Origin of the sequence: Primorskyibacter flagellatus (genome assembly GCF_900176485.1) — a bacterium.
Lineage (GTDB): Bacteria > Pseudomonadota > Alphaproteobacteria > Rhodobacterales > Rhodobacteraceae > Primorskyibacter > Primorskyibacter flagellatus.
Genome location: NZ_FWYD01000001.1, coordinates 572,036 through 612,491, shown reverse-complemented (window position 1 = coordinate 612,491; position 40,456 = coordinate 572,036). Strand labels below are relative to the sequence as shown.

The 40,456-nt window shown below is 59.3% G+C and carries 33 protein-coding genes, 1 tRNA gene and 1 pseudogene (1 of these 35 only partly in view); 14 read left to right on the top strand and 21 right to left on the bottom strand.

Features of this window, described 5'->3' with window-relative positions; all coding sequences use genetic code 11:
- A partial coding sequence (locus B8991_RS02865) for an integrase core domain-containing protein (protein ID WP_143514468.1) occupies positions 1-502 on the top strand: 502 nt, incomplete at its 5' end.
- Positions 503-535: 33 nt separating this feature from the next.
- On the opposite strand, the gene B8991_RS02860 is transcribed toward B8991_RS02865, so the two are convergent.
- The 3 genes from B8991_RS02860 to B8991_RS02850 form a co-directional block, all read right to left on the bottom strand.
- Positions 536-3,265, bottom strand: coding sequence for an SIR2 family protein (locus B8991_RS02860; RefSeq protein WP_235866516.1), 2,730 nt, complete (start codon positions 3,263-3,265; stop codon positions 536-538).
- Between the two features lie 417 nt (positions 3,266-3,682).
- Positions 3,683-4,702 (bottom strand): IS110 family RNA-guided transposase, encoded by a 1,020-nt coding sequence (locus tag B8991_RS02855; RefSeq protein ID WP_084350266.1) that lies wholly within the window; start codon positions 4,700-4,702, stop codon positions 3,683-3,685.
- 113 nt (positions 4,703-4,815) lie between these two features.
- Entirely contained in the window at positions 4,816-5,505 is a 690-nt protein-coding gene (locus B8991_RS02850; protein ID WP_084350265.1) for a winged helix-turn-helix transcriptional regulator, read from the bottom strand.
- Between the two features lie 140 nt (positions 5,506-5,645).
- Between B8991_RS02850 and B8991_RS02845 the strand changes: the two genes are divergently transcribed.
- From B8991_RS02845 to B8991_RS02835, 3 genes are all read left to right on the top strand, one after another.
- Positions 5,646-6,803, top strand: a complete 1,158-nt coding sequence (locus B8991_RS02845) for an acyl-CoA dehydrogenase family protein (RefSeq protein WP_084350264.1) — start codon at positions 5,646-5,648, stop codon at positions 6,801-6,803.
- Between the two features lie 51 nt (positions 6,804-6,854).
- Positions 6,855-7,790, top strand: coding sequence for a carbon-nitrogen hydrolase family protein (locus tag B8991_RS02840; RefSeq protein ID WP_084350263.1), 936 nt, complete (start codon positions 6,855-6,857; stop codon positions 7,788-7,790).
- Positions 7,791-8,214: 424 nt separating this feature from the next.
- Positions 8,215-8,751: a hypothetical protein gene (locus tag B8991_RS02835; protein WP_084350262.1), complete on the top strand. Its 537-nt coding sequence runs from the start codon at positions 8,215-8,217 to the stop codon at positions 8,749-8,751.
- 48 nt (positions 8,752-8,799) lie between these two features.
- Here B8991_RS02835 and tnpC read toward each other — a convergent pair.
- A pseudogene (gene tnpC / locus B8991_RS02830) lies at positions 8,800-9,942 on the bottom strand (IS66 family transposase); the annotation flags it as partial.
- 521 nt (positions 9,943-10,463) lie between these two features.
- Between tnpC and B8991_RS02825 the strand changes: the two are divergent.
- The gene (locus B8991_RS02825; protein ID WP_084350261.1) at positions 10,464-11,318 is read left to right on the top strand and encodes a tyrosine-type recombinase/integrase; all 855 of its coding nucleotides are present in this window, start codon (positions 10,464-10,466) and stop codon (positions 11,316-11,318) included.
- 60 nt (positions 11,319-11,378) lie between these two features.
- Here the strand turns inward: B8991_RS02825 and B8991_RS02820 are convergent, their stop codons facing one another.
- Positions 11,379-12,362 (bottom strand): HTH domain-containing protein, encoded by a 984-nt coding sequence (locus tag B8991_RS02820; protein ID WP_179141415.1) that lies wholly within the window; start codon positions 12,360-12,362, stop codon positions 11,379-11,381.
- A gap of 247 nt (positions 12,363-12,609) precedes the next feature.
- On the opposite strand from B8991_RS02820, the gene B8991_RS02815 reads away from it, so the two are divergent.
- Positions 12,610-13,125: a 3'-5' exonuclease gene (locus B8991_RS02815; protein ID WP_235866515.1), complete on the top strand. Its 516-nt coding sequence runs from the start codon at positions 12,610-12,612 to the stop codon at positions 13,123-13,125.
- A gap of 260 nt (positions 13,126-13,385) precedes the next feature.
- Here the strand turns inward: B8991_RS02815 and B8991_RS02810 are convergent.
- Together B8991_RS02810 and B8991_RS02805 are read right to left on the bottom strand one after the other, a co-directional pair.
- Positions 13,386-13,460 (bottom strand) — tRNA-Asn (locus B8991_RS02810).
- An 80-nt stretch (positions 13,461-13,540) separates the two neighbouring features.
- A complete protein-coding gene (locus B8991_RS02805) occupies positions 13,541-14,473 on the bottom strand; it encodes an MBL fold metallo-hydrolase (RefSeq protein ID WP_412780339.1) in 933 nt (310 codons plus the stop codon).
- Positions 14,474-14,506: 33 nt separating this feature from the next.
- Between B8991_RS02805 and B8991_RS02800 the strand changes: the two genes are divergently transcribed.
- Positions 14,507-15,796, top strand: a complete 1,290-nt coding sequence (locus tag B8991_RS02800) for an ATP-binding protein (protein WP_084350257.1) — start codon at positions 14,507-14,509, stop codon at positions 15,794-15,796.
- Between the two features lie 82 nt (positions 15,797-15,878).
- Here B8991_RS02800 and B8991_RS02795 read toward each other — a convergent pair whose 3' ends face one another.
- From B8991_RS02795 to B8991_RS02780, 4 genes are all read right to left on the bottom strand, one after another.
- Positions 15,879-18,101: a hybrid sensor histidine kinase/response regulator gene (locus B8991_RS02795; RefSeq protein ID WP_084350256.1), complete on the bottom strand. Its 2,223-nt coding sequence runs from the start codon at positions 18,099-18,101 to the stop codon at positions 15,879-15,881.
- 5 nt (positions 18,102-18,106) lie between these two features.
- Entirely contained in the window at positions 18,107-19,240 is a 1,134-nt protein-coding gene (locus B8991_RS02790) for an FIST N-terminal domain-containing protein (RefSeq protein ID WP_235866514.1), read from the bottom strand.
- Between the two features lie 85 nt (positions 19,241-19,325).
- Complete coding sequence (locus B8991_RS02785; RefSeq protein WP_084350255.1) at positions 19,326-20,021, bottom strand: LuxR C-terminal-related transcriptional regulator; 696 nt, start codon at positions 20,019-20,021, stop codon at positions 19,326-19,328.
- A 217-nt stretch (positions 20,022-20,238) separates the two neighbouring features.
- Positions 20,239-22,005 carry a PQQ-dependent methanol/ethanol family dehydrogenase gene (locus tag B8991_RS02780; RefSeq protein ID WP_084350254.1) on the bottom strand — a complete coding sequence of 589 codons (1,767 nt, stop codon included), beginning with the start codon at positions 22,003-22,005 and terminating at the stop codon, positions 20,239-20,241.
- A gap of 281 nt (positions 22,006-22,286) precedes the next feature.
- On the opposite strand from B8991_RS02780, the gene B8991_RS02775 reads away from it, so the two are divergent.
- The gene (locus B8991_RS02775) at positions 22,287-22,964 is read left to right on the top strand and encodes a VPLPA-CTERM sorting domain-containing protein (protein WP_143514467.1); all 678 of its coding nucleotides are present in this window, start codon (positions 22,287-22,289) and stop codon (positions 22,962-22,964) included.
- Between the two features lie 164 nt (positions 22,965-23,128).
- Here B8991_RS02775 and B8991_RS02770 read toward each other — a convergent pair whose 3' ends face one another.
- From B8991_RS02770 to B8991_RS02750, 5 genes are all read right to left on the bottom strand, one after another.
- Positions 23,129-23,683: an SEL1-like repeat protein gene (locus tag B8991_RS02770; protein WP_084350252.1), complete on the bottom strand. Its 555-nt coding sequence runs from the start codon at positions 23,681-23,683 to the stop codon at positions 23,129-23,131.
- Between the two features lie 75 nt (positions 23,684-23,758).
- A complete protein-coding gene (locus B8991_RS02765) occupies positions 23,759-24,556 on the bottom strand; it encodes an ABC transporter permease (RefSeq protein ID WP_412780335.1) in 798 nt (265 codons plus the stop codon).
- 82 nt (positions 24,557-24,638) lie between these two features.
- On the bottom strand, positions 24,639-25,361 hold the full coding sequence (locus B8991_RS02760) for an ABC transporter ATP-binding protein (RefSeq protein WP_084350251.1): 723 nt from the start codon (positions 25,359-25,361) through the stop codon (positions 24,639-24,641).
- Between the two features lie 162 nt (positions 25,362-25,523).
- On the bottom strand, positions 25,524-26,486 hold the full coding sequence (locus B8991_RS02755; protein WP_084350250.1) for a YVTN family beta-propeller repeat protein: 963 nt from the start codon (positions 26,484-26,486) through the stop codon (positions 25,524-25,526).
- Positions 26,487-26,545: 59 nt separating this feature from the next.
- The gene (locus B8991_RS02750) at positions 26,546-27,706 is read right to left on the bottom strand and encodes an ABC transporter substrate-binding protein (RefSeq protein WP_084350249.1); all 1,161 of its coding nucleotides are present in this window, start codon (positions 27,704-27,706) and stop codon (positions 26,546-26,548) included.
- 190 nt (positions 27,707-27,896) lie between these two features.
- Between B8991_RS02750 and pedF the strand changes: the two genes are divergently transcribed.
- From pedF to B8991_RS02720, 6 genes are all read left to right on the top strand, one after another.
- Positions 27,897-28,595 carry a cytochrome c-550 PedF gene (gene pedF / locus B8991_RS02745; protein WP_084350248.1) on the top strand — a complete coding sequence of 233 codons (699 nt, stop codon included), beginning with the start codon at positions 27,897-27,899 and terminating at the stop codon, positions 28,593-28,595.
- A 104-nt stretch (positions 28,596-28,699) separates the two neighbouring features.
- Positions 28,700-29,626, top strand: a complete 927-nt coding sequence (locus B8991_RS02740) for a substrate-binding periplasmic protein (protein ID WP_412780332.1) — start codon at positions 28,700-28,702, stop codon at positions 29,624-29,626.
- A gap of 75 nt (positions 29,627-29,701) precedes the next feature.
- A complete protein-coding gene (locus B8991_RS02735; RefSeq protein WP_084350247.1) occupies positions 29,702-30,232 on the top strand; it encodes an SRPBCC family protein in 531 nt (176 codons plus the stop codon).
- A gap of 45 nt (positions 30,233-30,277) precedes the next feature.
- Positions 30,278-30,763 carry a (2Fe-2S)-binding protein gene (locus tag B8991_RS02730; protein WP_084350246.1) on the top strand — a complete coding sequence of 162 codons (486 nt, stop codon included), beginning with the start codon at positions 30,278-30,280 and terminating at the stop codon, positions 30,761-30,763.
- A gap of 87 nt (positions 30,764-30,850) precedes the next feature.
- Positions 30,851-33,214: a xanthine dehydrogenase family protein molybdopterin-binding subunit gene (locus B8991_RS02725; RefSeq protein ID WP_084350245.1), complete on the top strand. Its 2,364-nt coding sequence runs from the start codon at positions 30,851-30,853 to the stop codon at positions 33,212-33,214.
- Positions 33,215-33,337: 123 nt separating this feature from the next.
- Positions 33,338-34,126 carry an FAD binding domain-containing protein gene (locus B8991_RS02720; RefSeq protein ID WP_084350244.1) on the top strand — a complete coding sequence of 263 codons (789 nt, stop codon included), beginning with the start codon at positions 33,338-33,340 and terminating at the stop codon, positions 34,124-34,126.
- Positions 34,127-34,258: 132 nt separating this feature from the next.
- On the opposite strand, the gene B8991_RS02715 is transcribed toward B8991_RS02720, so the two are convergent.
- From B8991_RS02715 to B8991_RS02695, 5 genes are all read right to left on the bottom strand, one after another.
- Positions 34,259-35,128, bottom strand: a complete 870-nt coding sequence (locus B8991_RS02715) for an FAD:protein FMN transferase (protein ID WP_084350243.1) — start codon at positions 35,126-35,128, stop codon at positions 34,259-34,261.
- A complete protein-coding gene (locus B8991_RS02710) occupies positions 35,125-37,236 on the bottom strand; it encodes a 4Fe-4S binding protein (RefSeq protein WP_084350242.1) in 2,112 nt (703 codons plus the stop codon). The genes B8991_RS02715 and B8991_RS02710 overlap by 4 nt, the downstream gene beginning before the upstream one ends.
- Before the next feature lie 152 nt (positions 37,237-37,388).
- Entirely contained in the window at positions 37,389-38,855 is a 1,467-nt protein-coding gene (locus tag B8991_RS02705) for a mannitol dehydrogenase family protein (RefSeq protein WP_084350241.1), read from the bottom strand.
- A 1-nt stretch (position 38,856) separates the two neighbouring features.
- Entirely contained in the window at positions 38,857-39,630 is a 774-nt protein-coding gene (locus tag B8991_RS02700) for an L-iditol 2-dehydrogenase (protein ID WP_084350240.1), read from the bottom strand.
- Positions 39,627-40,456, bottom strand: partial view of an ABC transporter ATP-binding protein gene (locus B8991_RS02695; protein WP_084350239.1) — the 3' portion only. Its footprint extends 175 nt past the window's final position; 830 of the gene's 1,005 nt are visible here — the last part of the coding sequence; its start codon lies beyond the right edge, outside the window; the stop codon is at positions 39,627-39,629. Before B8991_RS02695 ends, B8991_RS02700 begins: the two co-directional genes overlap by 4 nt.

Below are 40,456 nucleotides of genomic sequence, written 5' to 3'. Positions count from 1 at the left end.
CCTCGACGACTACAGCCGCTACATCATCGCCTGGAAGCTCTGCACAAACATGCGGGCCGAGGATGTGACCAGCACGATCGAGCTGGCGCTTCAGGCATCGGGCTGCGACCAGGCCGTGGTCCGACACAAACCCCGTCTGCTCAGCGACAACGGATCCTGTTACATCTCTGGCGATCTGGCCACGTGGTTGGAGGATCAGAAAATGGACCACGTTCGCGGGGCGCCATTCCACCCGCAAACGCAAGGCAAGATCGAGCGCTGGCACCAGACCATGAAGAACCGGGTTCTGCTGGAAAACTACTACCTGCCCGGTCATCTCGAGCGACAGATCGGGGACTTCGTCGAATACTACAATAACCAGCGCTACCACGAGAGCCTGAACAACGTCACACCCGCTGACGTCTACTTTAATCGGGACAAAGCCATTCTGAGGGAAAGGGAGAAGATCAAGAACCTGACGATCCGACAGCGACGCTTGCAACATCAAAAACAAGCAGCATAATCAATCAAACAACCGAACCAGAGCCTCCAATGTTCAAGCCGCTCTGATGTCCCATTTTATATGACGACAGACAGCCAATGTATGACCGAGTTCCACAACGATTGGGTGCGGGAGGCGAGCAAGGCGATGCAGAAAGGCCCTTTTGAGCCGGGGAGCGATGTCTGTGGGCAACTCGTTGATCATTGCTGACCAGAATGCCTGTGGGAAGTCACCGTCTCTTCCGGCAATGGTTAAGGCGGAAAGGGCTTTCCGGGGATTTGCCCGTACCAGGCCCGTAAAGGGGCGGCGCTCGGTGAAGCTTCCAAAGTCGCGCTTCAGGTCTTCTTTTGCCCTTGCGACGACCTCGTTGACTGGGATGTCAATAACAGCGTCTGGTGCTTCGTCCGTACCTACCCAGCTCACATGCGAGCCCGACATCATCACCGTCGAAGTTGCCCAACCATCATTCCAATCTGGCATCCCCGCGATGATTTCCGCCAACCGCGTCGCCGGAGAAGCGGGTAGATCGCAGCCATTCAACTGAAGGTAACGGCCATATCTGGCAGCAATCCGATCACGGAATGCCGGGTATTCTTCCTCTGACCAGTGGTCCATCCTTTCAGGGCCAGCAAGGATACGCTCAGCCATGACTTTCTTGCTCTCGTCCGAGAACTCTTCCCACCGATCTACCAGAGCGAAGAGAAGTTCACGCGCCACGTCGGTATCCCAAAACGCGGTCTGATCGAACCTGGAGATGATTCCGGCGGCGTCGTTCGCATCGAACAGGTCAGGCTTCGACAGCGCATAAAGCTTTAGCTTACGAAAGAAGTACTTGTCGCTTTCGTCCCAGAGCATCGAATGCGCCACCGCACGTTGGAGGTCGAGTGCCACGATCCGGTCGAAGATTTCGATGAACAGAAGAAACGGCTCAGCAGAATCATGATAATGCTCGCCACCATCCGTTTCTCGGTTGGGAAAGCATGTGGGCGTGGTGAAGTAGGACACACCAAGATCGGACAGTATCCCAACCGCTGTGTTAAGTTGATTTTCCAGAAGACCAAGAACGGCAGACAGGGCTTCATCCGGCACCACGAGGTCTTCGTTGTGTCGCTCAAGATATTTGATCTCGAACCGAGCGATCTCGTCGATACGAAGTTCACCCCATTCCGATGTGGGCGGTTTGTTTTCATGAAGGCCCATAGGGCGTTTGATGTTCAAGCATGGTTGGGCCGCTTGATGAAAGTCACGCAGGACGCTGGGGACCCAACCCTCTTCGGCAATGCGCTTCTTCAGGTCGTACCAGCGCCCGTTCCACCGACGGCTCCGAGGATCACGGTGGTGTTCCAGTATTAGGTTCCAGATATGTCGGCAGTTCCCGTCAACTTCCTTCGATTGGTCGAGGTGCCAAGCGATGTGATCGATAAGGCGAGGATGCAGGCCAAGTTGACGAGCCGCCCACCAGGCGATCACTGGCGCTTGGAATGACTTCCCGATCCAGCGGACGAGATGCCACAACCGGGTTGGCATCGACTCATGGCCTTCTACCTGGCGGCCTCCGAGGCGGTGAAACTCGGGTGGATTGTCGTCGCCACTCCGCCATTCGAGCAGGCTATCGTTTCTGGTTCCCCGTCTGAAATCCTCTTCGCTAATCGGTCCAAGATCATCGTCGAGGCCATAAGCCAATACGGGATCGAATTCCTCGGCATCTTCCCCGTATCCACTGTTTTTCTTTGCATTGCGGACGAATGCATCGAGGACGCAAACCCACTCCGGGTGTGGTGATGGTTCGGCGTCGGCAAACGCCTTGGCTCCGGGAATAGAACGTAGGACATGGGCGACCTGCCCACGCTCGTGAGGTGACATCTCCTTCGGGTCACGCTCCGCAGAAGCGATGACCAGACTCCGCCAAGCACGCGCATCGTCAGCCCGGTTAGCCCAGGCTTCCATGGTCTGCCATAGGTGGCCATGATCTTGATAGGCGATAGCGGTGACGCCCCGATCTCGCCACTTGGCTTCAATCTCCTCCGGCTCCCCTCGGTCGAAAGCGTAGAGTCGAGTTCGGTCGAACTGACCATCATGGTTGAGCCCTTGAAGGAGGTATTTCACGGGCGGGTCTTCGGCCTGATACCCGACAAGAACGACGGTGTATCGTTCCAGCAGGCCACTTATAAACTTTGTGGCCCATGCCTCGGATAGATAGGCTCTGCCGAAATCTGCACTGCTTAGCACGTAGGGGTGTTGGTTTGCGTCAGGTGCAACGAGTCGCCCGTGAAGATAGGTGATACCATCAATTGGTGACCCGAATGTCAGGTCAGGGAATGCCGGGGGTTCATGGATCGGGATGCCGCCTGCTTTGTCGCCAAGCTCGAACAGGTGATCGAAGTTAGTCGTCACGATCTGAGGGACACCACTCTGGTTCGACGATATCCGCTTCACCAGGCCGTGTTCATGACCGATGGTTGCTGCTGTTGATGGCACCAGCAACCGCTCAGTTACCAATGCGTTGACCTCATCCCGACCATACTCCTGGTGCAGAAGATTGAAAATCTGGTCGAGGGGAACATTTGGTGCTGCCGGATCGGCTCGCCAGGGGCCGAACGCCTTCATGATCTCTGATCCTTCCGGGGGATCGAAGAAGTCGATCACGTGCTCCGTAAGCCCGAGAAACGTTGGCATCCCCGAATTGTACGACACTCCGGCACCACAGAGGAAGACGACCCGACCAACGTCGCAACGCTCCAGGAGGATATCGGGAATAGAAGGGCCGTCAGAAAAAAATTTCATTGTGGAAGTTTAGCAATCGTACCCAGCTCTGCCAGTCAAGGTATGGCGAAATACCTTGCAAAGTTAAACCTGCTTGGTTTCTGGCGTTTCGCAGAACAAAAAACTTCACCACTGGCCGATTTCACATCTGCCGCACCGCGGCGTACCAGGCAATGGCGAACGGCATCTGTGGGTGGCTCCTGCATTGCAAGAACTTTTTGGTGATATTAGCGGGTATTTTCGTCAGTACCGTCGTCTGTCCGGCCTGTTTGCGTGGCGGCATTGTCGCCACTGGCCTTGATGAATTCCGCGAGCGAGGTTCCAATCGGCTCATCGGCCTCTGAGGGCCGCTGCCATTCCCGGAGTGTCCTTGCTCTTGGTTGACTTAATTCCGCATCATCACTTCAACGTCTTGCATCTCGTGGGCAGTTGGTGCGATCAGAACGCAGGCTGCCGATATTCCTGTTTCTTCGTGAGCATCGCCCAGATGCTCCTTGCTGCTTTGTTGGCCATCGCGGTTGTTGCCAAGCGGAACGGTTTGTCTGCGATGATCTTCGCGGTCCACAGATCGACCTTCTCTGGCGAACGTTTCGCCATGACGGCACGCGATGTCATGCCTACGACCAACAGCTTGCGGATGTAGCGATCACCCTGCTTCGTGATCTTGCCCAGACGTTCCTTGCCACCGCTGGACTTGTTGAGCGGGGTCAGTCCGAGCCATGCCGCCAGATCACGTCCCGTCCGGAATTGTTTTGCGTCCCCGATCGTTGCGACAATCGCTGACGCTGTGATCGGCCCGATACCAGGCATGCGCATCAATCGTCGTGCGTCTGCATTCAGCAGGGCATGTTGCTCGATCATCTTCGAATAGCCGGCGATACGTTCGTTCAAACCGATGAACTGATAGCACTGCATGCCGAGCATGCCGTTCGCGATGTTCGGCATGTCGGGTTGATCGCCGTCAAGGTGGCGCTTTGCAAACGCCGTCACCGCTTCGATTCCGATGGGCAAGATATGCCCGAACTCTCGCAACAAGCTGCGGATCATGTTGGCCATTTGAGTGCGTTGCCGGACGGCCAGGTCACGCGTGCGATGGATCGACAAGATGGCCTGCTGTTCTTCGGATTTGATTTCGACAAAGCGCATGGTTGGACGACGGACAGCTTCACAGATTGCCTCGGCATCAACGGCGTCGTTCTTGCCGCGCTTCACATACGGTTTGACGTAGCCAGCGGGCATCAACTTCACATCATGGCCAAGCTTGCACAACTGGCGGCCCCAGTGATGAGACGATCCGCATGCCTCCATGCCAACGACACAGGGCGGAAGCGTCTCAAAGAAAGTGAGCAGCTTCGCGCGCTTGATGGCTCTATTGAAAATTACACGGCCGTTCTCCGAAATGCCGTGTACTTGAAAAACGTCCTTGGCCAGATCCAGACCTACGGTTCTAACTGTCATTGGGTGGCTCCTTTCCTGGCAGTCACTGACAACTGCACTTTGGCACATTCGATGCCGGTGGAGCAGGAGCCACCCACCTCATCCGCTCTGGGCCGTTCACGCCTTCAGCTTCGTCAGGCCACCTGCTTCTTGTCTTTCGCGAAGGGGCTGAGCCCCAGCCATTGCTGCATCAAGGCGGCGACGTCCCGATCGCCCGACAGCACCAGATCGTCCCGCGCAACTGCCAGGGCGACTGTGTCCAGCCCCAGCCAGATCGCGGTCATGGTGCGCAAGCTGCATTCCGCGTAAAGATCGACCTCGAACCCTGGATCGACGTAGCAGGCCTCGGCGCCAGTTTCCGGGTCGATGATCAGCCAGTTGTCACGTTTTTCTGCGGCCAGATCTTCGAATACGACCTGGATACATATCCGCCTGGCGGGCAGCGGCGTGGGGTCAAGGCAGCGGTGCATGTCCCAGATCAGAAGCTCCGGGTCGAGATTGTCGAGCGTCGGGCCGGTCTCGACCCACCGCTGCCCCCAACTTCCCAGGGACATGATGATCGGGCGGAGCTCCTCTCCCGCCTTTGTCAGGCGATAGGACTTGTTGCCTTTTGCGTCCGGAACCGCGTCGATCAGACCAGCCGCCTCCATCTCCACCAATCGTTTCGACAACAGCGAGGGCGACATGCGCGGAACGCCGCGGCGCAGATCGTTGAACCGCGTGCTGCCACACATTAGTTCCCGAACGACAAGAGGCGTCCAGCGGGCGCAAAGCACCTCGGACGCCATGGCGACGGGGCAGAACTGTCCGTAGCTTCCACGCATTTCAACCTCCCGTTTGGCAGGGTAAAACGCCCCCATCTTCAATCTACCACAAGGTAGGGTTCTACCCAGTATAGTTTGTGGACTGGATGCAAATCCCGCTGCCTGCGATCCTTCTCGAAGTTTAACAGGAGGATTGATCGATGACTGACGTGACAGCAGACCTGATCCCGACCCGGAAACCATCCCTTGAAGATACGGCACGGCAGTTTGCCGAACGCTGCGCGGAACGCGCGGCGGATCATGACCTGACCGGCGATTTCATCGCGGGCAACTACAAGACCATGAAGTCCACTGGCCTCTTGGCCGCTGGCGTGCCAACCGAGCTTGGCGGCGGCGGCGCATCCTTCCGCGACCTACGCGAGATGCTGCGGATCATCGGCGGGGCCTGCGGATCAAGTGGGCTCGCCTTGTCGATGCACACGCATCAGGTCGCCATCCCGGCATGTCGCTGGCATCATCAAGCCGCGGCCCGACCGCTGGTCGAGCCGCTTCTGCGCCGCGCCGCCGCAGAGAACATCGTCCTGCTCAGCTCGGGCGGATCGGACTGGATCGGCGGATCGGGCCAGGCGGAAAAGGTCAATGGCGGCTACAAGATTACCGCGCGCAAGGTGTTTTCCTCGGGTGCGCCCGTAGGCGACATGTTGATGACCAGCGCCGTCTGCGACGAAGACGGCGAGCGCATGGTGCTTCATTTCGGCGCCCCGATGACCGCGAAGGAGGTCACGGTCCTCGATACCTGGAACACCCTTGGGATGCGGGGCACCGGGTCGCATGACATCATGATCGACGGGCTTTTCGTGCCCGAGGACAAGATCCCCCTCAGACGGACGGCGGGTGAATGGCATCCCGGTTTCCAGTTGATCGCAACGATGGCCTTCCCGTTGATCTACGCGACATACCTCGGCATTGCCGAAAGCGCGCGCGAGATCGCCGTGGGCATCGCCGGGATGAAGCCCGTGTCCCACAGGCTGCAATCCATTGCAGGGCGGATGGACACGGCCCTTGCAGCTACCCGGATGGGGCATGAACACATGATCGCCGCAGCAGAACGCAACGCACCATCCGAGCAGAGCGTCAATGACGTCATGATCGGCCGCAGGCTGGTCGAGGAAAACGCCATCCTGACGGTCGAACGGGCGATGGAACTGGCGGGTGGCGCGGGCTTCTACCGCAAGACGGGGCTGGAACGGCGGTTTCGCGACATCCAGGCCGCGCGGTATCATCCGCTGCAAAAAGAGGCCCAGTCAGAATACGCGGGCGCGATGGCGCTTGACCAGCCGGTCGGTCGGATCTTCTGATACTGACGGACGGCCAGAGTTTGAACCCCATTGCATAGCAAGGACCACATCATGACCAAAGTCGCCGTAATCCAGCAGCCGCCAGTTTATCTTGATCTTGAAAAGACCATGTCCCGCGCGATCCAGCTGATCGCAGAGGCCGCACACAATGGGGCCCAGATGGTGGTTTTCCCGGAGGCTTGGTTTCCGGGCTATCCCACCTTCGCCTGGCGTTTGCCGCCGGGCGCGGGGATGGGAAAATCCGATGAGTTGTTCGGCCTACTTCAATCCAACGCGATCGACCTGAGCCGGGGCGGCATGCGGCCCTTGCAGGAGGCAGCAAGAGACCATGGCGTTGTGGTCGTTGCGGGGTATCAGGAACTGGACGGGGCGGTCAGCGGCAGCACGCTTTATAACAGTTGCATCATCATCGACGCGGACGGGACCATCGCGAACAACCACCGAAAGCTGATGCCGACCAATCCCGAGCGCATGGTCTGGGGGTTCGGCGACGGGTCCGGGCTGAACGTCGTCAACACTGCTGTGGGTCGTGTCGGCGCTCTGCTATGCTGGGAAAATTACATGCCCTTGGCGCGATACGCGCTTTATGCCCAGAACATCGATATCTATGTCGCGCCGACCTGGGATAGCGGCGACACTTGGCTGGCCACGATGCAGCACATCGCGCGCGAAGGCGGATGCTGGGTGATAGGCTGCGCCACCTCGCTTGAAGCATCAGACATCCCGACCGAAATCCCGCATTATGAAGAGCTGTTTCCGAACAGGGACGAGTGGGTGAACCCCGGCGACGCCGTCATCTACAAGCCATTCGGCGGCGTCCACGCAGGCCCGATGCATCAAGAAAAGGGCCTCTTGATCTCGGATATCGACGTTTCCGCCGCGCGATCTTCGCGGCGGAAGTTCGACGCCAGCGGCCACTATGCTCGCCCGGATGTGTTCGCGTTGAACGTCAATCGCATCAGACAGGCGCCGGTCACGTTCGACTGAGCCTTCGCAAGTTGCGTCGTTTTCAAAAGCCTCACCCTTATCTGGTGCCGCGAAAAGCAGATTTGTCCGCTTTCCGACCTTCACCCTTCGAAAATGCTGCGCAATGGATGAATGGCCGATCTTGGGAAGCTGCGCTGCGGGGTTGGCAGGGTGCGTGAATGGCCGCATAGGGCCGTCTCCCGACCTCCCCGCCTACCTTGTTGGTGTGTTGGGACGTCGGAGCCCACCTCGTTCATCGACATCCAATAAATACCACGTGCGGCAGGTTGTTATCTCATTTGAGGTGGCATCTGGCAGGAGAACCATATAGTTTAAGGCGACGCTGTCCGATATGGGGTTTCTTGATCATCATTCCCTTGGTGGCTTCTTCTATTGGCCGACTTACCTTCGAGGCGGCTCAGACCCCGTTAGCGTAGAAGATTAGATGGCTGGTTCAAATTTACTGCAGGAATTGTTCTTGAAGGTCGGCTACTGCTTGGGCTCTGCTGAATCAGCACTTGGCTTTATCAATAGCCCTGGCGGCCTATGGTATCATGCCATCGGATTGTTCAATGCATTCTACTCCCTTAACGAAGAGATGGTGAGGCGAACTCAAAATTCTGCCGATGCCAATCTAAACGCCGCAATCGTTGCTTGGCGCGCAAACAACAAGGAGAAGATCGATAGCTTCTTTGGGAAGGCGCGGCAGATCGCAACCCATCGTGGCGGCATATATACCGAAGAATTTCAGCATTGGGAAATAGACCACGCGAATGATACCGAGCACCCGTATATGCGATCCTATGTTACAGTTGATGATACAGATATCAAGCGGATGGAGGGCAGTGATTTTATCGAGCTATGCCTACGAGCAATGACATTCATGCGCGAGGGTATCGTGGAAATTGACGTCGACTATCGTGCTCGTGGCGGCGGGCAGCATGCCCTTCCGCCAGATCTCCGTGACGAAGATTTATTCTGACAATCAAATTAGTCACAGCGTCGAAATAGTTGCAGGGTAAGCGTTGCTTCAGCCTTTGAAGTTCCACGGTAGTAGCTGGTCAATGTGCTTTTGTTTATGGCCATTGACGATAGCCGTTAGGACGCCGGTCAGATAGCAGTGCGGCTCAAGGCTATTCAATTTGCATGTCTCAATGAGTGAAGCGAGCATTGCCCAGTTTTGCGCACCTGCGTCGTGGCCAGCAAAGAGTGCGTTTTTTCTTTGGAGTGCGATGGGGCGGATTGTGCGCTCAACGGGGTTGCTATCCATCTCGATGCGGCCATCTGTCAGGAACAGGATCAGCCCGTCCCAGTATTTGGCGATGTATTTGAGGGCTTCACCGGTTGGGGATTTTGCGGATACCAGTGACCTGGCCTGATCCAGCCAGGTTTTGAACGCCACGATCTTGGATGCGGATTTTTGTTTCCGGATGGCAAGCCGCTCTTGGGCAGAAGCGCCACGCGCCTGCGCTTCGATCCTGTAGAGGGCTGCGATCTGCTTGAGCCCTTCCTTGGCGATGGGGGCGACATTGTTGTGGGTCAGCTCGTACAGCTTGCGACGGGCATGCGCCCAGCAGTACGCCAACTGGATCGGTTGATTGTCCCGCAGATCAAGCACGCGATTGTATCCGGCATAGCCGTCGACTTGCAGGATGCCACTGAAGTCCTGCAAAATATCTGATGCGTATTTGCCCGAACGTCCAGGCGCATAAGTAAAGGCCACGCCGGGCGGTTCAGGCCCATTCCATGCGCGGTCATCGCGGGCGAGCGCCCAGAAGTAACCCTTCTTGGTCTTGCCGCTTCCGGGATTGAGGACCGGCGCGGGTGTCTCATCCATGAACAGTTTGCTGGAGGTTTTGAGATGCACCAGCAAGGCATCATGGACGGGCCTCAACTCATGGGCCGCTTTGCCGACCCAAAAGGCCAAGGTGGAACGGTCGATGTCGACGCCCTGACGCGCATAGATTTGGCTTTGGCGATACAACGGCAGGTGATCGGCATACTTTGAGACGATCACGCTGGCGATTGTCGCCTCGGTTGGCATGCCACCTTCGATCAAGCGCGGTTTGGCGGGTGCTTGCACGATGCCAGCTTCGCAGGATCGGCAGGCATACTTTGGACGGCGGGTTACAAGGACACGGAACTGGGCAGGTATCGCCATGATCATCTCCGCATCTGCTGCGAAGACCAGGTCGCTCATTTCGGTGAGGCGGCGGGCCAGTATCTTCGCGTCGCGGAGGACATGGCTACGAAGTGAAAAGCACAAAAAAACTTTTTTTGGCCCCGTCGTGTTTTCTTTCCCTGAGAGGTGAGGCGATGGCGCGCCCCGGTCCCGTAGGGACCGGGGTAGGCGTCTGCGCCAGTAGTAGCCGGCGCGGCGCGTTTCGAGGTGGTGTGGTAGTCTCCGATTCCGGGGCATGGAAATGCCCTCCTGTGCACGCGTTGTGCACCGCCGTGTGCACTGAACTGTGCACCTCGTCGTCGAGCTCCGAATCTGGATCTCGAAAACTCAATGTTTTCAGGGGGTAGCTGGTAAATTGGCTCCGGCGGTAGGAGCGGACGTAGTGTTTCACCGTCTTTCATCGTGTTAAATTTTACATTCCAAATCATATTGTTAAGATGAGATAGTCGGAAAGATGATTTCGTGACGTTCCATGACAGAACATAATTTTGGGTGGATTGTTGGGGGGGCAGATGCCACGGAGAGCAAGAGAACTTACGCCTACACAAATCAAGAGGCTTCGACACCCTGGCGGCGAGCGTCCAGTGAAAGTTTCCGTTGGAGGTATCAGCGGATTGATGCTTCAGATCCGTCCGAGTGGCGCAAAATCATGGGTGTTCCGCGGTAGGTTCGGTGAATGGCAAAGTGTAAGAAAACCTGATGGAAGCCAGACCCGGGCCAGGAAAAAACGCGAGTTAGGGCTCGGTCCATATCCAGACGTTCTGCCGGGTGAAGCCCGAGAGAAGGCACGGCACCTTAGAACAAAACTCGAGCAAGGCATCGACCCGCTGGCCGAAAAGAAGGAGGCACAGACCAAGCTCTTGATGGCAGCAAGAAAACGAAGAACTTTCAAGCAAGCTTTCGACGAGTATGCCGAAACCAAAGCGACTGAATTCAATGGTGAGAAGTATCGAAAGCAGTGGGTCTCTTTAGCTGAACGTCATGCCATTCCAAGCCTTGGCGACTTGTTGGTCCAAGACATCGACCTCGCCAATGTGCTGTTCGTCTTGAAACCCATATGGGAGACGAAAAATCCGACGGCCACCAAGCTCAGGCAGATTGTCGAGGGCACCCTCGATTTCTCGACAGTTCATGGATACCGAACTGGAGAAAACCCGGCTCGATGGCAGGGGAACTTGTCTGTAGTGCTTGGATCACCGACAAAGGTCAGCAAGGAACAAAACTATCCGGCTGTTCAGGTATCCTTGGTTCCAAGCCGCGCGAGAGTATTAAGGCACCATCGCACGACCTTCTGGTCGCGGCTCATGCTGGTCAGGCCGACCACCTGCTGTTCGATCCGAGGTGCGGTCTCTGGTGCGAGCCGATGACCGATGCGGTAGAGGCGGCTGAGTTCTTGTAGCGCGACCTTCTGACGACGAGGATCGTCGTTACTCGCCAGCTCGAATGCGAGAAAAGCCGCCTGCTGGTGTGTGATGCGTTTGGTCGCCAACTGTCTCTCGTTCCGCTTCCGCTGCCCATTCTGCCAAAATCATCGAGCTCCAAGGTTCGAAGTCGTCTAAATCGTTATGCGGAATAGAAGTTGAAAGCCAGTGCGGCTCGTTAAGCGACATCCGCCGCGTTGTAGGCTCAAACCATTTGGGACAGTTCCACTTCAGAACGATCACCACGTCAAGCGCTTTGTCTGCCTCCACAACCATGACACGCTCAATCTCCGGCCGCCGTTTCCCAGGGCCATGAAAAGACGTATAGGAAAGGTCGAGATCCTGCATCAAAACTTCCGCGGCACTGTCCTCGGCGCCGAGATGGTCGCGCGAGAACAATGTAACGTCTTCAACTGTTAGCGGACCAGGGAAACCAATTGATCGCCGCTTGGCAAAGTGGTCGCGATCGTCTCGATAGCGACCCACGCGGTACGCGAGCGTCATATCATCCTTGACAACCATCGCAAAGGTCCATGTTGAGCAATATCCGCGGCCTTTCAAATCCTTAGGGTGCATGTAGGCTATTGCGTCTTCAGCCTCGGCCGCCTGGAAGAAGGCGTTGGCGTCGCCGCGAGAACGTCGCCAGCGGGCGAGGAACGCCTCCTTCACCGCAAGGGTGTTGTCTCTTGTCAGGTCGCGTGTGCGGCGCCGGGCGGGAAAAGGCTTCTTCCACTCCTCTGGGATATCATCGGCATCGAGGAACTCGGTCAGGAAGAACTGCCCGGGTTCGGTTCGGTAGAAGGGTGAGGTCTCTCGATGGTGGAGGATCTCTTCGCTGAGACGGGCTTGCAAGGTTTTCTGCTGCGTCTTGCCATAGAGATGGTTGGGCACCACGCCTGCTTTGTAGGCCACGTCGAGAATAGCCTTCGCCCCCATCGGGCGGCGCGCCGATCTCAGCCCCGTCTGCGCAATCTGCAAGTAGGAATCCAAGCCCGCACCTCCGAGGACATAATGTAGGTTGCTGCAGAGAGCTGCAATGATAATCCGCCGTTCTCTGTAACCTCGCTGGTGCCACCTTAACTGAGCATCCGCAGCGTATAGCTGAAAGCTCTACATACTGATTATACCCGCTTGAACCAAGACGCCTTCTTCTACTGGGCAATCAGGTTCATATTTCTTCGTTCCGAAACCTTATGGCCAACTTCGTCATCAATGCAGTTTTCACAGGGTGAGACACATGATGAAAAAAACAACTGATATCGAGGCCTATGCTGCCTTGGATTTCGAAGCTTCGAGTCTTGCGCCGGATAGCTGGCCCATCGAAATCGGCCTTTCCTGGCTGAAAGATGACATTGTGCACACTTGGAGCTCGTTGATCCGGCCCGCTCTGGATTGGAACCTCTCCGCCTGGTCTACGCAGAGTGCCGCTGTGCACGGACTTGCACTTGAAGCTTTGCACTACGCCCCCACCGCGTCTACGGTTGTCGATGAATTTCTCGAGCGTTTGGAGGGAAAAGTGCCCTTGTCAGATGCGCCCGAGTTCGATGCACGCTGGCTCTCAAGGTTGTTGCAGGCCGGTGGGTGCGCCAGCGTGCCGGAGGTCGAGGACTATCACTGTGTTTCATTCGCACATTTTTCGGGACTGGCGCTTGATATGCTTTACGAATACCTTGGGCGGCATCCAGCACCGCATCGCGCGGGTCCGGATAGCGCCCGACTTGTCAGGGCCTGGCGCAAAGCTCAGCAATACTGAGACACAGGGCGCGGCTCGTGACACCCTTTAATTACCTCAACTATCGACGATAATTGCGCGGAGATGCCGCTAAATCTTCTCGCGAGCTCGCTCGCTTACAACTGCCGACTATAACGTTCGGGGAGGTATAACGCAGAAGCATCCATGCGCAATCGAGTTCATCCTGAGAAAAAACGCTGTTGCCTTGGGTGGGTTCTTGGATGGGTCAAGTCAAGCAAAATATATAAACTCAATAAAATTCAATATCTTATTGAATTTTATGGCTCCGGCGGTAGGGATCGAACCTACGACCAATTGATTAACAGTCAACTGCTCTACCGCTGAGCTACGCCGGAACACGGGGCGGATATAGCAACCTGGGCAGAGGGCGTCCAGAGGGATTGTCGCTGCAATCGCTGAAAATGTCAGAAAAGTTTCAAACGAGCAGAAATGTGCTGTCGCTGTGAAGCTCTTGCACATGATGAACGCGTGATTTTGATTTAAGATCAATAAGATGCGCCAAAACATTGCGTTCGGCAGCGGGGATGAGCTTGGTGGGAATATCGGTGTAGATGCGGGAGGTAAGGCCGTGTGCGGTGTCTGGACCCATCTTGAGAGCGTTCAGAATGGCCGTTTCGCGGTCTTTGCGATGCTTCAGCAGCCACTCCAGACGGGTATGAGGCTGTTCTATCGCGGCACCGTGACCGGGGTAAAACCGATTCCAGGGCATTTGTGCGAGGCGTTGACAGGACGCCATGAAATCCGTGAGGTCTCCGTCGGGTGGGGACACCAGGGACGATGCCCAGCCCATAACCAGATCGCCGGAAAACAGAAAATCCTCTGAAGCATAGCACAGATGATTGCCGAAATGGCCGGGCGTGTGAAGCGCCGTAATGCGCCACCCATTGCCTGAGACCTGCGCGCCGTCTGGCAGGCAAATATCCGGAACGAATTCTGTCTCCACGCCCTCTCCGCCGCTGGTGAACCCCCGCGCCACCAACTGTTGCATCACGGCGCTGCGCCCTGAGCGTGCGTCCCCGAAGGCGAGCACCGGGGCGCGCGTGGCCGCGGCCAGAGGGCGTGCCAAAGGGGAGTGATCAAGATGTGCATGGGTGACGAAGATGTGACTGATGCGCTGATCCGGGCCAACGGATCCCAGAATCGTCCGTAGATGGGCTGTGTCATTGGGGCCGGGATCAATCACCGCCAGATCATCCGTGCCAAGCAAATAGGTGTTGGTTCCGCGAAAGGTCATCGGTGAGGGGTTGTTCGCGACGATACGGCGCAGGCCGGGCTGCAACGTTTCGGCAAAACCGGGTATTGGGCGAAAACTGGGATCGGGGTCCGGCATGGTCGTCTCTTTCGGCATGGTATGCGGATCGGGTCCGGGGTAGGTTTAGCCATGTCGTTCCGCTGGCTCAAACACTATATGCCGCGCGGCCTGTATGGCCGTGCCTTATTGATCCTGGTGTTGCCGGTTGTCACGCTGCAACTTGTGGTGTCCATCGTGTTCATCCAGCGGCATTTTGAAGGCGTCAGTCTTCAGATGAGCACGGCCGTTGCGCGCGAGCTGAACCTGATTCTCGATGCAGGCGGTGAAAGACCCCTGTCTCAGGCGCTGTCATTCGATGTGAGGCAAGTGGCGTCAACAGAGGTGCCGCCGGCCAGTCAACGCAGGTGGTACGATTTTTCCGGCATCGTCGTTATCCGGACTTTGACGGAAAAAGTGCCGCGCATACGGGCGGTCGATTTGCCGACCGATCGGCTGGTCACTGTCTATGCGGACGGTCCGGAAGGACCCGTAGCGATCGACTTCAGCCGGTTGCGCGCCTCTGCGGAGAACCCGCATCAGCTATTGGTCAACATGGTAATCTTCGGCGTGTTGATGACGGTGATTGCCTATCTCTACCTGCGCAACCAGTTGCGCCCGATCACGCGTCTTGCAGAGGTCAGTCAGGCGTTCGGTCGGGGCAGGGCGATGCCTTATCAACCAGCGGGTGCCGTCGAGGTTCGGGCCGCTGGCCATGCGTTTCTGGACATGCGCGCGCGGATCGAACGACAGATCGAACAGCGCACCATGATGCTGTCCGGGGTCAGCCACGATCTGCGCACTCCGTTGACCCGGATGAAGCTGGGGTTGTCGATGCTCGACGAGAAGGATGCCGCGCCGCTGGAGCGGGATGTGCAGGACATGGAGCGGCTGGTTGATGCCTTTCTTGATTTCGCGCGCGACGATGTCGGCAAGACCAGCGCGGAACCCGTCGACCCGGTGGCGCTGGTCGGGCAACTGGTCGAGGACGCGCGTCGCGGCGGCAAGGATGTGACCCTTACAGAGGTCGAAGGTTCGGGTGAGGTCGCGCTGCGGCCGATGGCGATCAAACGGGCGGTTGAGAACCTGATCAACAACGCTGTGCGCTACGGTAGTCGGGCTGAGGTGTCTGTCGCGCTGACCGGGAAATCCCTGCGTTTTCGGGTCGAGGATGACGGGCCGGGTATTCCTGCGGACCGGCGCGAGCATGCGATCAAGCCGTTCGTGCGTCTGGATCCAGCGCGCAATCAGGATCGCGGTTCCGGTGTGGGGCTGGGACTTGCGATTGCGGCAGATGTCGCGCGCTCGCATGGCGGCATATTGAGACTGGGCGAAAGTGCCAAACTGGGCGGTCTGCGTGCAGATATTGTCATCGCGCGCTAAAGGCCGGGCCGGGGTGGTGCCGTTTCTGGTCTGTTGGCGCTTGGGGCGATCCCAGGCGAAGCGCATTTGCAAACAGGCGGCGTCAGCCTTCCGCCGCTTGTGCCCGGCTGGTGGCTGCGGCGTCCAGAACGGCACTCAGCCTGTGCCGGTCGAGCGGTTTTGGCAGAAACTCCAAGCCGCGCGCCATGCAGAACTGATCCAGTGGTTCAGTGCGGTTCGCTGAAATAATCGAGCCGGGCAGCGGCCCGAACCGGGCGGTGATCGCGTCGTAAAGTTCGACCCCGTTCATGCCGCGCCCAAGCTGGTAGTCCAGCAAGAGGGCATCGGGCGTGATTTCCAGATCGTCCAGCAGATCCAGCGCGCTGGCCGCATCCGTCGCTTCGATTACGCTGACACCCCAGCTTTCGATAAGAATGGTGATGGCGCGGCGCAATGCCGGGTCATTTTCGACCAACAGAACAATCAGACCAGATTGTGCCAATCGCAGCGGCCGCGGAGTGGGACGGGCAGTGCTGGTGACGTGATGGGGCAGCGACGCCACCGGCACATTCACCATAAAGCAACTGCCGCGCCCCGGTTCCGACCACAGGCCCAGCGGATGGCCCAGCTTGATGCAGGCGCGCTCGACGATCGCAAGCCCCAGCCCCAGCCCCTCATTGGTGCTGGCAGTGGTGTCGAGCCGCCGAAATTCTTCGAAGATGGAATTTTGATCATGTTTTGCAATGCCCGCGCCGGTATCCCAAACCTCGATCCGGGCACCACCTTCGCGGCGACGCACGCCCATCACGACCCGCCCTGTCGACGTGTAGCGGATGGCATTTCCCAGAAGATTTTGCAGGATCCGCCGTAGATAGGACGGGTCGCTTTCGACCACCAGACTACTGTCGACAATGCGCAGATCCAGACCTTTGCGCGCAGCGAGTATGCCCATCTCATCGCGCAGAGGCCGAAAAATCTCACTCAGCGCCATGGGCCGTACATCGAATGATATCCGCCCCGATTCAAGTTTGGAAATATCAAGCAAGGCGTCGATGATCTTTTCGGCACCCGACAGCGCGCTTTCAGCCTTTTCCAGAATTGCGCGGTCGCTGTCCCCGGCGGATTTGTCCGCAAGCGACGAGATGAACAGCTTGGCGGCGGACAGCGGTTGCAACAGGTCATGGCTGGCAGCGGCGACAAAGCGCGACTTTGACGCATTGGCCCGTTCAGCCGCGTTCAGCGCATCCTCAAGCTCCAGGGTGCGTTCCATCACCCGTTGTTCAAGATCCTCGTTCATCTCGGTCAGCCGGTGCGCCGCTTCTCGTTCGGCGGTGATATCGGTGCAGCTGATGACAAAGCCGCGGTCGGGCATTTCGCGACCAAAAATATGCAGCACCATGCCTTCGGAATGGGTCACTTCGAAAGAGATCGGAGGGCGATGGGCCTTTGACAGCGCCCAATCGCGAAACCCGTCGCGGTCAATGCCTTTGGAAAAGGCAAGCTCTCCGTCGATATGGGCCAGCAAGACCGGGAAGGACGCGCCCAGATGCAGGCGGCGGGCCGGCAGCGACAGGAGCGCGCCGATCTTGAAGTTCCATCCGACAAGCTGTGCCTCTTCATCGAAGATGCAGACCCCTTGGTTAAGATGGTCCAGCGTCGCGTGAATCATCTGCGCTTGCTTGTCCTTCAACCGGTCGCGCGCCTGACGTTCCAGCCGCAGGATGTCAGTCACATCTGTTTGCAGAATGACCGTCCCACCATTGGTGGTGCGATGTTCGCTGACCTGAAGCCAGCGATCGCCGGTCAGCTGTGCGTTGAACATCACATGCCGGTCCTGATGGCGACGTATGCGACGCGCGGCCCAGCGGGCCGAGGATTCGCCTTCGGGCAATGCCAGATGTGGCGAGCGGCTGATCCTGTCGACATATACGGCAAAGGGCAGGCCGGGATGCAGCATGTCCAGCATATCAACGAAGTCACGGCAAAACCGAGAGTTGCACATCACCATGATGTCGTCGGAATCAAACAGGGCGAACCCTTCATGGACCGTCTCGATGGCATTGGCGAGGTTGGACCGCGCGGCCTCTGTTTCAAGGTTGGCCTGCGCCAGCCGGGCGTTTGAATCGTGAAGAAGATCCAGCGTCTTTTCCAGCTGCGTGGTGCGCTCGCGGACCTGTTTTTCGAGTAGCGCCGCGCGCTCGAATTGCGCATAGGCGGCGCTTGAATGCGAGGCACCGTATTCGACCCGGCGCATCAACGATTCCGAGATCTTGAGCAGCTTCTCGTTCTGCCGCTCCAGGCTGTCTTCGGGGTTTGTCAGGGACATGGCGCTCAGCTCTCGGTGGCAGGTGGATAGATCGCGACGCCGGTGAAAGTCTGGTTCACGTGCAAACCGCCGATCTGTTCGCCGTAAGTGCCAAAACCAACAACGCGATTTTCAGACAGGATGCGGCTGATCTCGCGGCTTTTCTGGGTTTGGCCGGCCTCTATCCTTCGTAATATGCAGTCGCAGCCAAGGATTTGATCCGGCGCACCGTCCACGGCCAGTTCTGCAAGCCCGCGTTCCAGATGCTCTGCCATGTCCTGATGGTCCGCCAGTGTCAGGACCATACCTTCGTTGATGGCAGAGAAAAACACCAGATTGCCATCCTCATCAACGCGCTGGATTGCGCGGACATGATGCGACTCGCCCAACCGCACCACAACCGGATGCGCGGCAAAGGTGAACGGATCAAGCTGCTGAGGATCCTTGCCCAAAAGCCGGGCATATTCCTGCGCGGCCGGTTCGGCGTTGATCTCATGCACGATGCGGCGGGCGGGATCGGCACCGGTGACAACCATACGCCGGTCCGTGGGCATGAGATGGTCCAAAGAGAATACCCTCACCGGGCAGGTCGTCCGGACAAGCGTGATCACCGCGCTGTTGCGCGACACGACCCCGTCACAGGCAAGCCACGCTGTGGAAAAGCGCGTGCCGTCCCCCGCAGAGCCCCCAAAAAGCGGCACCGGTCCCAGCCCGGTCGACAGGACGGAGGTCAGGTGTTCTTCGGCTAGGGACAGCCCGTCAATCATCACAAACGCGAATTCCTGGCCCATGCGCGGCCAGGCGCGCGACAGGGCCATGCGGGTCTGGATCAGCCGGTCGATCTGCGCCTGTGGCTCCAGCGCGTGCAGATCGTTGATCACATAGCTGGCCGTCGCGAAATGCGCGGCAGGAAGGCCGACGGCAACGATCCGACCGTCCTCATAGCCAGCGCTGCCAAGTTCTCCGGCGGTGGTACAGGCGCAGACACATGTATCGGTGAATTTGTCCTGTGCGGCCGCGACAACCGCAGCAAAGTCGGCTTCGGGCGTCACAAACAGGCCGACAAATGCAAATTTTCCGGCCCCCATCTGTGCATGAAGGCTTTCAAGCGCATCAGGGTCGCGCCAATCGACCTGCGCCGAGCGCAAGGCTGCGTGCAAGGTTCTTTCCTCCCGCGCGGGCAGTGAAACTGCCCGTCAATCATTGGTTTCCGTGCCGGTTCGGCAAGCGGAAACGATAGGCCGTTCAATCCTCGCTTGGCAAGACCTTCGCAAAGCGGGCCTCTTGCGCGATCAACACCGCCTGGGTGCGGCTGTGGACCCCCAGCTTGCGCATGATCGCCGTCACATGTGCCTTCACGGTGGTCTCTGCGATGGTCAGATCATAGGCGATTTGTTTGTTCAGTTTGCCTTCGCATATCAGGCCAAGGATGCGCGCCTGTTGATTGGTTAACGTCGCCAGCCGGTCCAAGGCGTTGCCTTGTCCATTATCACCCCCTGCACCCTCCGGATCGATATAGTCGTCAGGCACGAATGGCAGGCCCTCGCGGACCGCATCAAAGGCACGGCGAAACACCGAGCGTTGCGAATGTTTGGGCACGAACCCGTTGGCCCCGGCCTTCAGCGCGTAGGAAATCATCCGGTTGTCAGCCATCGAGGACGCCACGATGATCGCCGAGGCGGGGGCCGCGCCGCGCAGGCGCACCAATCCGTCCAGCCCGTTCACATCTGGCAGGTTGAGGTCCAGCAGGATAAAACCCGGTGCTCCCTCTGCCGTGATCCTGTCCAGCGCCTCTTGCAACGTGCCTGCGGTGGCGATGTCGTCAAACTCGGCCAGCGAGCGCAAAGTAAGGCTCAGCGCGTCGCAGAACAGCGGGTGGTCGTCCACCACCATCGCGGTAAGCGGCAAAGTCTCAATGGGCCGGGCGGCGGGTTGTTGCATGGCGGACGCGTCCTTCTTTGCATTTATCCTATGGATAATGGCACAAAGGGTCTCTTGTCCAAAGGTCTTAGGCGATGGGCGGCGCGCCCGGTCTGTGCCTGATTCTTTGCGAATGTCTGGCTGTTGCGCTTCCCATCCCAGGCCAAGATGCGCGAAAAAACGCGCCCCGCAATGCGGGACGCGTTTCCACGGATCTCCGGTGAGAGGGGGGTGGAGATCAGTTCGCTTGGGCCAGTTGCTTGGGCAGACGGAATGTCCACAACATGCCACCCTGGTTGAGGTAGTTGACCTTCTTGGCCACTTCGCCACCCCATAGCGGAACAGCGCCGCCCCAGCCGGACATGACCGAAACAAACTGCTCGCCGTCCTGTTCCCAGGTGACAGGCTGACCGACAATTCCCGACCCGGTCTGGAAGGACCACAGCTCTTCGCCGGTCTCGTCATCCAGCGCCAGGAACTTGCCCTCGGGCGTGCCAAAGAACACCAGACCGCCTGCGGTGGTCATAACGCCGCTCCAAAGCGGTGCTTCGTTCTTGTATTCCCACTTCCATTCGCCGGTGTCGGGATCAATCGCCTTGAGACTGCCGATATGATCTTCGTACATCGGCTTGATGGTGAAACCCGACCCAAGATAGGCGGCACCCTTCTTGTAGGTGATCGGCTCGTTCCAGATGTCCATGCCCCATTCATTCGAGGGGACGTAGAAGTTCCCGGTGCGCTGTGAAAACGCCATCGGCATCCAGTTCTTGCCACCCAGGAAGCCGGGGGCAGAGAAGACCACTTCGCCTTTCTTGCCGTCTGCCGCTGCTGTGGGATCACCGGGGCGGTTATCTTCGTTGAAGATCGGTCGGCCAGTATCGTCAATACCGCTGGCCCAGGTGATGTCCTTTACGAAAGGCGCGGCAGAGACGAACCCGCCATCGGCACGGTCAAGCACATAGAAGAAGCCGTTACGATCCGCCGTGGCATAGCGCGCATTGCCTTCGCGGTCGGTATAGGAGACGACCTCGTTGACGCCGTCATAGTCCCAGCCTTCGCGCGGTGTCGACTGATAGTGCCATTTGATTTCACCGGTTGCCGGGTCAATTCCAAGACGCGAGGCAGCGTAGAGGTTGTCGCCCGCATTGCCCTCGGTCGGCGCGCCCGCATTGCGCAGGTGGCTGTTCCACGGGGCAGGGTTGCCAGTGCCGAAGACCAGCGTGTCTGTGTCGGCGTCATAGGAGCCGCCCAACCATGTCGCGCCACCGCCGGTTTTCCACATATCGCCCGGCCACGTCGCGTTCAACTCGCCGGTCATGGTGCTGTCTTCGCCGTTCAGCGTGCCCATGTGGCCCTCGATCACCGGGCGGGTCCAGACCATCTCGCCGGTTTCGGCGTCACGCGCCTGCACTTCGCCGACGATGCCGAACTCGCCGCCTGAGTTGCCGGTGATAACCATCCCGTTCACGATCAGCGGGGCCGCAGTATAACTGTAGCCGGCTTTGTAATCGGCGATTTTCTTGCGCCAGACCACATCGCCGGTCTTGGCGTCCAGCGCGACCATCCGCGCGTCAAGCGTTCCGAAATACACCTTGTCGCCGTAAAGCGCCGCACCCCGGTTGACCACGTCACAGCATGGCAGAATGCCCTCTGGCAGGCGCGCGTCATACTGCCAGATTTCCTGACCAGTCTTCACGTCGATGGCGTAAAGCCGCGAATATGACCCGGTGATATACATGATGCCGTCATGGATCAGCGGCTGCGCTTCCTGACCGCGCTGCTTTTCGCCACCAAGGCTGAAGGCCCATGCAGGAACAAGGTTTGTCACGTTTTCCTTGTTCAGCGTGTCCAGCGGCGAATAGCGCTGAAGGTGACGGCCCATGCCATTGGTCACGATCTGGCTGACATCTGCTTGGTCGTTGGCCAGATCTTCTTCTGTCACATCGGCCTGAGCGGCACCCGCAACCATGAGGCCCGCAGCGACTGTGGCGATAAATCTGTTCATGTGTGTCCTCCCTGGGAACAGTTTTATTCATGCGCGCGGCTGATCATCCGCCGCCGCTCTCTCTCCAAGTGCAGTTTATAGCCAAGCGGGAGGGGCGCGGTACTCGGCTAAGGTCGTACGACCAACAGGGCATTGACAGGGGCAACAATTTTGTTCATTAGAGCGTCGCTGCTTGACGCGTTAACCAAACTTCAGCACAGGTTAATGAAAAATTGTCAATTCAGTAGAGATGTGCTAAGTCTAGTAGGTATCTTGTTGTTTAAGGGTTATAGGAAGTTAAAATGACTTTTTCAAAATGGATTGCTGTCGCAATTTTCGCATCAACATTGGCAGCTCCGGCTACTGCGGCGACGGTTAGCGCTGTTCGCGGCGAAATCGTTCCCCCGCCAGTATCCGTCGAGAACGGGTATGTGTATAACTGGCGCGTTCAGGCGTTTGATGAGGCGCAGGACGTAAAGCTTACCAGCGACATTGGCGTGAATGGTGGTCGAACGATCGCTGCGGGCACAAAAGTCGATAGCCACATGATTTTTCTCAATGTGAAAAATGGTGTGTCGCAACGTCATTATGGGCTGACGGGGTCGCTTTATAACGATCCGGGGCCAGTCAGCTTTACCTTTGACGGTACAATTCTGGGCGTGATGGCAGATCTTAACGGTCTGCGAGAGGCGGCCTCGAACAGCCAGCTTGCATCATCCAGCACCCTCTATCCTGGGTCGTTTGAAGCGCGTGGGATGGAAGAAAATGACTGGCGCAACAAAAACAACGATTGGTTCACGTATTCTGGGAATACGATTTGGCTTGGCATGAACGTGTCTCAGCCGGGTGACTGGATTCGCGTCGTAACTGCGGCACCATCGCCCGTGCCTGTTCCTGCGGCGGGGTTGTTGCTTCCAATTGGTTTCGGTGCACTTGGTCTTATGCGGCGCCGGCGAAAGGCTGCACAAGCCGCAGTGTAAGCAGCACAACCTGATTGGGTCTTAAGGGTCCGGCCAGATAATGGCCGGACTTTTCGATTCTGCACCTGTTTCGTCTGGACATAAATCGTGTTGGCGCAGTCGGGAGGCCACCATGTTAAGCGAGACAGGCTGGTTTTCCTCGATAGCCCGTGATGCGTCTGCATTCAGAAAGCCGGGGCGTAGCGCCAGTTGTCGGCGTCCGGCGTCACCTCATCAAGGTCGTAATCGGCTATTTGCAGCCGTTTTGCGATGGCAAGCCCTTCCTGCGCCGCTTCGTCGACCAGACGGCGCCCCTCCGCCTCGTCCGGTGCAACGCCGTGGCCGCGCATCAGATCAAGCCCGTAGTTGAACTTGCCCACCGGATCGCCCGCCATAGCCGCGCGCCTGTCCCAGTCGGCAGCCGCATCCGGGTTATAATCGCCTCCCAAGCCGTTGTTTTCCATCTGGCTCATCCATGTCATAGCGCCCGTGTAACCGGCGGCAGCGCAGGCTTCGAACAACTTGCGGGCGGGGGCGTGACGGCCGGATTTGGTGATGTAATATCCGGTGGCGCAGGTCATCATATCGGTCTGACCCTTGTCGATGTTCGACATAACTTTGCCAAACCCCGAGTCCAGCGGATTAAGCGTGCCATGCTCATCCTCAACCGTGCGCGTCTGGGTCTCGGCAAAGGCCGGAAGGGTCGCAAAAACTGCGATGCAAAGAGTCTTTCGAAACATGGGAACTCCTTTCCTCTGATACCAAAGTACCATCCCTGACGCGGCAAAACACATGGGCTATGGTCGTAGATAGGGTCAGCTTTTGCGACGTGTCAGTCCGCGCGCGGGATCATACCCCCACAATGCGAACGCCATGAAGGCGCAGGTGGCGAAGATCGTCCAACCAAGGGCTGGCAGGTTCAACTGGCCATACAGCGCAAAACGGATCAGCTCTACCGCGTGGGTAAACGGGTTCACTGCACATATGTCGTGCAGCAATTCCGAAGATTCTGCCATCTTCCAAAGAGGATAGAGCGCGGAGCTGAGGAAAAACATCGGGAAGATCACGAAGTTCATCACACCGGCAAAGTTTTCCAGCTGTTTGATGAAACTCGACAGGGCGAGCCCGAGAGCGCCCAGCATAAGCCCGGCGATGGCCAGCGCGGGAATGACCGTCAAATATCCCAACGGAGCCGTCGTGACGCCAAAAGCGGCGGCGATGGCCAGAAACACCAGCGCTTGCAGGATGGAAATCGCGGTGGACCCGACAAGCTTGGCAAACAGCAGCCAGCCACGCGGCAAGGGAGCTGTCAAGAGGAGGCGCATTGATCCCATTTCACGGTCGTAAACAAGGCTAAGAGATCCCTGCATGCCATTGAAAAGAAGGATCATTCCGCAGAGACCGGGCACGATATAGGTCTCGTATGTAATGTAGGTTTGGTACGGCGGGATGATCGACAACCCCAATGCCGCGCGAAAACCAGCAGCGAAGACCACCAGCCATACCAACGGCCGTACGAGTGCTGCGACAAAGCGTTCGCGTTGATGCAGAAACCGCAATGCCTCGCGGCCGACGATGGCGCGGAGCGACGTAAGATAGGGGTGGATCACCATGCATCCCCCAAAAGTTTTGTGTATTCTATTGATGTCAATATATTATAAGCTATTGATAATGCGATAGGTGAATTGCGCAAAGTCATGCAGGCTTTGCCGTCAATGTCAGGAAATGCTGTTGCAAAGAGGCGTCTCCGCGCAATGTCCCGGCATGGCCGTCCTGCATGATGCGGCCCTGATGCAGGATTACCAACCGGTCCGTATCGCGCACCTCGTCGGTCAGATGGGTGGCCCATAGCACGGTGATCCCGTCCGTCGCCGCCAGATCGTGGACATGGGTCGTGATTGCCTCGCGGGTGGCGGCGTCCAAGCCAACCGTGGCCTCGTCCAGCAACAACACATCGGGCTGATGAATCAACGCACGGGCGATTTCGGTGCGCCGGCGATGCCCGCCGTTGAGGCTGCGGGCCTTTTCCGACGCACGGTCACGGATTGCCAGCCGGTCCAGGCTTGCGTCAATGCGGTTGGAGGCGTCGCGACCCGAAAGCCCGTGCAGGGCCGCAAAATAGGTAAGGTTTTGTCGGATCGTCAGATCCAGATCCAGAGTTTGGGCCTGAAACACAACACCCATCCGCGCCAAGGCACGGCGGGGCACCGTTGTCATGTCGTGACCAGCTATTGCGATCTGCCCGGACGCTGTTGTGAAAAGCCGCGTCAACAATGCGAAAAGTGTGGATTTTCCTGCACCATTTGGCCCCAGAAGCGCACAGAATGCGCCCGGTTCGACGGTGAAAGTGACATCGTCCAACGCTTTGCGCGCACCGTAGTTGTAGCTGAGGTTCTGGACGGAAAGGCCGGGCGTCATGCTGTGTCCACAGTGGTTCAATAGGTTCGGGCGATGCCCCTTGCCTTCAAGTCATAGCGCGCAAGTGTGAACGCGACAAACCCGACTTCTGTCTTGGCACCTGAGTCTTCTTCATGCGCAGGCACCGTGTTGTCATTCTTATTGATTAAAAACTGGCGGTGCTCAGTTCGTCGGGCGGAATGCGGCCCCCCAAGGAAAGCGACCGACCTTGATGGATTTTACCGGCTTGCGGCTGGCAACATCGATCACGGTGACGTCGCCAGAGATGCCGTTGGTGGTGAACAGCTGCGAATGATCGCGGTTGAACGCCATATGCCAGACACGGCGGCCGACAAGGATATACTCTTCGACCTCATAGCTGGCCATATTGACCACTGCGACATGATTTGCCGGACCGAGCGCCACAAAGGCGATGGCGTCATCGGGGGTGAATTCGAACCCGACGGGCTGGATGCGGTCCGGGTGGATGTTGGGCAGATCGAAGGTGATCTTCGCCTTTTCCGTCTGGGTGGCACCGTCGAACACTGTCACTGTCCCACCGATTTCGGAACTCACCCAAAGCTCTGCCCCGTCGGATGTAAACTCGGCATGGCGAGGGCGCGAATCGACCAGAGTGTTGGCAAAGATCTTCTGGGTTTCCGTGTCGATCCAATGCGCCATGTTGGTGGTTTCCGAGGTGGTAATGGCGATCTTGCCGTCGGGTGAGACGGCCATGCCCTCGGGCTCGATCCCGACGCTGATCTGGGCCACGACGGTTCGGGTTTCCACATCCACAACGGTCGAGATCGCATCATCTTCGTTGGCAATGTAAAGATGTCGGTTGTCTGGGTGCAGCGCAAACTGTTCGGGATCTTCGCCGGACGGAAGCTCGTGCAAAACTTCGCCGGTGTCGGGGTCCATGACCTGTACCGTGTCGCTGTCGCTGGCGCAGATATAGACGACCTTGTGATCATGGCTGAAGATGATCCCGCGGGGCCGTGCGCCCGTGGGAATGGTGCGGGTCACTTCCAGCGTTTGCGTGTCGATGACGCTGATCGTGTCGTCGCGTTCATTGGTGATCCACATCTCGTCCGCGAAGGCGGCGGGGGCGGACAGGACCAGTAGGGCAAGGGTGGTACGGATCATCAGATTGGCTTTCGTGTATCAGGTGAATTGGAACGCCGCATCAAAGCGCGGCGCTGCGATTACTGAAAGCGCGTGCAGCCGCTTTCGGGGGCATCAAGGCCCAGCGTGTCAAGTTCAGTACGCGGGTGCAGGAAACCGTCCAGCGGGGCGAGGGCAGCCTGTGCATGGGCATGGACCAGCGGAATGGGCTGCCGCAACTGCCCGTTCCAGGTGCGGAAGGTCAGCGGGCGCCCCTTGAACCCGGCCAGTTCAAAAGCATCCGACAGCATATAGGCGCGCAAGGCTGCGGGATCATCGGTGCCGGTGCGGCTCACGGCCTCGCCTATCGCGCGAAACGCCGCCCATGCAGCATAGTCGAGCGGGCGCATCGGGCGGTTGGCCAGATCCTCGAAGCGCGATTGCAACTGCGCAGCGCCCCATTGTTCCACGACCCGGTCCCACGCGACGGGACGCAGCCCTTCAGAACCTGCAACCGGGCGCGGCTCCCAAGTGTTGTAGGGGATGTAGCGGGCGAAATCGCCGATCTCGTCGGCAAGCAGCAGGACATCGTGGCGGCCAAGGTCCTGGGTGAACAGCGGCATTTCCTGTGTGGCGTTGCGGCGCATGTCGGCGTCAAAGGCCCATTCTTTCGTGGCACCGATCTTCAGGCCGAATTTGCTGGCAGAACCGGTCAGCGCATCGGCAAAGGCCAGATCCTCGGCATGTGTGCCGTGGATCAGCGCCAACCCGGTCCAGCGCCGCGACAGCAGAAACTGCATCAGCGCATCGGTGCGCATGTCAAGCGACGGGCCGGTATGAAACAGGTTGGGGCGGCACTCCTGACTGCGCAATTTGCGGTCAGGTGCCGAGGCGTTGAAAAGCAGTGCCTCGCTGGCTTCCGGCAGGTCAGCGACGCTCAGCAACGTGTCGGCGGGCGCGTCGAGGATCACAAAGGGGGTGGCGGCAAGTGCCGCGCGCATGGCATCGGCGAAATCACCGCCTTCCGGCACTTCTGTGATTTCCAGCCTATAGGTCTGGCCCAGAAACTGCCCAGTGGTCTGATTGTCCGCCAAGGCAAGCGATGCCCCATCAATGCCCAAGCGTTCCGGGCGTGGGTCGAGATTGGACAGGGTAGGTGGCTGCGGTACGATCTGGCGCAGGTAATGCACGGGAATCGTCAGCTCTGCCCAAGCGGGCAAGGCGGACAGCATCAATGCCGCGATGGCTGCGCGAAGACGCATGTCACAGATCCTCCTCCTGGTGTGTCGTGATCTGACGGTAGGTGGTTGCAGCGGCACAGCGCCATGCGACCTTGGTCTGATTTCGGGCGGTTCGGCGACGAAAGTCCAATATCGCCGCGTCGGAACCTGCGCTTAGAAACGGGGAGGACAGACGCGAACAGGCCCGCAATCGCGGGGGAGGAGAGATCGAATGACATATTTCAAAACGACACCCATTCTTGCCGCGCTGGCAGCGCTTGGCCTTGGCGGTCACGCGCTTGCGCATGGCGATGTGGCCCCTCAGGCGGTCGACACGACCGGCCTGCCGACGGTTGAGGGGGACTGGCTGACCGAAAACCCCTATCGCGCCGAGGCCGCAGGCGAAGAGGTCTGGACCAAGGCAATCGAGATCGGATCCTCCGGGTACAACCAGAACTGCGCGCGGTGTCACGGGCTGGAGGTGATCTCGGGCGGGCTGGCACCGGATCTGCGCTTTCTTGAGGCCGAGGAATATGGCGACGAGTGGTATGTCGAGCGGTTCCGCGAAGGCTATACGCAGAACGGTACCACGAAGATGCCGGCCTTTGGCGAATTGCTGGGGCAGGAAGCCGCATGGGCGATCCGCACCTATATCGAAACGCGGCCCGACGATGCCGCCATGGATGCGGCTTCGGACGATCTCAAGGCGATCCGGGACCAATTGACCGGCTGGGCAAGCGATCCGTCGGATGCCGATCCGGATACGGCGATCGCGCAATTGCAGGAAATCGCCTCGGGGATCGAAACCATGTCCGGCGCGCCCGTCGCTGACAGCGTGGCGTTTCGTGCGGCAAAGCAAATCGACGGCACCGAAGCCTCCTATACCAAGGCGGCGGAGACATTGACGATCGGTCTTTCGGCCGCGCATTGACGTGCTGAAAGCCAGCCGGGCGCCCGACGGTTTGCGGCGCCCGCATTGCCTTTGCATTGGATCATGCCGCGTGGCATGGTTGCATCGGATGGGGGATTTCCAAATTGCGTGACGGCTTGGTTGCAAAGGCAAGATCGGGGGCGAAGACGCTCGTGACACTTGCGGCGCTTTGTCTGGCCGCGGGTGCGGCCAGTGCCGCTGATCCCTGTGCGGATTACATCCCGCAGCCGAAACCGCAAAACACCTCTCGGGACATTGTGGGCCGCGATATGGACCAGCTGATAGAGCAGGGGCATATGCTGTTCGCCGTCTATGAGGACAACCCGCCCTATAGCTGGGAAGAGGGCGGCAAGCCGCGCGGCGTTGATGTGGAGATCGCCCGTCTGATTGCGGATGATCTGGGCATCGAGGCGCGCTTCAACTTTGTCGCGGCGGGCGAGAACCTTCAGGCCGATCTGCGCAACAACATCTGGAAGGGCGGCATTGTCAGTGGCCGGATTTCCAACGTGATGATGCGCGTGCCATATGACAGCGCGTTCAAGTGCCGGGTAGAGCAGGTGACGTTTATCGGGCAATATGCGGGCGAAAGCATCGCCATCGCCTATGACAAGGCGAAATACCCCGATGGTGGTCCGCTGCCCGCCTATTTTCGGTTCGACACGGTCGCGGTTGAAAATGACTCGATCGCGGATTTCTACCTGTCCGGCTTTGCGGGCGGGCAACTGGCGCAGGGCGTGCGGCGGTATCCGACCATGGCCGCCGCGATGCAGGCATTGGCCGAGGGCGAGGTCATGGCGGCAATGGGGCCGCTGGGGCAACTGGAATTCGAGCGCACGGATGCGATTGCCATTCACCAACCCCCGCTGCCGGGCTTCGCCGTGTCGCGCTGGACGCTTGGAGTTGGCCTGCATTTCGCCTATCGCCCACTTGGCTACGCCGCCGATGATGCCATCCGCTATGCGCTGGAAGACGGCCGGATCGCGGACATCTACGCCTCCTACGGGCTTAGCTTTCAGCCACCTGAAAGATAGCTCTACGCCAATGGTCTAATATGCCCCGCTTCGGTCCTTGGCCTAGGCTGGGCGCAGCAAGAGGAAACCCTGATTATGAAACTCAGCGATTCACGAGATATTGCCGCCCCGCCAGAGGTTGTCTGGGCCGCATTGCTGGATGCCGAAGTGCTCAAGGAATGCGTTCCCGGCTGTCAGGAAATGACCGGCAGTCCGGAAGAGGGGTTCGAGGCGGTCGTGGTTCAGAAGGTCGGCCCGGTCAAGGCGACGTTCAAGGGCCAGGTCACGATGTCAGAGATGAATGAGCCCACCAGCCTGACGCTGAGCGGCGAAGGCAAGGGCGGTGCTGCTGGCTTTGCCAAGGGCGGGGCCGATGTGACACTGACGCCATCGGATGTGGGCACCACGCTCAGCTATGATGTCGAGGCGAAGGTCGGCGGCAAGTTGGCACAGTTGGGCAGCCGGATCATCGACGGGTTTGCCAAGAAGATGGCCGATCAGTTTTTCACCCGTTTTCAGGAAGTTGTTGAAGGGGCGGACAAGGCTGGCGAAGATGGTGCAGAGGACGGCGGCGAATCTGCTGCGGCCGGAGAAAAGAAAGGGTGGTTCAAACGGTTCGTTTCCTGATCCGTGCCACGCATCTGAATTGAACAATATGACGGGAGGAATTTGATGGCGAAGGTAGAGATGACGGTGAACGGCAAGTCCGTTTCCGGAGAGGTCGAAGGCCGCACGCTGCTGGTTGAGTTTATTCGCGGAAAGCTGGAACTGACGGGAACGCATGTGGGCTGCGACACCAGCCAGTGCGGCGCATGTCTGGTGCATGTCAACGGGCAGGCGGTCAAGTCCTGCACGATGTTCGCAGCCGAGGCCGAGGGCGCCGAGGTCACCACGATCGAAGGCATCACTGGCAAGGACGGGTCGCTTACGGCTGTGCAACAGGCGTTTCAGGATTACCACGGGCTTCAGTGCGGTTTCTGCACGCCGGGTATGGTGATGTCGGCCACCGCGCTGCTGAAGGACAACCCCAAGCCCAGCGAAGCCGAGATACGCGAATATCTCAAAGGCAATATCTGCCGCTGCACGGGCTACCACAACATCGTCAAGGCGATCATGGCCGCATCCGGACAGGATGTGGGTGCTATCGCCGCCGAGTGATCATTGCGGCGGCGGGCCACGGCCCCGCCACCCGCGCTACATTGCAGGCAGGGTTTAACCCGGCCATCCCCAGGGAGGATAAAGAACATGCCGAAAGATCATGGCATCGGAGCCAGCAGCAAGCGCCGCGAAGACGTGCGCTTTCTGACAGGTACCGGAAATTATACCGATGATATCAATGCGCGCGGTCAGGCCTATGTGCATTTCCTGCGCTCTGACGTGGCACATGGCCGGATCACCAATATTGATACCACTGCCGCTTCGGAAATGCCGGGCGTGGTGCGCATCTTTACCGGTGCGGATTTCGAAGGGATCGGCAGCATTCCCTGCGGTTGGCAGGTGACGGACCGCTTTGGCGAGGTCATGCATGAGCCGCCGCACCCGGTTCTGGCACAGGGCAAGGTCCGCCATGTTGGTGATCCAATTGCCGCGATCGTTGCGGACACACTGGCAGAGGCCCGCGATGCGGCGGAAGCCATTGAACTCGACATCGAAGAACTGCCCGCCGTCGTGAACATGAAGGACGCGCTGAAGGACGACGCGCCCAAAGTGCATGACGATCTGCCCGGCAACCTTTGCTACGACTGGGGCTTCGTCGAGGAAAACCGCGAGGCCGTGGACAAGGCGATCAAGGAAGCCGCCCATGTCACCACGCTGGAACTGGTCAACAACCGGCTTATCGCCAATCCGATGGAACCGCGCGTCGCCTTGGGCGAATACAACCGCGCCAATGACGAAAGCACGCTGTATACCACCAGCCAGAACCCGCATGTGATCCGGCTGCTGATGGGCGCGTTCGTGCTTGGTATTCCCGAACACAAGTTGCGTGTCGTCGCGCCCGATGTCGGCGGCGGTTTCGGCACCAAGATTTTCCACTACGCGGAGGAGGCATTCTGCACCTTCGCGGCCCGGCAACTGGCCCGGCCGGTCAAGTGGACGTCCACTCGGTCAGAAGCGTTCATGTCAGACGCACATGGCCGCGACCACGTCACCAAGATCGAACTGGCGCTGGACAAGGACAACAACTTCGTCGCCCTGCGCACCGATACGCTTGCGAATATGGGTGCCTACCTGTCGACCTTCGCGCCCTCGGTTCCGACATGGCTGCACGGCACGCTGATGGCGGGCAACTACAAGACGCCGCTGATCTATGTGAACGTCAAGGCCGTGTTCACCAACACCGTTCCGGTGGACGCCTATCGCGGCGCTGGCCGCCCCGAGGCGACCTATCAGCTGGAGCGGGTCGTGGACAAGGCGGCACGCGAATTGGGTGTCGATCCGATTGCGCTGCGCCGCCAGAACTTCATCACCGAATTTCCCTATCAAACCCCTGTCGCTGTGGAATATGACACCGGCGACTATCCCGCGACGATGGACAAGCTGGAAGAGATTGCCGACATCGCGGGCTTTGCCGCGCGGCGCAAGGAAAGCGAAGCCAAGGGACGTCTGCGCGGTCTGGGTGTGAACTGCTATATCGAGGCTTGCGGCATCGCGCCGTCGAACCTTGTTGGCCAACTGGGCGCGCGCGCGGGCCTGTACGAAAGTGCAACCGTTCGCGTGAATGCCACCGGTTCGATCTCTGTAATGACCGGCAGCCACAGCCACGGGCAGGGGCATGAAACTGCGTTCCCGCAGGTCGTGGCAGAGATGCTGGGCATTCCCGAAGATCAGATCGACATCGTGCACGGCGACACGGCGCGCGTGCCGATGGGCATGGGCACCTACGGATCGCGCTCGCTTGCAGTCGGCGGGTCGGCCATGGTCCGTGCGACCGAGAAGATCATCAACAAGGCCAAGAAGATCGCCTCGCATCTGATGGAAGCTTCCGAGGCGGATATCGAGCTGAAAGACGGTCAGTTCACCGTTGCGGGTACTGACAAATCCGTTGCTTGGGGCGATGTTACGCTGGCCGCCTATGTGCCGCACAACTACCCGCTGGAAGACATCGAGCCCGGTTTGGAAGAGACGGCGTTCTATGATCCGTCGAACTTCACCTACCCCTCGGGCGCCTATGCCTGCGAGGTCGAACTGGATCCGGAAACCGGCCGCGTGACGATTGAGCGCTTCTCGGCGGCGGATGACTTCGGCAATATCATCAACCCGATGATCGTCTCCGGTCAGGTGCATGGCGGGATTGCCCAGGGTGTCGGGCAGGCCCTGATGGAAGGCTGCGTCTATGATGAGAACGGCCAGCTTCTCAGCGCGTCCTATATGGATTACGCGATGCCGCGCGCCGATGACGTGCCGTTCTACAGCGTCGATCACTCCTGCGTCACACCCTGCACCCACAATCCGCTGGGCGTGAAGGGCTGTGGCGAGGCCGGGGCCATCGGGTCGCCGCCTGCGGTGATCAACGCCGTGGTGGACGCGATGCAATCGGGCGGGCATGATGTGACCCATATCGACATGCCGGCATCGCCTTCGCGCGTCTGGGCAGCGATGAACGGCTGACGCAAAAGGATGGAAAGCGGGGGCGCTGCCCCCGTCGCCTTGCGGCGGCATTCCAGAGGTATATTTGAATCACAGAAGCAAGAGACCGGCGCGCCGGGACATGTTTCGGGAGAGGAAGAGACAATGTACAATTTCGACGTTGTAACACCAAAGACAGTGGCCGACGCGGTCGCGGCACTTGGTGAAGAAGACGCGCAGGCACTGGGGGGCGGTCAAACGCTGATCCCGACGCTGAAACAGCGGCTTGCCAGCCCGTCCAAGCTGGTCAGCCTGACCGGTATTGACGAAATCAAGGGCATCCGCACCGACGAGAGCGGCACCTTGTGCATCGGTGGGGGCACCACGCACGGGACCATCGCGGGCGAGGGCTCGGCCTATCCGGCGCTGGCTGCCCTGGCAGGAAATATCGGCGATCCGGCGGTGCGCAACCGTGGCACGATTGGTGGATCGCTGGCCAATAACGACCCGTCAGCCTGCTACCCGGCAGCGGTTTTGGCCTCTGGTGCGACCATCGTCACGAACACCCGTGAGATCGCCGCGGATGACTATTTCCAGGGCATGTTCACCACCGCGCTGGAAGAAGCCGAGATCATCACCGAAGTCCGCTTTCCGGTGCCTGAGAAGGCGTATTACCAGAAATTCGAGCAGCCTGCCTCGCGGTTTTCGCTGGTGGGTGTCTTCGTTGCCAAATATGCCGACGGTGTTCGGGTTGCGGTGACAGGCGCGTCGAATGACGGTGTGTTCCGCTGGACAGAGGCGGAAACCGCGTTGTCGTCGAATTTCTCCGCAGATGCCTTGGACGGGTTGGCGGCGTCGGCTGACGACATGATCGCGGACATGCATGGCAGCGCGGCATACCGAGCGCATCTGATTGGTGTGCTGACCAAACGCGCGGTTGCCGCCGCTGGCTGAGCGCCAAGATCGCATTGGAGAGGGGCTCCCGGTTTTCTGGCCGGGGGTCTTTTTTGTGGGCATCGGAATTTGAGTATTTTTGCCAAGAAGAAGCTGGGGGCGGGCTTTCCGCTCGGGCCGGTCGTGTGTGTGTCACAATGTGAGAAGGTCGCCTGAATCGTCCAAGGCGGTGATGCGGGTCAGCTTTGCAGAGCGTTTTAGAGTGCCGAGTTGGTCGCGCGTCATGAATACGGCGGCGGTCGACAGCGCATCGGCCCGTGTTGCGCTGTGATCCTCGACGCTGATTGTCGACCAGAGGGCGGGGCGACCGTCCGGCGACAGAATGTGGCTGCCGGTCGCCAAGAGCATGGCGCCGGGGCTGGATGTGGCGATGGCCGTCCCGTGGAGGGCGCGTGTGGCGACCGGCCCATGCGCGGGGTCAGAGATTGCCAGACGCCAAGGGCCACCAAGCGCGGCAAATTCGCCGATATTGATAAGGGCCTGGGTGGCCCCCCGTTTTGCAAGGCCTGTGCGGATCAAATCGGTGGCGAAGCCTTGGGCGATGCCGTTGAAGGTCAGCATCTGACCGGGGGCGAGGCGCAGACGGTTGCCGGTCTTTGTCACGCGATCCCAGCCGACAAGCGCGCGGGCCGGACCAAGATCGAGGCCCTGGGCGTCGGCCTGCCAAAGTGGCTGTATTGTCGGATCGAACAGCGTGTTCGAGAGGCGATGCGCGTCGTCGCACTGCGCGACCAATTGTTGGAACGCTGGGGGCATGTCAAGCCAGCCGCGCGCGTTCAGGAGGCTCAGCGCCGAGCTGGGGCGGTAGAGGCTGAACAGCGCCTCGATCTTTTCAAGAGAGGCCGGGATCTCTGCCAGGGCGGGACCTGTCAATGCCGATGGACCGTGCAAGGTGACCGAGACCTCGGCCCCCAGGGCGCGGCCCTGCCAGCTTGACGCTTTTGCAAGGCCGGGCGCACAGGCGAAGGCCGCCGAGAGGGTGAGGAATCGGCGGCGTTTCATTGGGCGGGCACCTCGTTGGGATGGCCTGTCGCGCGTGGTTTGCGGGTGGCTGAGCGCCCCTTGAGGATCAGGGGCACACATTGCGCGGGGTCATCGTGGATCGTGACGCAATCAAGGCATTGGAAACACTCGGAGTAAGCGATCTCTCCTTGTTTCGAGATGGCACCGTAGGCACATTTGACGCGGCACAATTGACAGGGTGATCCGCATTCGACGCGGCGCGGGATCCAGCGGCGCATGCGCAACGCCCCGCCGAGGGCCATGAGCGCGCCCAATGGGCAGACATAGCGGCAAAAGCCCTTGAACAAGATCATGCCGAGGAACAGCCAGAACAAGGCATAGCCCGCATAGTACCATTCGCGGATAAAGAATGTGGTGATGGCGGTCTTGAACGGCTCGACCTCGACCGCCTTGTCGAGTGCTGAGGGCAGCAGCAGCGTCACGCCGATCAGCGCCAGAAGGACAAGGTATTTCAGGCCTTTGAGGGGGCGGTCCAGCCAGTCCGGCACATCATATTGCGGCAGGCGCAACAAGCGACCGATGTGATGCGCAAATTCCTGCAACGCGCCGAACGGACAGAGCCAGCCGCAGAACAGCCCGCGCCCCCACAGGAAAAATCCCAGTATGGCCGCGCCCCAGATCACCAGCGAAAACGGATCGTAGAGGAGAAACCCAAGACTGCCACCGTCGATGACGCTGCGCAATGTGCCAAGCGGGGTTACGATGGACAGTTGCCCCTGTCCCCACCAGCCGATGAAGCCAAGCACAACCGCCAGAATGCTCAACCGGATCGGTGTGTAGTGGCGCAGCGCTGCGAACGCGCTTTGGCGGAAGGCCAGGACGCCAAGAAGCACGGCAAGAAAGACGGACAGAAGGATCAGGTCGGATTGGCGGTTGTGGATCGCCTCGCGCCAGGGGGCCAGACGCGTGACGGCACCGGGGCGGTCGTAGAAGCGCGGGTCGGTGACATGGGTCGTGTCCAGTGAGACCGATCCCATTTCGGGCTGAAAGAAACCATGTTCGCGCACCGCCTGCACCTTCAGCACCCAGTCCTGCGTGGGATCGAACCCAAGTCTTCGGTCCGTCCGCAAGATCATCGCGACACCGTCCTGAAGCGCGTCCGGAACCTGATCCGACAGGCTGACCAAAAGATCGGCGTCGCGCATCGCCACCGGAAAACCGCCCTGTTCGGCACCGATCCGGTCCGGCGCGGTGTTGCGCACGAAATCGTCCGAGACCAGCCCGTGGCGCGCGGTCTCGATCAGGAGGATGGGTTCGTCATCGGGCGAGATCGCCATGAAGTCCTGCAAGTCCCGAAAACTGTCCTGGGCCAGCAAGGCGCGGGCGATGGAGGGCGGTCCCAGATCGGCAATCCACAGGTCCAAATAGGCGTCGTTCGGGGCATCCTGCGCCTCGGGGTCGTCATCTTCCCAAAGCGTGTCTGCAAATGCCGCGTCAACTTCGGCATTCGTGACGTGAAAATTCTGTATCAGCCCTTGGTCAAACAGATCCTTCCAGCTCAGATCCTCGGAATAGTCGGGGTCGGGAAAGGCGGGCGGGCCGGAACTGATGCCTTGCATCTTTTCGCGCGCCACCTGAAGCGTGGCGGCCAGCAGGCTTTCATGGGCGATGCGAACCGACGCGGTTGCCTTGGTCACGCCGTCGAGATAGACCAACTGGCCACCGCCGCCGCCCGCGCCATAGGGGGTGCCGACGACCAGAGCCTCGGATATCGAATGGCCACGATATTGCTCGAAGAACTGGTGGAACGGGGCCTCGCCCAGACCGCTGACAAAGATCGGTTCGTTATGCGAGATCAGCCGCACATCGACAAACCTCCCGTCAAGGTCCAGCACCACCAGCATGTTGATCGGTGCGCCGGAAAAGCCGGGCAGGGGTGCCATGGGCTGTGTCTCGAACACATAGCCCGCATCCGCACCGCCAGAGTTCAGCAATTGCCAGACGCCCTTGTCGTTCAGCTGTTCGCCAAGTGACATGGGCGGCACGATCATTTCAGCGATTGTGTCGCGGGGCAGGGGGTCGGCGGCCGAAGGCAGGGCCAGACTGACCCAGAGACAAACTGCCAAGAACGTGCGGATCACTCCCATAACCCGAAACCTAAAGGGTGCGGGCAGGGCACCCAATTCGACCAAGGTCTAGAGGGCGGGCCCGCCGGGCGGTTTGCTGTCCTTGTGCGTCACTTCCGGTTTGAGCGTCGTGTATTGTCGCGCCGCGACGAGCCCGGCATTCAAAACAGGGCTCAGCCGTTCAGATAGGCGCGCAAGGCAGCCTCTGTTCCCTCGTCATGGAGAAGTCGCAGCCAGCGTGCGAAACGATCGGTAAAGCGGGCGTTTTCGCCAAGATCGCCATAGAGGTCACGCTGTTCCAGCCAGGCCTGCGGGTTGTCCCGCGCGTCCAGTGCAGCTGCGTTCAGCTTGTCCCAGAGCGGATCGTTGGGCGCTATCGTGCTGCCATCCTCGCGCGTGCCGGTACACATCCGCGCCCAAAGCGCCTCTGTCAGGGCCAGCCCCTCAATCGGGCTGTCTGTGGCCAGCGCATCGCGCAGCGTCGGCAGAATAAAGCCGGTATGACGGGACGACCCGTCAAAGGCCACGCGGCGGACGGTATCCACAATCTCGGGGTTGGAAAAACGGTTGCTGATCAGGTCAACGTAGGCGGTGGGTGTCATGCCGGGAACGGGTTGCACCTGTGGCACGATCTCTTCGCGCGCAACTTTGCGGAAGAACGCACCGATCAAAGGGTGTGCCATGCAGCCAGAGATGAACTCGACCGACAGGATTTCACCAGGGTTGGAGATCACCTGATGCCCGCCATTGAGGATGCGGATCTTCATCGCCTCATAGGCATGCACGTCATCGGTAAAGGTGGCACCGGCCTTGTCCCAGTCGGGACGGCCCGCGCAGAACGCATCGTCGATGACCCATTGACGAAAGTTCTCGTGGGTGACGGGGGCTGCGTCGTCGATGCCGAACTCCCTGACCAGCGCCAATTCGTTTGGGCCGGTGGCGGGGACGATGCAATCGACCATGGAGTCGGGAAATGTGCAATTTGCATCAATCCAGGCCGCCAGATCCGGATCCGAAAGACGCGCAAGCGACACCACTGTCTGACGTAGGATCGCGCCGTTGCCTTGCAGGTTGTCGCAGCTTTGGCCGGTAAACGGCCCGATGCCAGTGTCGCGCCGCAGTTTCAGCGCGGCGATCATCGCGCCAAAGGCCGTGCGCGGCGTGTCGGGGTTGGCAGCGTCGTGTTGGATGTCGGGGTGACTGGCGTCAAACCCTTTGGTTGCCGGGTCGATATAGTACCCACCTTCGGTCACGGTCAGGGCGACGATGCGGATGGCGGGATCGGTCATCCGCGCGATCAGGGGGCCATTACCATCTTCGACAGGCACGAAATCGATCATCGACCCCACGACTTCGGCAGAGCGTCCCTTGGGGTCAAGCTCTATCAGCGTGGACATGTAATCCTGCGCGGCCAGCCGTTTGCGCTGCGCCTCGTCACCGGCGCGCACGCCTGCGCCGATGATGGCCCAGTCCTGCGCCAGACCCTGTTGCATCAGGCGGTGCAGATACCAGGCCTGATGGCCACGGTGGAAATTGCCAAGCCCGATATGCACGATCCCCGGCGTCAATGCGCTGCGGTCATAGGTCGGGCGCAAGACGCTTTCCGGCAGGTTCTTGAGGGTATCGTTGGACAGTTTCATATCAGCTCATCCATTGTCCGCCGTCGACGTTATACGTCTGCGACACGATGTAATCGGAGTCGGCGGAGGCGAGAAAGACCGCCATCCCGGTGAGGTCGGCAGGCACGGCAAAGCGGCCCGCAGGGACGCTGGCGGCGACCTCGGCCTTTTTCTGGCCGGGCTTCTTGCCTTCGAGCTTTGCAAACATCGCGTCCACATGTTCCCAATGATCACCGTCAACCACACCGGGCGCTATGGCATTCACGTTGATGCCGTGCCTGATCAGGTTCAGCCCAGCAGATTGCGTCATCGAGATCACCGCCGCCTTGGTCGAGCAATAGACCAGCACCAGCGGTTCGCCCCGGCGTCCGGCCTGGCTGGCCATGTTGATGATCTTGCCGCCATGGCCCTGCTTGATCATCTGGCGTGCCGCCGCCTGCATGGTGAACAACGTGCCCGCGACATTCACCGCATAGAGCTTGTCGTAACTCGCGCGGGTGATGTCCACGGTCTCTGCCGCGTCGAAAAGCGCGGCGTTGTTGATCGCGATGTCCAGCTTGCCCGCCTTCGCGACAACCGTTTCGATGGCGGTGTCGATGCTGTCCTGACTAGTGACATCCAGTTGCACGGCATAGGCGGCCGCGCCGATCTGGTTCGCGGCCTTGGTGGCCGCGTCCAGATTGATGTCCGCGATGGCGACGGTTGCGCCCTCGCGGACATAGGCTTCGGCAAAGCCCAGCCCGATACCGCGGGCAGAGCCGGTGATGAGGGCGGATTTTCCGTCTAGCCGTTTCATTGGATCCGCAACCCTTGCGCATCAAATCTGTGGATCTGCTCGGACTGCGGCGTCAGGTAGATCGTGTCGCCGTAATGCAGATCGACCTCGCCGCCGGCGCGCACTGTCAACGGCTCTGCAAAACCGTCGATATTGACGTGGAAGAACGTGTCGCTGCCCAGATGTTCGGACACGCCCACCGTTCCTTTCCACTCACCGCTTTGCGTGGACACTTCGAAATGCTCAGGCCGCACGCCGATCGTCGTGGCGTTGTGCTTGGCGGCTTCGGCCCCTTCCATCAGGTTCATCTTGGGGCTGCCGATAAAGCCCGCGACGAACTTGTTGCGCGGGTTGCGATACAGTTCCAGCGGCGAACCCACCTGTTCGATTACACCGGCCTGAAGCACAACGATCTTGTCAGCCATGGTCATCGCTTCGACCTGATCATGGGTCACATAGATCATCGTGGTATCAAGCTTCTTGTGCAGTTCAGAGATCTCCATCCGCATACCGACACGCAGGGCGGCGTCGAGGTTGGACAGCGGCTCGTCAAACAAGAATGCCGAAGGTTCACGCACAATGGCGCGGCCGATGGCGACCCGTTGGCGTTGGCCACCTGACAGTTGGCCGGGCCGACGGTCGAGGTAATCGGTCAGGTTCAACGCCTTGGCCGCAGCCGCGATACGCTTGTCTTGCTCTTCTTTTGGCATTCCCGCCATTTTCATCGGGAAGGCGATGTTCTTGCGAACCGACATGTGCGGATACAAGGCATAGCTTTGGAAGACCATGGCCAGCCCGCGTTTCGCGGGAGGCAGGCCGGTGGCATCCTTGCCGTCGATCTCGATGG

What these genes read in the sequence shown, in the direction of transcription:
- B8991_RS02860 (WP_235866516.1), bottom strand. Translation starts at nt 3,265, where the DNA reads ATGAAATTTTTTTCTGACGGCCCTTCTATTCCCGATATCCTCCTGGAG.
- B8991_RS02855 (WP_084350266.1), bottom strand. Translation starts at nt 4,702, where the DNA reads ATGACAGTTAGAACCGTAGGTCTGGATCTGGCCAAGGACGTTTTTCAA.
- B8991_RS02850 (WP_084350265.1), bottom strand. Translation starts at nt 5,505, where the DNA reads ATGCGTGGAAGCTACGGACAGTTCTGCCCCGTCGCCATGGCGTCCGAG.
- B8991_RS02845 (WP_084350264.1), top strand. Translation starts at nt 5,646, where the DNA reads ATGACTGACGTGACAGCAGACCTGATCCCGACCCGGAAACCATCCCTT.
- B8991_RS02840 (WP_084350263.1), top strand. Translation starts at nt 6,855, where the DNA reads ATGACCAAAGTCGCCGTAATCCAGCAGCCGCCAGTTTATCTTGATCTT.
- B8991_RS02835 (WP_084350262.1), top strand. Translation starts at nt 8,215, where the DNA reads ATGGCTGGTTCAAATTTACTGCAGGAATTGTTCTTGAAGGTCGGCTAC.
- B8991_RS02825 (WP_084350261.1), top strand. Translation starts at nt 10,464, where the DNA reads ATGCCACGGAGAGCAAGAGAACTTACGCCTACACAAATCAAGAGGCTT.
- B8991_RS02815 (WP_235866515.1), top strand. Translation starts at nt 12,610, where the DNA reads ATGATGAAAAAAACAACTGATATCGAGGCCTATGCTGCCTTGGATTTC.
- B8991_RS02805 (WP_412780339.1), bottom strand. Translation starts at nt 14,473, where the DNA reads ATGCCGAAAGAGACGACCATGCCGGACCCCGATCCCAGTTTTCGCCCA.
- B8991_RS02800 (WP_084350257.1), top strand. Translation starts at nt 14,507, where the DNA reads ATGTCGTTCCGCTGGCTCAAACACTATATGCCGCGCGGCCTGTATGGC.
- B8991_RS02795 (WP_084350256.1), bottom strand. Translation starts at nt 18,101, where the DNA reads ATGTCCCTGACAAACCCCGAAGACAGCCTGGAGCGGCAGAACGAGAAG.
- B8991_RS02785 (WP_084350255.1), bottom strand. Translation starts at nt 20,021, where the DNA reads ATGCAACAACCCGCCGCCCGGCCCATTGAGACTTTGCCGCTTACCGCG.
- B8991_RS02780 (WP_084350254.1), bottom strand. Translation starts at nt 22,005, where the DNA reads ATGAACAGATTTATCGCCACAGTCGCTGCGGGCCTCATGGTTGCGGGT.
- B8991_RS02775 (WP_143514467.1), top strand. Translation starts at nt 22,287, where the DNA reads ATGACTTTTTCAAAATGGATTGCTGTCGCAATTTTCGCATCAACATTG.
- B8991_RS02770 (WP_084350252.1), bottom strand. Translation starts at nt 23,683, where the DNA reads ATGTTTCGAAAGACTCTTTGCATCGCAGTTTTTGCGACCCTTCCGGCC.
- B8991_RS02765 (WP_412780335.1), bottom strand. Translation starts at nt 24,556, where the DNA reads ATGGTGATCCACCCCTATCTTACGTCGCTCCGCGCCATCGTCGGCCGC.
- B8991_RS02760 (WP_084350251.1), bottom strand. Translation starts at nt 25,361, where the DNA reads ATGACGCCCGGCCTTTCCGTCCAGAACCTCAGCTACAACTACGGTGCG.
- B8991_RS02755 (WP_084350250.1), bottom strand. Translation starts at nt 26,486, where the DNA reads ATGATCCGTACCACCCTTGCCCTACTGGTCCTGTCCGCCCCCGCCGCC.
- B8991_RS02750 (WP_084350249.1), bottom strand. Translation starts at nt 27,706, where the DNA reads ATGCGTCTTCGCGCAGCCATCGCGGCATTGATGCTGTCCGCCTTGCCC.
- pedF (WP_084350248.1), top strand. Translation starts at nt 27,897, where the DNA reads ATGACATATTTCAAAACGACACCCATTCTTGCCGCGCTGGCAGCGCTT.
- B8991_RS02735 (WP_084350247.1), top strand. Translation starts at nt 29,702, where the DNA reads ATGAAACTCAGCGATTCACGAGATATTGCCGCCCCGCCAGAGGTTGTC.
- B8991_RS02730 (WP_084350246.1), top strand. Translation starts at nt 30,278, where the DNA reads ATGGCGAAGGTAGAGATGACGGTGAACGGCAAGTCCGTTTCCGGAGAG.
- B8991_RS02725 (WP_084350245.1), top strand. Translation starts at nt 30,851, where the DNA reads ATGCCGAAAGATCATGGCATCGGAGCCAGCAGCAAGCGCCGCGAAGAC.
- B8991_RS02720 (WP_084350244.1), top strand. Translation starts at nt 33,338, where the DNA reads ATGTACAATTTCGACGTTGTAACACCAAAGACAGTGGCCGACGCGGTC.
- B8991_RS02715 (WP_084350243.1), bottom strand. Translation starts at nt 35,128, where the DNA reads ATGAAACGCCGCCGATTCCTCACCCTCTCGGCGGCCTTCGCCTGTGCG.
- B8991_RS02710 (WP_084350242.1), bottom strand. Translation starts at nt 37,236, where the DNA reads ATGGGAGTGATCCGCACGTTCTTGGCAGTTTGTCTCTGGGTCAGTCTG.
- B8991_RS02705 (WP_084350241.1), bottom strand. Translation starts at nt 38,855, where the DNA reads ATGAAACTGTCCAACGATACCCTCAAGAACCTGCCGGAAAGCGTCTTG.
- B8991_RS02700 (WP_084350240.1), bottom strand. Translation starts at nt 39,630, where the DNA reads ATGAAACGGCTAGACGGAAAATCCGCCCTCATCACCGGCTCTGCCCGC.